This window comes from Tahibacter aquaticus, assembly GCF_004363655.1.
Classification (GTDB): Bacteria; Pseudomonadota; Gammaproteobacteria; order Xanthomonadales; family Rhodanobacteraceae; genus Tahibacter; species Tahibacter aquaticus.
The window spans coordinates 255985-311354 of record NZ_SNZH01000004.1 but is presented as its reverse complement, the minus strand read 5'-3'; the positions used below and the strand labels follow the sequence as shown (position 1 = coordinate 311354).

The following is a 55370-nucleotide window of genomic DNA, read 5'->3' as shown; positions in this document are numbered from 1 at the left end:
GCGCACGGCTTCGGCCAGCGGCTGCTGCGGCGGCCCGAGATAATCGGTGCGGCGGAAGGCGGCCAGGTTGCGGCGTTCCAGCGACCAGAACCAGCGCCCCTGGAAGACGCGGTCGAGTTCGTCCAGGTCCAGGTACAGCTGGCCCATGCGGTAGCTGAAGGCATGCGGCCGCGCACCGAAGCGGCGATGCCGCACGCTGCCTTCGTAGACGGCGCTGTAGCGCAGCGGCTCGTCGAGCGCGGCGTTCATGTGGTCTCCGCGACGCTGGCGGCGGCATGCGCTGCTGCACTGGTGGGCGGCAGCGATGCCGCGGTGCCCGGCCAGGCCACGCCCAGCGCGTTGGCCACTTCCACGGCGCTGCGCATGCCGTCTTCGTGAAAGCCCCAGCCCCAGTAGGCACCAGCGAACCAGGTGCGGCGCCGGCCCTGGATTTCCGCCTTGCGCGCCTGGGCAGCGACGCTGGCATGATCGTAGACCGGATGCCGGTAGCTGAGCCGGCGCAGGATTTTTTCCGGCGCTATCGCCTCGCTGCGGTTGAGCGTGACGATCAGCGGTTCGGGGGCATCGATGCCTTGCAGCAAGTTCATGCAATAGCTGACCGTGCAGCGATCCGGCTGCGCGGCGGATACATGGGCATTCCACGCCGCCCAGGCCTTGCGCCGCTGCGGCAGCAGGCGCGCATCGGTATGCAGCACGGTGTCGTTATGCTGGTAGCGCAGGGCGCCGAGGATGTCGCGCTCGCGCTCGTCCGGGTCGGCCAGCAGGGCCAGAGCCTGGTCGGAATGGCAGGCCAGCACGGCCTGGTCGAAGCGTTCGCGCTGCCCGCCGCTGACCAGCTCTATGCCTTGCGTGTCCCGGCGCAGGCTGGTGACGCCGGCATTCAGCCGCACCTCGACCTGCCATAGCCGCTGCAATGCATCGATGTAGCGGCGCGAACCGCCGGCGACTACGCGCCATTGCGGCCGGCCGGCGATCTGCAGCATCTGGTGATTGGCCATGAACTGCACCAGGTAGCGCGCCGGAAACGCCAGGATGCGCTCGGCCGGCGAAGACCACAGCGCCGAGGCCATCGGTACCAGGTGATCGTCGCGGAAGGCCTCGCCCAGGCCACGCTGCTGCAGATAGTCGCCCAGGCTGGGGCCGGGCCCGGGCTGCTGCAGCAATTGCGGTGCCTCGCGGTAGAAGCGGCGCAGGTCGCGCAGCATGCCCCAGAAGCGCGGCGACACCAGGTTGCGCCGCTGGCAGAACAGGCCGTCCAGCGATGTGGCGTTGTATTCCAGGCCGCTGCCGTCGTTGCGCACGGAGAAGCTCATCGTGGTCGGCCGGGTGGGCACGCGCAGCTCGGCGAACAGGCGCGTCAGCAAAGGGTAATGTGCGGGGTTGTGCACAATAAAGCCCGTGTCGACGGCGTAGTCGCGGTCGCGCAGGTGTATCGCATGGGTATGCGTGTGGCCGCCGAGATAGTCGTTGGCCTCCAGCAGCACGACCTCGTGCCGGCGCGACAGCAGCCAGGCGCTGGCAAGTCCGGCGATACCCGATCCGATCACGGCGATGCGCATGTTCAGCGCCGCGCCTTGGCCAGCACCCAGGCCGGCACCGGCTTGAGGCTGTGGACCAGGCCCAGCGCGGCGAGCAGCTGCAGGCCGTACCAGCTCAGGTCCAGCTGCCACCAGCGAAAGCCCTGGCGTGCCGAACCCGGAAAGAAATGGTGATTGTTGTGCCAGCCTTCGCCGAAGGTGAGCAGGGCCAGCCAGGGGTTGTTGCGGCTCTGGTCGCCGGTCTCGAACGGCCGCGAGCCGAAGCGATGGGCGAGGGAGTTGATCGTGACCGTGGCATGGAACAGTACGACGGTGGAGATGGCGAAACCCCAGACCAGCAGCTGCGGCCCGCTGGTACCCAGGCCCGGCGCCGCGTATTGCAGGGCGGCGCCGGCAACATAGAGAAGCAGCGCGAGCAGCAGTGGCGCGGCCACGTCGTAGCGATCCAGCCAGCGCAGCTCCGGGTAGTGGCTGAAATCGGCGATACGTTCCCAGTCGGTGCGGAAGGCCTGCGGCGTGAGGAACCAGCCGGCGTGGCTCCAGAGAAAGCCGTGTACCTGCGGCGAATGCGGGTCGAGCGCGGTGTCGGCATGGCGATGATGATGGCGGTGATGCGCCGCCCACCACAGCGGCCCGCGCTGTGCCGCAGCGGCGCCGATCAGCGCGAACGCGAACTGCACGGCGCGCGAGGTGCGGAAGGTCTTGTGAGCGAAATAGCGGTGATAGAACGCGGTCAGCGCAAACATGCGCACCGCATACAGGGCAACGGCAACCGCGACGGCTACGGCCGAAGTGCCGACCCAGAACACCGCCAGGCAGGCCAGGTGCAGGCCGATGAACGGCACGGCGCGCAGCCAGTCGATGCGCTGCCCGGCTTCGGCGGCTGCGGCCGCGTCGGCGCCGGTATCGATCCAGCGTCGCAGCGCCGTCGTCCAGCGCGTTGCGTATCCGCCGAATGCCCGCTTGCCGTCCATGCATTGCTCCCTCTTCGCTGTTGGTGCGGGCCTATACGGGCCCGCACCACGAATGGATGCAGTACTTCCTCAGATTGCCTGTATCTGTCCCTTGGCCACGATCGGCCCCGAAGGCTGCGCATGCGGAATGCCGGCCTGCGGTTCCAGCGTGATGGCAAGCAGCGAGCCGGACACGATGGCCGCACGCAGCGCTTGCGGCACCGCGATGGTATGTGTCCGGTCGTGCGAGACCATGCCCAGCGACAGCGGCGCACCGCCGGCGGGAATAATCCACAATTCGTTCACGCGGCCGCCGCTGTCCAGGGCCGAAGGCACCGGCACGATGACCAGCTTGCCGCTGCGCGTATCGATGGAGGCGATCCAGCCCGTGCTGCCGTCGTCGCGGGCCAATACCGTGACTGGCCTGGGCGCGGCTTCCTCGCTGGCCAGCGGCGGTGCCGGCCCGGGCAGGGTGGGCTGGCGCAGGCCGAAGGCAATTGCCGCGATGCCCGCCGCCGCAGCCAGCGCGGCGGCGCCGCGCCAGAACGACACATTGTTCCAGAGACCGGGTTTGACGCTTTGTACCGCCGGCCAGCCCAGGCGGCGGCGGATGCCGGCCCAGACATGCGGCGACGGCGTCGCCGCATCGACCCGGCCCAGCCAGGCAGCGAAATGCCGTTCCCAGTTTTCCACCAGCCCGGCGAAGGCGGCATCGCTGGCGATGCGTGCCTGCACGGCGCGGCGGGCCGGGGCATCGAGCACGCCGAGTACGTATTCGCCGGCGCGGACGTCGTCGCTGGGCGGGGTAAGGGTGTCGTCGTCGTGGCGTGGCGGCGAGGTATTCATGATTCCAGACACGCCTTCAGTTGCAGCAAGCCGCGGCGGATCCAGCTTTTGACCGAACCCAGCGGCGAACCCGAACGCTGCGCCAGCTCATCGTAGGTCGCGCCTTCGTAGAACGCCGTGCGGATCAGGCTCTGGCGGCGGCCGTCGAGCTGTTCCATGCATTCGTCCAGGCGTACGCGTTCGGCGCGGTTTTCCACAATGCTCGGCGGCGACGGTGCCGTGTCGGCCGTCGTGTCGGCCAGTTCGATCGGTGCGCTGATACCGGCGGGCAGCGAGCGCACGCGATCGATGGCGCGATGGCGGGCGATGGAGCCTATCCAGGTGGTGCCCTTGGCGCGCTGCGGGTCGAACTGCGCTGCCTTGGCCCAGACTGAGACGAAGACTTCCTGTACTACATCCTCGGCTTCGGCACGGTCTTTCAATATTCTCAGGCAGATGCCCAGCAGCAGGCCGGCGGTGGCGCGGTAAAGCGCCTCGAACGCAGCCTGGTCGTACTGGGCCACGCGTACCAACAGCTGGTCGACCTGCTCGGCGAGCGAGTCCTGAGCCAATGACGATGCATGCATCCGTAGAATTCCCCGCGGGCGTGCTGCCCGGTATACGGTGAAACGGCGATGGTCCGATCGCAGCGGCACAGCTGCTGCCCGCCTGCGCAATCCGGAGACTGCGCATTCCCCTGGCGGGCCGTGCCGATCTGGCGTGGACAGGTTCGACGTTACCATGACATCAGGAACGACAACGATTCGTGAGGGGTTCGGCCGCGGCCGCATCGACGTCGGCGCGGCTGGCCGGCAGGGGGTTCTGCGCCTCGCCGAATTCGATGCGTACATTCTGGCGGCGGCCCTGGCTGTCGCGGATGGTGCTGATGCCCTGGAAACGCTGCAGGCGCTGGTCGCTGTTGCGGTAGACCAGCACGAACTCGGGCAGGGCGAAGGCATACCAGGCCTGCAGGCGCAGGCGGAAAGCACTGAATTGCGCATCGGAGGCGGAGTTGTCCTTGCGTAAGACCAGGGGCAGGAAATTGAAGTCGGCCGGCACCAGAAACGCGGCATGCACGGCCTCGCCGGCAGCGAGTTCATTCCAGCGCTGGCGCACCAGCGCGTCGAAGCCCGCATCGGCAACCGCCTGCGGCCCAAGCGCCACGGCTTCCTGTCTGGCCGGCTTGCCGGTGGCGGCCTGCCAATACACCTGGCGGTCTTCGCCGCTGCTGCGCACACCTTCGCGATAGCCGTCGCGGGCGTCGACGAAATCGAAATCTGGCGCCAGTGCGCTGTTGCCTTCGCTGATCTGCTTGCGCCCGAACGGTGTGCCGTCGCTGCAACGATAAAGCACCAGGCGATGGCGCTGTCCGTCCTGCCGATAAAGCCAGTGCGATTCGCGATAGACCGCGTCGCCGCTGCGCGCGGCATAGGCCTGGCCTTCGTAGTGCTCCACCGTGGCGGAATCGTCGGCGCAGGCCGTCGCTGTCGCGCCCAGGCAGAGCAGGGCGATGTAGGCAGTGGAGGCGGCGCGCGCTGGCTTCATCGGGTTTCGCCCAGGAATTCTGTCCCACCCTTACGCAGCGGCGGCGGCTTTGGATGCAGCGGCCGGCGCGGCGATTGCCGCTGCGCGCACCCGTCTGCCGGCTGGGCGGCAGGCTTGCGCCGGTGGCCGGCCACGCCTTGTGGCCGATTGCGGCGGTGGCGAATCTGGTTTCTGATCGCCGTGCCGGCAACGGCGATGGCCGCGACCAGGGCGGCTGTGAATTCCAGGGGAAACACCGATGCACCTCGCCAGTTGGCGCCAACCTCGCCGCAGGCCTGACTGATGTCGCCCGCACGTACGCCGTTGCTGGCAGGACTCTCGCTGCTGGCGGCGGGCTGGCTGTTCGGCGGCCAGCGCCCCAGCCCCGCGCAGCTGTTGCCGCCGGTACTGCAGGAACCGCAGCAGCAGGCGGTTGCCGCGCCGGCCTTCGCCGTGCATCGCGGCGGCATCGACTACCGCATCGCGCCGGTCGCCGACTACGAGATCGCCGGGCTGGTCGTCAGCCGGCACGACACGCGCACTTGGTGGGATATGCGTCATTGGGTAGCCAACGACTATCTCAACGTTGTGGATTTGTGCGTGGTATGGGGGGCGAATGCGGCCGAAGGCGCCTACGAGCACATGTCCTTCTTCAGCGGCCAGTGGACCTGCTATTTCCGCTACGCCGACAGCAGCCGGGTAAAAGCGGCGCATCTGCGCGCGCTGTCGAACAACCACCTGCTGACCGACCGCAACGATATTGCGCGCCAGCTGCTGGGCGTGCGTGTCGGCGACCAGGTGCGCCTGCGTGGCCAGCTGGTCAGCTACAGCCACGACGAAGGCTTTCATTTCCAGCGCGGCACCTCGGTCTCGCGCGATGACGAAGGCGACGGTGCCTGCGAAACCGTATTCGTGCAGCAGGTGGAGATATTGCGCCGTGGTGCCGCCTGGCCGCAGCTGCTGCGCTGGCTGGGCTGGGCCTTGCTGTTGCTGGGCGGCGTGATCTGGTGGCGTACGCCGTTCGGTGCGCGGGCCTGGTAAGGCGTAGCGACCGGCGACAGCAGTCGCGACTACCGGAAGCTGAGACTTTTTCCTTGCCGGCAACACCGGGCAGATAACCCGGCGAGCAAAGGATCGTGCAGCATGAGCTTCCTGTCGTTTTCAAGCGCGGTATCTGCCGAGTCTTGGCGGCGTTTGCTCAAGCGCCTGCAGTCGACTTCCCGCCGTGCCCGCAACGAAGGCGTGCTCTATCTGATACTGGCGGTTGCCTGTGCACTCGTCGCTGCGGCGGCGCTGCGCCTGCTGCTGATCGAGCGGGCGCAGGCGATTCAGCAGGACCAGGAGCTTTTCACCAAGACCTTCGGTGTGCGCCAGGAAGAGCGCGAGCTGCCTTATCCCGGCGTGGTGGCCGGACTGCTCGGAACGATCAACTACCAGGTCGATGACGTGCATTGTGTGTCCGGTTCGCCCTTGCTCGCGTGCCGGCAAAAAGAGGCGCTGCTGCAGACCGTAGACCGTTTGTTCGCTCTGGCGCTCGATATCAATGCACTGCCGTATGACCAATCGCAGGAACCAGGCAACTGTGGCGAGAAGCTTACCGGCGGTGTGCGCGATCTGCTGCTGGGTTTGTGGGCTGGAGCCGCCGGCGACGAGGGCCGGCGTTGTGCGTGGATGCGGGCTGCGCTGCAGAGCATTGCCACGGCGCGCACAGAGAAAAATAGCGAGGTCATGATTCCCTGCCCCGACTCGACCAATCCTGCCGTGGCCAAATCGCACGGTGTTGGTCAGGCCGCCTGCGAGGTGTTTCGCCGCCCTGGCAGCCCTGCCAGCCTGATCCCGGCACAGTTGACCGATTTCGCCGTCGCCGCTCGCATCCAGGATCATAGGCTCGTCAAGGAAGCGAAAGTCCTGGCCGACTGGATACCCGACTGGGAAGGCGACGCCAAGGAAATCGCCGGAGTTGCCAAACTCATCGATGTCGCCATTGTCAACGCCATGGCCATCGTCGGCGACAAGACAACGGCAGTCGCCGCTGACGGCGAGGTCGGCGGCGCCGACGGTACTGGGCCACCCGGCGACAGCGCCGTGACGTCGCTGCTGGAGGGGGCAGAGCTGCGCCAGGCCTATTTCATTTCACCCGACAATTTCCTGCGCATCTGGACCGTCGACGGCGATCCGATCAAGGATTTGCCGCGCACCCGCCAGTGGTCTGCAGCGGCCTATATGCGACCGTTCATCGTCGAAGGCTCGCGTTCGCCGGTGCGGACCCGGGCCTATCTCGACCTCGGCGGCAACGGTCTGGTCAGCACGGAATGCAGGCCGCTATGGCTAGGGCGAGGCGACTCCAGCGTGTTTCTCGGTGCCGTATGCGCCGACCTCACGCTGAACATTACCCAGAACAAGGAATTGCTCAAACGCCTGGTATCCAACCGCTTTCTGCAGATCGAGCCGATCACCGTATCGATGCACAACGGCGCGACCCAGGTCGATTCGATCAACTTGACGATTGCACCGCCGTACTACGACCGCAGGGCTCTGACGGCCGCGATTGACGCCAGCAAGTCGGGCATTGCGGAAATCTCCCAGACCGTGCGCAGCATCGACGTTGCCGGCGAAGCAGCGTTTATCGTGCCGATCGGCAAAGTCAGCGAAAACAAGATGCAGGCACTGGTGGTTTCGCCGGCAAAAAGCCGCGGCCTGGGCAGTCGCCAGTCGCTGTTGACCATCGTGCTGGGAATCAGCGGCTTTGCTTATGCCGCCTTCACCATCATGGGCGTCATCAAGCGGCGCGAAGACGAAGCCGTGCGCAGCGATCTGGTGATTTTCCGCAGCCTGCAGACCGGCGTGATAGAGACCATGATCGACGGCGAGCAGATCGTGCGTGCCAACGACAGGGCGGAGGAATTGCTCGGCATTACCTTGCCCAAGGTGCGCACGGTTGCGACGAATTCGCCTCTCGTCTATACGCGCCAGTTCGATCTGGCACTGGAAATAATCGGCGACAGGTGGCCGGACGTGAAAGACAGCGTCGACACCAATCCGCCCAGCTACCGCGAGCTCTCCGGTGCGGAAATCTATCGACGCAGGACCCAAGGGCGGACGTCGAGGTACTGGATTCACCTGCGCGACAAGGCGCCCGAAGAAGGCTGGCTGGTTGTCCAGGCCGGTCCCCTGGTCAGAGAGACCAGTCCGCATATTTCCGGCCTGTTGCGGCCCTGGTCTTATGCGTTACGCGCCCACGAAACCAAGGCTGTCGGAACCTACGGCACTATGGAACGCGCCTCCAGCAGACGCATCCGCACACTGGCTGCCGAGTGGCAGATCTGGCATCGCAAGCGCAGACACAATACGCCTTGCGCACCTCTCTCTACCGGGCAGGTGGTTCCCCGCGACGAAGCCAACGACGACTGAGCGCGCCTTGGGCGAAGTCTGGTGTGTGCCTGGCATTTTTTGCGGCAAATTGAAGGAATACTGCCCGATGATCAATCCTCTGTTTCTGCTGTTCCTGCAGATTCTTCCCTGGCTGATCTACTTTCTGTTCGGCTATCGCTTTCTGGGCTACATATCGAAGCATTCCATCGCGTTGTACAGCACACGCGGCATCGGCGCCGGCGACAAGAAGCGGTTGCGTGTATTCCTGCAAAATCTGGAAGACGTGGACCTGGACGGCGGATACCGCCTGCGTATCGAGGTCTTCCCGCATGACGATCTGCAGAACACGGCGATCCGTGCCGGCCCCAAGGACATCAAGGAAGACAGCACGAAGCTCCACAAAGGTATCTGGGATATCTATTTCGATACGCTTCCGGCACTCGATACCTGGTTGTTCGAACTGGATGCGCCGGAAATCATGAGCAAGGTCGTCGCCAAGCTGCAGCCGGCACTGGTCGCTGCGCAGGACGAGCGAGCGGCGTCGGGAGACGCGGAAACGCCGTTGAATCTGGCGGAAGTGCTGCACCTGAAATCGTTGCCGAAACTTGCTACCGATACATTGGTATTGGAACGCCAGCAACCCTGGGCGGTTGCCGGCAGCTATTCCACGCCGCGGTGGGCGACGACCTTCTTGCTGGCGGCACTGGCGATTGCGGGCTATTTCCTTGCCGTGGCGAGTTTCGTCCCGGGGAGTTGCAGCGGACCAGTGCTGGAGTTCGTCAACTGCTCCTGGTCGCGAATCCACGAATACTCAGGCTGGGTCGATCTCGTCTACGCCGCTGCTCTGGTTTTGGCAGCGATACTCTACCGGTTTGCCGCCAGCCGGCAGCCTATTCCCATTGCGCAAGGCTATCTCGAGCGAACCATACCGGAACCGTACCAGGCACAGTGCAACGAGCCGAAAGCGCCGGAAGTTATCCTAAAAGTGAACTATTGGCGGCGCCGGCGCATTGCGCGCTCATCGCGCAATGCGCCGGCCGGTTAATTTCCAGGCGAAGATTCATTATGGGAGTACGCCGGCGCCAAGGCGCCGGCGCCGCATCATGCCGCGCCTGCCGGTGCCGGTGTCGGCGCGGGGAAAGACTCCGCCGCACGCCGGCGCTTGAAACGCAGCATGGGCTGTTCCAGCAGATGCCAGGACAAGGCGCCGGCGATCAGCGCCAGCGGCAGGGCGATCAGGGTGATACGCGTCGGTGTCGGCGTGGGCAGCCATAGCGCAACGAGCTGCTGCAGTGGAAAGCCCCAGAGATAGACGCCGTAGGAATAGTCGCCCAGCCGGTTGAAGAACAGCAGGAACCGGGGCCCGTAGGCAAACCAGAACACGGCATAGGCCAGCGCCAGACCGTACAGCGGCATGAACCATTCGCTGCCGTGGGCGATCACGGCCAGCGCGGCGAGTACGACGACAAGGCCGCCGTGGAACGGAATGTCGTCGCGCCAGCGATAGAAGGCGCAGCCGGCGGCGAAGAAGCCGCCCAGGCGCAGGAATTCGTTCATCGGCATCATCGGCAGGGTCAGCGGCGCGTACAGGTACGCAGCCAGGATGGCCAGGGCGTAGAACAGCCGCTCGCGCCGGTCGAGCAGGCCGAGCAGACCGAAGATGGCCAGCCACAGGTAGACGCGCACTTCGACGACGAGGGTCCAGAGGGAGCCGTTGACGGTGTTCGGCAGCGGGTTGCCGGTGAATACGCCAGGCAGAGTCCAGGCCATTTCGGTGCTGAAAGTGAGATTTTTCCAGATGTAGCGCCAGGTGTCCGCGTGGGCGAAATAGTCGCTGCGCGGCAAGGTGGTCAGCAGGCCGCCGAGGACCAGCGCGCTGATGACCAGGCAGGCCAGGTAAGCCGGCACGATGCGCAGCACGCGCGAGCGCAGGAAGAAGGCCAGGTCGGGCCGGCGCAGCCAGGCGCCGCTGACGAGAAAGCCGCTGACGACGAAGAACACCTGCACCGCGATGGAGCCGGAATACAGGCCGTAGCCCCAGTTATGCCGCGCAATATGGTCGACCGCACCGGGAATGCCGCACAGCGCGTAGCTATGGCCGTAGATCACCGCCGAGGCAGCGAGCAGGCGCAGCAGCAACAGATTGTCGCCCGGCGCGGCCATGGCCTGGCCCAGGCTGCGCCAGCGCCGCACCGGCGCGGCGGCGGTCTCGATGCGCACGGGGGGCGGGCCTAGCCAAGCGCGGGCGGCGGCGATCAGGGTCAGGGCCAGCAGTATCCAGTGGAAATCTTCCATTTGTTGCTTCCTAGTGCGCCGCGGTGGCGGGCACGGGTTCGAGCAGGCGGAAACGTGTGCTCTCGATCAGCAGGCGCGTTCCCGCAGGAGCGCCTTGGCCGGGTTTGCACAGATCGTCGTCGGCGGTGTGTACCGTTTCGGGTTTGTCCGGATCTGGCCGCGGCAGCAGCAGATACTGGATGCCGAAACGGCGCATATAGGCAAGTACCGCAGCAGGGTTGCGCGTGTATTCGGGCCGCGACAGAGTGATGGCAGGCAGGTCTTCGAAACGCGCCGGCAAGGCGACTCCCGGGCGGAACGGCGCACAGCCGATGACGCGGGCGACATGGTCACGGGCGCGCAGGAAATAGGCGATGTCCTGCAGCGTGGCGCTCTTGAGCGCCTCTTCGTCGGCCTGGCGCAGGTCGCGCGGGCTGCGCAGGAAATCCAGATCGAAAGCGCGCGTACCCGGTGTCCAGGCCGCGCTGACGAAGGCATAGCCGGCCTGGAACGCCGCAAACAGCAGCACGATGCCGAGCAGACTGGCGCGCGGCGCGCGCGCGCTGCCGGCGCAGCGCCAGGCGAAGGCAAAACCCAGTGTGCTCGCCGCGACTACGGCGACGATGAAGTAGTTTCCGTCGCTGCCGCGGGCGTGGTACTGCCAGCCCAGCGCGAGCACGGCGCCGCACAGCGCCAGCGCTGCGCCACTCAGGCGATACGCGCCGGCAGGCGCGGCACTGTGCTGTGTCGGGTTGCGCAGCAGCAGGCCGCACAGCGGCAGCCATAACCAGACATTGCCGGGCCAGCTGATCGCGATGTGTTCCATGCGGTGCGGGCGCAGCAGCCAGTCCAGGATAAGGCCGGGTACCTGGTCCCACTGCTGCGGCGTAGCCCAGGTCATGGTGCCGGCCGGTTCGTGCAGGTGGAATCCGAGCATTGTCCACAGTTTGTAAAGCGGGTCGGGACCTATGGTCGGCATGCCGGCGAGCAGCCAGGTACGTGCCATGACGAAGGCGGCTGCCGTCGTGGCCAGCGCCAGGGCTATCCAGGCCAGGCGCTGCGATGTCGCGGCCGGCGTCGTCGCGGGCGAGGGTGCGCAGGCACGCCAGCCTGCGGCCAGGGCGATGCCGAGCAGGCCAAGATAGGGCACGGCGATCAGCTTGGACGACAGCGCAATGGCGGCTGCGCTCAGTGCCCAGGCCAGATCGCCGGGGCGGCGCTGCAAAAGCCAGTCGCCGCCGAACAGCCAGGCCAGCAGCAGGGCCAGCGCGCAGAGAATGTCGGGCTTGGGTTCCAGCGCAGCATTGGCCAGGGCCGGCAGGCTGAGTACCAGTGCGCCAAGGGCCAGCTGCGCGCGCCGGCTGGCGATGCCCAGGCGCGCGGCAATGCGCGCGCTGGTCAGCGCAATCAGGCCCAGCACGAGGATGGTCACGCCGGACAGTGCGCTGGCATCGCCGAGGCCGCTCAGCGGCAACAGGAATACTTCGTACAGTTTGGGAAAATAATGCACTGGCGAAACCAGTGCGAGCGCGTCGAACACCGAGCCGTCGGCGGTCAGTACATCTTCCGGGCGCAGGCCGTACCAGAGTCCATCGAAGCTGAAGGCCACTTCGGTCCGCGCATACAGCACCAGCATCCAGCCGGCGAGCACGGCGAACAAGGCACGCTCGCCCCAGGCCCAGCGCTGGCTGCGTGCCCACAGGTGCAGGCTCAGCGGGCGTGCGCGTGCCCATAGTGCGGGAATCAGCAGCAGCAGGCTGAGATAGCGCAGATCCAGGGCGCGGCCCTGACCGAAAGCGGAAAGGCTCCAGGCGCTCACGCTCCAGGCAGCGAGGCCGAGCAGGAAACAGCGCAGATAGTCTTCGATGCTGCGCGGCAGGCCCGCACCGGCGGCGCGCTGCACTGCAGCGCCCAGGGCGATGGCGAATTCGAGATAGAACACGGTCAGCAGCACCGCCGCATCGACACCGTGCCGGCGCAGGTAGAGCGCGGCCACGGCGCCACTGAGTGCCAGACGCCAGGACTGCCCCGGCACGGCCTGCAGCAGGGCCAGTGCAAGCATCAGCAAAATGGCTTCGGCGCCGCCTTCGACGGTTTGCGGCAGGGACAGCTGCCAGTCGAACGGCCCTGGCACGATCAGGCCCCAGGCGACGATGGCGCAGGCAGCCAGTGCGCCGCCCACGGCGATGACATGGCGATACGCCGCGGGTTGCGGCGGTGTGCCGGTGCGAGTAGCCGGTGGCAGGGTGGTTGTGCTCATTCCTCAGGCTCGATACGGACGCAAGTACGCCGCTGGCGGCGTTGGCGGCGTTGGGTGGCTAGAACTCATACAACAGCACGCCATCTGCGTCGAGATCGCGCAGCAGCACCAGGCGGTAGCGCGCCGCGGGGTCGTAATGGCGGATGTAGCCGTCGTAGCCGCGTTTTCTGGGCAGGTCCAGGCGCAGGGCTGCGGCCATCGGCTGGATGAAACTGAACTCGGCAAAGCCGACGACGTAGCTGTCCGCGTCCAGCACTACCAGTTCGCCGGTTTTGTGGGCTGCGCGTACGCCAGAGCTGATCCAGCCGTCGAAATGCGCAATGGGGCTGCCGTCGCGCATATCGCGCAGCGCTTCCCGCGTGTGGGCGTGGGCGGCGATGCGCGTGCCGGCAGCTTGCAGCCCGCCGCGGAATTGCTGGCCCAGCCAGTCGCTGCCCGGTTCGGCATACATGGCCAGGCGGCGGTTGCGAAAAAATTGCAATGTGCGCAAAGTGACATCTGCGGCCACGGCAGGGTTGCTGCCGAAATGGCGTTCGTCCAGCGCATCGGCACGCGCCGATGCGGCTGACTGCTGCAGATTGCGATAGACGCTGGCGCCCCAGCCTGTCCACAGTTCGTGTGCAGGCCAGGCGATGGCGGGCAGTATCAGCCAAGGCAGCAATGCCCAGTGCAGTGCGGCTTTGCCCAGGTGTGTCGCGATGCTGCGCAACAGCAGCAGGGCCAGCCCCAGCCAGAACAGGCAAGGCCATACCAGATAGCGGTCGGCAAAGGCCTGCATCGGCCATTGCTGCAGATACTGCAGGCGGCCCAGGCAGACCACCAGCGCCGTGGCCAGGGCAAACAGGCACAGGCCCAGTGCGACGGTTTCCAGCCGGTCCGGTTTTTCGCGCTGGCGCAGGCGTCGCAGCAGCAACAGCCCGAAGGTGGCGATGCCTGCGGCGCCGATGCCGACACTACCTGTTTGTGTCCAGCGCAGCCCGGTCCAGCGTTGCGGCGCTTCGGCCAGGGCGATCATGGCGGCGGACAGCGGCTGTGCACGCACGTAGTCCTGTGCCCAGCCATACAGGTCGGCATCGCCCAGGCCGAGCCAGGCGACGATCCAGGGCGAGGACAGCCAGCGCGCAGTCATGCCTGCCAGGGCCAGCGGCCGCATATCGAGTTGTTCGCGCACGCTCGCGTCGCCCGGCAGGACAAACAGATAGACGCCGATGCAGGCGAACAGGGTCACTGCCGGCAACAGCAGGGCACGAAGGTTCACGCGCTGCAGCCAGGCCAGCAGGATGGCCGCGACGAATGACGCAATGCCGCCGCCGAAGCTGAAAGTGGCCAGGCCGCAGCACAGGCTGGCGAGGCCCAGCCAGAGCGTTGCGTTATCGCGGCCCGCGCGGTAGCAGCACAGTGCTGCGCTTACCACGCAAAGGGCGACCAGGTAGGCGTGCACGGCTTCGTTGCCGTGCAGCAGCATGCGTGCGTTGGCCAGCCAGAGCACGCCGATCACGCTGGCGAGGACGCCGGCAGCGCGTGCCGGCAGCGGCAGCGGCGCGCGCCAGGCCAGCAGCGCCAGCGTCAGCGCCGTGGCAAAGGCGAAGCCCGTACCCAGCACGACCTGCAGTTTCTGGTTGGCCGCGAAGGCATGGATTTCGGCCAGGCGCAGCAGCGCCGGCACTATCGGCCGGTGGCCGTTTTCCAGCTGCAGCACGTTGTCGGGAAACGGCTGCGACAGATAAATATCGTAGAGGCGGAACTGGTCGAACAGCGGCTGCAGCCAGGCGAAATTGACCACCGCGCAGAATGCGGTGAGCAGGTACAGCGCTGCAGCGGCGAGGAACGTACCGGCGAGCAGGCGGCCGGGCAGGTCGACCCCTGCGCGCTCGCGCCAGCCGGGCGCGGCCGCGCTCATGCCGCGGCGCTGCTCGTCATGGTGCCGCCGCCGTGCCGCTGCTGGACGCTGGATACAGCGCCGCACCGAGCAGCGGCAGCAGTCTGCCCATCAGCTGCTGCCGGCCGGCATCGTTCTGGTGGTAGAAATCGAAATAATAGCGACAGGTGGAATTTGCATCATCTTGCAGAAAGTCGGTCGCGTCGATGAGGCGGATGCGTCCGCTGTCGGCCAGCGGCTGCAGAACGCTCAGCGTCCACTCGTGCAGGCCAAGCGGACTGACTTCTTTCCAGGCGCCGGTCAGCGGCATCAGCACGACTACCGGCGGCTGCTGCCAGCGCAGCGCATTCAGGCGATTGCGGATCGCGTCGCGCGTGCGCTGCATGTACTCGGGCATGGGCTGCTGGCGCGCCTGCGCGCTGAAGTCGGCGCGCCCGGCCAGGGCGCCACGCAGTTCCTTGCACTGGTGCTTGAGGCCGTCGGCTGCGGGATCGGTCGAGGCTTCCACCTTGTCGCAGGCCGCGACCGTATCCACGCCGAAGGCGCACATGTCGCGCGTATCGCTGGCATTGCGCAATATGATTTCCTCGGCCGGACGCTCTCGCCACCATTGCAGTGCGGAACGGCGCTGGCGCGGGTGGCGCACGAAATCCTGGATGTCTTCGCGATACTGGTATAGCGCCGAATGCGTACCCCAGCTGGCCATGTCCTTGAGTTCGAATGGCACGTGCACGGCGACCGTGGCATCGTCGGCGAAGGTGCGGAATGGCGCGGCAATGCCCAGCTCGTAGCTGCCGTTGCCTGCATACAGGAACGAGGTGAGATCCGTCGCGATGACACCGCCGCGCAAGGCTGGCCGGTGCCGCGCAAGCCAGTCGGTGACCACGTCGATGGTGAGCCAGTGCGAGCCGGGCATGCTCAGGTTGGCATGCAGATAGCCATGCTGCTGCGCCAGCGCGGCCAGCGCTTCGTGGTCGATGCCGTAGACCGGGCGCGAGCTGCCCAGGGTGACGAAATCGAGCTTTTGCAGCGCCGGATCCTGCAGTGCGCGCTTGACCCGCACGCTGGTGCCTGCGTGGCTCTCGGGCTTGGTCATGGGCTCCCACGCACCGAGGCGGAACAGGCCTTCGCAGAGCAGGATCAGCACCAGCGGCGCGACGAATTTGAGCAAGGTCTTCATCGGCATCGCTCAGAACTGGAAGTAGATAAAAGGCACGGTCGCTGCTGGCGTGAACCAGATCAGCAGCAGGCCGATGGCTGCCAGCGTGACGGCGAAGACCGGGCCACGCTCGCGGCCGAGGTAGTCCTTGAAGCCTTTCCAGCCGCCGAGCAGGTGCACTGCCAGCATGGCCAGCAACAGCACCAGCATGCCCAGGTGTGCGCCCTGGTCGAAGGCGAGCGGGCTGCTGTGGATGATGTTGCCGATCAGCGTTTGTGCATCGCCGAAGGTCTTGGCGCGGAAGAAGATCCAGGCGAAGCAGACCAGGTTGAAGGTGAGCAGCCAGCGCAGGCAGCGCATCAGCGCCGTGTCTGCGTTCCAGAACGGCAGGCGGAACAGCACTGCGCGCTCGAATGCGAGATAGCCGCCGTGCAGCCCGCCCCAGATAACGAAATTCCAGCTCGCGCCGTGCCAGAGGCCGCCGAGCAGCATGGTCAGCATCAGGTTGAAGTAGGTATGCAGATTGCCGTGGCGGTTGCCGCCCAGCGAGATATACAGATAGTCGCGCAGCCAGCGCGACAGGGTCATATGCCAGCGGCGCCAGAACTCCTGCACGCTGTCGGCGAAATAGGGATAGTTGAAGTTCTGCGGATAGCGGAAGCCCAGCAGCAGGGCCAGGCCGATGGCGATGTCGGTATAGCCGGAGAAATCGCAGTAGATCTGGAAACTGAAGGCGTAGACCGCGAGCAGGCTGTCCCAGAAACCGTGCTGCGCCGGGTTGGCAAAGATGGGGTCGGCATACAGCGCGAGGTTGTCGGCGAACACGATTTTCTTGACGAAGCCGAATGCGATCAGCACCAGCGCGCGCTGTACGTCGCCCGCATCGACGTGCTTGTCGCCGTCGAGTTCCTTGAAGAATTCGTAGTCGCGCACGATGGGCCCGGCGGCCAGCTGCGGGAAGAACGATACGAACAGGGCGTAGTCGAGCAGATTGCGCCGCGGCTGGCTGATGCCGCGATAGACGTCGATGGTGTAGGACAGACTCTGGAAGGTATAGAAGGAAATGCCCACCGGCAGCACGATATCCATCGGCGTGATCTGCAGCGCGACACCGGCGGCGCCGCTGGCCAGGTTCCAGTTCTCGATCAGCCAGTTCGCGTATTTGAAAAAGGCGAGCAGCCCCAGATTGGTAAAAAGACTCAGCAGCAACAGATAGCGTGGTCGCGATACGCGCACCATGCCCCGCGCGATGCTGTAGTCGAGCAAGGTGGAGTACACAATGATGCCCAGGTACATCCAGCTCCACTGGCCGTAGAAGTAATAGCTCGCGGCCAGCAGCATCAGTTTCTGTGCGGTCGGCCAGGGCCTGAGGCTCTGGTTCAGCGCCAGCACGATGACGAAGAAGACGACGAAATGCAGTGAGTTGAAAAGCATGCGGGGCCAGGCTGCCGGTCAGGTTCGGATACAAAAAGGGGAAAACTGGGCCGAGACTGCTGGGCGATCCGGTAGCCTTGGCGGCGAATCCTTCGCAATCAACGGCATAGCGGGACCCAGCGGCGCCGAAGTCTAGCACCGGCCGGTGCAGCGCCGGGTTTGTGCTTGGTTAAGCAGGTCACGCTTTGGGCATACGCTGGAGTGCACACAGCTGCGGCAGGCGTTCCTTGCGGAACAGGTTGCTGTCGATGGGCGCGCAGCTGCCGGCGACGATGGCCAGCTGCTGCCGCAGCAGCGCCTCGCGCAGGAATTCGCTGTCGAGTTCCAGCGCCACCAGATAGAGCGGTCCCGCGTGCTGCTGCAAGTGTTTGCGGGCGGCCCGGTCCAGCGCCCATTCCGGTTGCGGCGGGCCGACCAGGTTGCCGGCGATGCGCACGAAGCGCGCGCTGGACGGAAACGACGGCGCGATGAAGCTCAGCGGCTCGCCGCCGCCGAACACGATCATGGCCTGGGCATAGTCGGCATGCGGCGGCAGCTGCACCTCGACGTAATGCTCGGCGTAGTGTGCCGTCCGCCCCCAGCGCGGCGGCCGCGTGGCCAGGCCGAGCAGGACCACCGCCGTGCACAGGGCCGGCAGCAGCAGGCGCGAACGCAGGGTCAGCAGCGCCAGAGTCAGCAGCAGCGGCGCCAGCATTTCCAGCAGCACCAGATAGCGGTAATAGCCGAACAGCAGCAGCCACAGCCCATAGCCGACGGCGACGGCAGCGAGCAGAAAGCGCAGGCCCTGAGGCCGTGGCGACTGATCGCGCGCGCGCCGCCACCACAGCGGCAGGGCCAGCACGGCCAGGAACAGCAGCGGTATGCGCAGGTCGAGAAACCACAGCTCGGACACATGGCGCGGATTGTTGGCCCAGGCCAGCGGGTAGAACAGCCATTGCCACGCAGTGCGCGGCAGCCAGCGGTCGTCGCGCAGTTCGAACGGCGGCGTGAAGTCGCCGCCAAAGAAATTTCCGAACATGGGGAAGAGTGGATTACCGAACTGACGGTACAGCTCCAGCATCCAGTGGCCGTGGACCAGCAGGAAGCTCGCCAGTGCGGCGGTGGCGACGCAAACGAACAGGCGCAGGCGCGCAGTGCCATCGGCGGCGAGCAGCGGCGCGGCCAGCACGATGCCGGCCGCCATCGGAGCGGCGGTGAGTTTCAGCCCGACGGCCAGGCCCAGCAGCAGGCCGGCGAGTACCGGACGGCGCCAGTCGCGTGCCGGTGCGCCTAGCAGCAAGGCCAGCGCACCGAGCAAGGGCAGGCTGACCAGGTTGTCGCCGAAGGTGGCGCCCAGCTCGCCGCGCTGAGTGGCGCCGGTTGCGCCGACCAGGGCGATCAGCAGGGCCAGCCAGCGCCGTTGCTGCAGCCAGGGCGCTGGCAGCAGCTGCAGTGCGATGCGATGCAGCGGCAGCAGGTTCAGACCCTGCAGACAGCCCAGCAGGAAGGTGCCCAGCCAGGGCTTCAGCGACGACAGCAGCAGGTAGAGTGCTGCGGGCAGTAGTGGGTTGAACCAGCTCTGCGCCTGCGCCGCGGCGAGGTCCAGTGCGCCACGGCCGTTGAGCCAGGCCCAGCCGTTGTACCAGTGGTAATTGCGCAGGTCCCAGTTATTGCTCTGGCCCTGCGACATGGCCCAGAGGCCGAAGACGAACACGCAGAACAGCAGCGCGTAGCGCTCCCGCCGGGTCCAGCAGTGCAGGTTTGCCGCGTCGGTCATGGTGAGTACCGGATTGGAACAGAGACGCCGTGACGCTATTTCCCCGTGGGCGGGCGCACGCAGAATTCGGGCGTCATGTGCTGCCATACCTTGGGCGTGACGGTCCGGTCTCTACGCATCACAGCCAGCACATGGGTTGGCTTGATCCGGCCCGACAGCATTTCTTCCTCGTCGCGAGCATGGATGCGATCGATGAAACTGCGATCCCACTCCTTGGACGGATCGAAGTGCGGGCCGAAGCCGCGATCGATGAAAGGGTCGATGATGTTGCCGTAGCCCAGGAAGAAATCGAAACCGAAACGTTGCATCGCCAGTGGCAGCACTTCTTCCGCACGAATTCCTTCGAAGCCTTCCACCGAGCAATCCCAGTTGCCGAATTCGTGCTCGGTCCGGCGCAGCTGCTTGTTGTAGCGGTAAGACTCCGGCATTTCCTTCCAGAACTCCTGCACGATCTGCAGCGCCTCGGGCCAGCGCATGTGACCATTGCGTCCAATCATGTCGGAGGTGATGAAGATGCCGTCGTTGCCGATAGCCTGATGGATGGCCGAGTAGAGCGACTCGAGGTCCATCACATGGTGCAGGCTCTGATTGGCCATGACGACGTCGTAGTGACCGTCGGGCGTCCATCGGTTGAAGTCGCCGTTGACGAAGGAGAAATTCGCCGCCATGCCGGATTCGTTCGCCAGCGTCTGGCCGCGCTTGAGCATCGCGTCGGTAATATCGAGGCATTCGAAACGGAAGTCGGCGATGCCGCGTTCCTTCAATAGGCGGGCAATCGTCATCTCGCTGTCGCAGTTGCCGGCGCCGATGCTGACGATTCGCACGCTCTTGCCCTTTGCGCGGGCGTGCGCCTCGATCATGCGTGCGAAGAAGTCTTCCGGATAGGAAAAACCGAAACTCTCCAGCTGCGGTCGCAGATAGGTGTTTGACCAATAGTGGAAAATGGGAGGAAGGTCATTGATGACTTCTTCCTCGGCGAAGCGCGAGACTTCCTGCTGGACCCGCCTGTCGTAGCTGGAGGTGTCAGGCGGTGCGACGGCAGGGCCGTACCACCAGCGGCCCAGCGGTATCTTGATGGCCCGGGGCAACAGCCGCGCCACCGGGCGCAGGATGGTTTCTAGCTGGGTCTTGAGGGGCACGGGCGCTTCCACTCTGTCGAGTTCTTCGGCGGATACCCCGCCCGAACCAGCGCAAGGCCAGCAGGGGCGGGGCAGGGGGCCGTTATTCTACGTTCAATAGACGCAGGTGAGGGGCGCCGGAGTCGCCGTATTGCCGCTCAGGGTCAAGGCTGCGGGGTTGCCTGCCACATTGATGGCATTGCAGTTGGCGTTGCCGCCGGTGTTGTTGCCGATGAAGGTGTTGCCGGTGTACGTGCCGCCGGTCTGGTAGAGCTGATCGAACACCGAACCGCCGTACTGGCTCTGCTGCACCAGGTTATTGATGGCTGTGAAATTGTCCGAACCCTGCACCACGTCCAGCCCCCAGCCTGCGGCCCGCAGCAGCGTTGCATTTTCCACGCTGCACGAATCGCAATTGACCAGATAGATTGCGCTGGCGCCGGAATCGATGACCTGGGTGCCGTAGATCCTTACATTGGTGGAATTGTAGGCGGCGATCTCGCCATCGCCGCCGCCCCAGGGGTGATAGACCTCGCCGTAGACTGCTCCCCAGGGAAATTCCATATCGGTGGAGTCCGTGATCCAAACGTTCGGATCTGCCGACGGGCTGCCGCCGTTGTCGGACATGTAGGTATCCCAGACGTTGACATCGCTGGAGCCGACCGAGGCAAGGTTGATCAGCGAACCCTTCAGGCGCAGCCCCCAGACAGTCTGGGCAGACTGGTAGTAGGAGAACACGCCGAATTCCGGCAGGTGGCCGCTGGTCGGCTGCAAAGTGAAATTCTGCAGTGTGGTATTGCTTTCGATGGAGATCAGCCGGGTGGCTGACGATTCGACGACGACATCGTCGCGCGTCGTGCCCATTCCCTTCAGCGTTTTCCCGTTGGGAACCGTCAACGTGGTCGAGCCGAGGTTGTAGCTACCTGCACTGAGGCATACGCCGGGAACTTGATCGAATTGAGACGCTGCTGGATCACCGTTCCGCTGGTGCCCGACGGCAGCGTGATATCGCAGGAAAACGCGGCGTTGCTGAGCAGCAAGGCTGCACCGGCAAGCAGGGATTGCAGGATATGTTTCATGTATTACCTCTCAGTCCATTGTGAGTTGCGAAGCGGGTTTCACGAGCCCATCCGCGTCTGCGCCAGCTAGGAAATCTGATCGTCGGCGGGAGCGGATAGTGCGTGTCCGATGACCTCGTCGCAGGATCTGCAGCGAGTCGACGCGAGCGGCAGCGGGTCGGCTGAAACCGCATGTACTTTTTTGCCGGCCCGGGGTCTCAGCACCCGATACGCGGCGACGGCATCGCCCGCCGGAAGAGCGCGATCGGCCTTTGCCGCAGGCCTGCGACGGCTCTGGCGCGGAGGCGCCATGGTTCGGCCTGGCATGCAGACTGGTTTGACAGACGCAGGCAGTAGCAGCGCAGCGGCCGACGACTCCATGCTGCAGCAACCGGTGTGCTGCGCGGCCGGGCGCTGCGACTAGGTCGCTGCCTTGGCCAGCACCTGCAGCAAGGACTCGCGGTCTTCCGCCTTGAGCAGGCGCGGCGCCAGCTTGCGCAGGCGGCCGCGGTCGCAGCGGCCGACGGCGTCGCGCACTTCCAGCAGCGCGCCGGTATGCATGCTGAAGTCGGTCAGGCCCAGTGCGAGCAGCAGCGGCGTATAGCGCGCGTCCGAGGCCATCTCGCCGCACAGGCTTACCGGCTTGGCGTGCTTCTCGCCGCACTTGATGGTGGCCGACAGCAGTTGCAGCACGGCCGGGTGCAGCGGGTCGTACAGCTCGGACAGGGCGTCGTTGTTGCGGTCGGCGGCGAGGGTGTACTGCACCAGGTCGTTGGTGCCGATGGCGACAAAATCCACATGGCGGATCAGGAACGGCAGGGCGATGGCTGCCGCCGGTACTTCGATCATCGCGCCGAGTTCGAAATGGTCGGCCACTTCATGGCCTTCGCTGCGCAGGTCGCGGGCGCAGATCTGGATCAGGCGCCGCGTGGCGAGGATTTCCTGCGCGTTGGTGACCATGGGCACGAGAATGCGCAGCGGGCCATACGCCGAGGCGCGCAGGATGGCCCGCATCTGGGTTGCGAACAGCGCCGGCCGGCGTATCGACAGGCGCACGCCGCGCATGCCCAGGGCTGGGTTGGGTTCGGTAGTCAGGGCCAGGCCGGTGGTATCGGCCTTGTCAGCGCCCAGATCCAGGGTGCGGATGGTGACCGGCAGGCCGCCCATGCCCAGTACCAGGTCGCGGTAGGCCTGGAACTGCTCGTCTTCGTCGGGCAGGTGGTGGCGCTGCAGGAACAGGAATTCAGTGCGGTACAGGCCGATGCCGTCGGCACCATGGGCGCGGGCCTGGGCTACGTCGCCGGTCAGTTCCGCATTGGCGAACAGGCGGATGCTGGCATCGTCGCGGGTGCGCGTCGGTGCGTGGGCGAGTTCGGCCAGGCGGCGGCCTTCCCGCTGCGCGTCGCGCTGGTGCTGGCGGTAGCGGGCGAGATCCTGGGCGGTCGGGTGTACCACGACCTGGCCCTTGTCGCCGTCGACCAGCAGCAGGTCGTCGTCGTGTACCTCGGCCAGGGCCTCGTGCGCGCCGACCACCATGGGCAGGCGCATGCTGCGCGCCAGGATGGCGCTGTGTGACAGGGCGCTGGAACCGGTGCACACCGCGGCCAGTACGCCTTGCTCGGTCAGGTGGGTCATCTCCGCCGGGGCGATCTGGTCGCTGACCAGGATGGTGCCGACGCGCGCGGCGATCTGGCGTTCGGCCGGGCTGGTTTCCCGCGCCAGCGCCGACTGTACGCGGCCGATGACATGGTCTATGTCTTCGCGCCGGCTGCGCAGGTAAGGATCGTCCATCGCCTCGAACACGGCGGCGAGGCGGTCGCGCTGCATTTTCAGCGCCGTGCTGGCGCGATAGCGGCCACGGCGCACCAGGTCGAACAGGCCGGTGAGCAACTCCGGATCGTTCAGCAGCATGCTGTGGGCGTCGATGAATTCGCCGATTTCCCGTGCCAGGGCGCCGTGCAGCTTGTCGCGGATGGCGCGCAACTCGGTCTGGGCGGTTTCCAGTGCCTGTTGCAGGCGGCTGGCTTCGGCTTCGATCTCGCCGGGTTCGAGCAGGGTGTCGTCGATGATGAACTGGCTGGGCTGTACCAGCCGTGCCCGTCCCAGGACCATGCCGCGCGAGGCGCCGATGCCATTGAGGACGATGCGCATGCTCACGGGTAGTACGGATCCTTGTCGGCAGTGGTCGGTGTTCTGGCCCGGCACGCCCGGCAGGCGCTCACGGCCATGGCGACGACGCCGGCCAGGCCGTCCAGCCCCGCCGCCGTCACCGCCGGATTGTCATTGCCCCTCGTCGAACTTACGTTCGAACAGATCGACGACGGCAGCGAGTGCGTCGGCCTCGTCCGCGCCTTCGGCGCGGATGCTGACCGGCGTACCGATGCCGGCAGCCAGCATCATGACGCCCATGATGCTCTTGGCATTGATTTCGCGTCCGCGGCAGCGCAGCCACACGCTGGACTTGTAGCTTTGCAGCAACTGCACCAGCTTGGCTGAGGCACGGGCATGCAGGCCCAGCTTGTTGCTGATGACAATGTCGCGCTCAAGCATGATCGATACAGATTCCGCAGCGTCCACCGCTGGCGGCGGTTTCCGCCAGCTGGTCGAGATCCTGATTCGGGTAGTTCAGCACGCGCAGCAACATCGGCAGGTTGAGCCCGCTTACGCAGTGGGTGCGGAAGCCAAGGCTGGCCAGGCGCTGCGCGATATTGCACGGCGTGGAACCGTACAGGTCGGACAGTACCAGCACGCCCTCGCCCTGGTCGAGGTGGCGGGCGCGTTGCGAGGCATCGCCGAGTGCCCGTTCCGGATCGGCCGAGGCGCCGACTTCCATCACTTCCAGCGGCAGGGCGAAGTTGCCGAGTACGTGATGCGCCGCATTGACCAGCGCATCGCCCATGCATTCGTGAGTCAGCAGCAGTACGCCTACGCTCACGATTGTCGCTCCGCCATACGAATGCGGGCGCCTCGGTCACGGTCGCGGGACTGAAGTGCGCAGAACTGGAAGGTTGCCATCGCAATGCCTGGTAGGTCGGGATAGGAGGCGGCTTGCAAGAAAGTTGCCGGTCGCCGGAAATATGGGGGCGTTTTCACTCGAGTTCACGGTGGAACGTAAGTACCTGTTCGCGCGTGCCGCGGAAATGCTCGGCCAGGCGTTCGGCCAGGTAGACCGAGCGATGACGGCCGCCGCTGCAGCCTATGCAGATGGTGACGTAGGAACGGTTGTCGGCTTCGAAGCGCGGCAGCCACTCGTCCAGAAAGCCGGTGAGCTGGTCGAGGAAGCGCGTGACTTCGGGCTTTTGCAGCAGCCATTCGCGCACCGGGCGGTCCTTGCCCGAGAGCGGACGCAGCGCCGCGTCCCAGTGCGGGTTGGGCAGTACGCGCGCATCGAACACGAAATCGGCGTCGATGGGCAATCCACGCCGGTAGGCGAACGATTCGAACAATAACGACAGCTCGCCGCCGGCCATGCCCAGCTCGGTGGCGATCAGGCGGCGCAACTGGTGCACGTTGAGCTCGCTGGAATCGACGACGCGGTCGGCAATCGCTGCCAGCGGCCGCAGCAGTTTGCGTTCCAGGGCGATGGCATCGTGCAGCGGCAGGCCGTCGGCGGACAGCGGATGGCGCCGGCGGGTGTCGGAAAAGCGCTTGGACAGCACGTCGTCGCGGCTGTCGAGGAAGATGAGCTGGTAGTCGACGCCGATGCGGGCCAGGTCGGCCAGCACCAGCGGCAGCTGGTTCAGGTCTTCGCTGCGGTTGCGCACATCCACGCCGACAGCGATGCGGCGGTGGCCGCCGGTGCTGACGGCATCGACCAGGGCCGGCATCAGGCCGGCGGGAAGGTTGTCGACGCAGTAGAAGTCGAAATCTTCCAGGGTGCGCAGGGCGATGGTCTTGCCCGCGCCGGAAAGGCCGGACAGCACCACCAGGCGCACTGCGCCGTTGCCGTTGCCGATGTCGTCGCTGTTCGCGTTCACCACGGTGCCTGTTTCTGCAACTGGTGGGCCTGGCGGTCGATGAAGGTCTGCGCCGGGTCTATGCCCTTGCTCTTGAGCATATGGCTGCGCACGGCCGCTTCCACCAGCACTGCCAGGTTGCGCCCGGGCGCGACCGGAATGGCGATCTGCGGGATGCGCGTGTCGATGATGTCACGATAGCCGACATCGCCGGTCAGGCGCTTCATGCCATCGACGTCGTCGAGTGGATTGAGCGGGCGCAGATGCACGACCAGGCGCAGGTATTTGGACGGCTTTACCGCGGTATGGCCGAACATCTCGCGCACGTTGAGCACGCCCAGGCCGCGCACTTCGAGCAGGTCCTGCAGCAGTTCGGGGCAATGGCCATCGATCACGTCAGGGGCGATCTGGGTGAATTCCGGGGCGTCGTCGGCGACCAGGCGGTGGCCGCGGGTGAGCAGTTCCAGCGCCAGTTCGCTCTTGCCCGAGCCCGATTCGCCGGTGATCAGCACGCCGATGGAATACACCTCCATGAACACGCCGTGCAGGGTTTCGCGCCGCGCCAGCAGGCGGGCCAGGTGGTATTGCAGGAAAGTGAGGATTTCATGCCCGCGCTTGGGGCTGGACCAGAGCGGGGTATTCGACTCGTCGGCGGCGTCGCGCAGGTCGCTGGGGACGGTCTGGTCCTTGGTCACGATCAGCGCGGTGGGGCGGTAATTGATGATCTTCTGCACCGACTCCCAGCGCTGGCGCGAATCCAGGCCGTCGAGATAGTTCAGCTCTTCGGTGCCAATGATCTGCACCTTGTTCGGATAGATCACGTTGAGATAGCCGACCATGGACGGCCGGCGGGCGTGATGGTCGCCGGGGTCGAGCGTGCGGCCATTGCCCTGGGAACCGGCGGTCCAGCGCAGGGAAAGACGTTCGCAAAGGCTATCGAACAGCTGGCGTGCAGTCAGTCTATCCATGGCGGCGTTCAGGCTTGCAGTCCCCATTGTGCCAGTTCGGCGTAGAGACCGCTGGCATGGCGGGCATCGCGCAGGCGGGCCAGCGTGGCGGGGTCTGCGGCACGGGTTGCAATGTCGGCCAGCAGCGACAGGTGGCCGGTATTGAAATGGCTGGGCGTGACGATGGCGGCGAACAGGTCTACCGGCTGGCCGTCTGCGGCGCCGAAGGGCACTGGACGCTGCAGTCGCACAAACGCGGCGCGGGGCTGTTCCAGTACGCCGCTGCGGCCATGCGGCAGTGCAAAACCCTGGCCCAGGGCGGTCGAGCCCAGTCCCTCGCGTTCGCTCAGTGCTTCCAGTACGGACAGTGCCTGATCCGTCGGAGCGAGCAGTTGCGCCAAGGTTTCCAATACAGCCCGGCGCGAGCTGGCGCGCAGGTCGGCGACCACACTTTCGGGGTTCAGAAGGTCGCTGAAGCGCATGCCGCTGGGCGGGTAGTCGCGAAGGCGCGGATCATAGCGCGGGTTTATGCGGCAGTGCGGAAGAAAATCGTCGGGGGCGGAATCGTCCGCATGGGCGATGCACGGAGCGAAACGGCCGATTCAGGCGTTTCGCCGTGGCGCATGTGGGCGGTGGGCTGGAAAGCAGGCTCGGGCGAATGCCGTTGTCGTACCGGATTTGCGGCCAATGGGCATTTGGAACGACGATTCCTCACCCTCTGCGGATCGATCGGGGCCGGCACTTCCGCGCGACTGTCCTTCGTCCAGGCGATGGCAGCGCCCGGTTGTACAGTCACCCCCCAAATGAAAAACCCTCCCCGGCAAAGGGGAGGGCTGGTTGGGAATGGTGTTGCGTAGGGCGCGAATTGGCGCCCAATTGCTAGCAGGCGAGAATGCTCAGGCAATCCGCTCTGCGGCGCGCAGGGCTTCGCCCTTGTGATGATCGGTCAGCTTTTCCTTGTGCTTGCGGATCTGCACGTCGAGCTTGTCGGCCAGCGCGTCGATGGCGGCGTACATGTCGTCGGCCAGGGCCTCGGCATGGATGATCTTGCCGGCGGCGGCGTGCAGAGTGGCATCGGCCTTGTGCACCAGCTTTTCCACGCTGAGCGTCACATTGACGTCGTGGACATGGTCGAAATGGCGCAGGATGCGCTCGAACTTGCTTTCGACATAGCTGCGCAGGGCCGGCGTCACTTCAACCTTGGGGCCGCTGACATTGATCTGCATGGTGCTTCTCCTTACGGTAGAGCGCTCCTGACGCGGAACGCGGTCGGCACGGTGCGGCTGTGCGCGCCGTGCGAAAAGGGTGTCTGTTAGCACTGACCTGCTATTGGCATTGGGGTTCCCCGGCTGGCGTTCAAGTTCAGGAAAGCCGGCAACGCTCGTTCGAGGCGGCGATGTTCATTGCCTCGCGGTATTTGGCGACGGTACGGCGCGCGACATTGATGCCGCGGCGGTTGAGCTCTTCGGCCAGGCCCTGGTCGGACAAGGGCTTGCCGGTGGGTTCGGCTTCGATGAGTTTCTTGATCATGGCCTGGATCGCCGTAGCCGAGGCGCTGCCGCCGTCGACGGTGGAAACGCCGCTGGAAAAGAAGTGCTTGAACTCGAAAGTACCGCGCGGCGTGTAGAGGAATTTGCGCGTGGTCACACGGGAAACGGTGGATTCGTGCATGCCGATCTCTTCCGCTACGTCCTTGAGTACCAGCGGCTTCATGGCCTCGGGGCCGAAGTCGAGGAAGGCGCTCTGCGCACGCACGATGGACTGGGCCACCTTGAGGATGGTGTCGGCACGCGTCTTCAGGCTTTTGATCAGCCAGCGTGCTTCCTGCAGCTGGCCGCGCAGGTAGGAGGCGTCGTCGCGCTGGGCGCGGGCGATCAGCGATTCGTAGTGGCGGTTGATCGCCAGCTGCGGCTGGCAGCCCGGCGCCAGGCTGACCTGCCACTGCCCGCCGCTGCGGAAGGCGTAGGCGTCCGGCGCGACGTATTCAGGGGCGGACGAGGACACGCTGGAGCCGGGCTTGGGGTCGAGTGCACGGATCAGCTGCACTGCGGTGTCGATCTGGTCGCTGCCGGCCTTGAGCGAGCGGCTCAGGCGCGCGCGGTCGTTCTTGGCCAGTACTTCCAGGTGGTCGGCGACGATGGCGCGGGCGATGGCCAGGCCGTCGACGTCGGGCTCGAACGAATCCAGCTGCACCAGCAGGCATTCGCGCAGATTGCGGCTGGCGACGCCGAGCGGATCGAAGCGCTGTATGCGATGGCGTACCGCTTCGATTTCGTCTGCATCGATCTGGTACAGGCTGGCCAGGCCCTGCTGGATCGCTTCGACCGGCTCGTGCAGGTAGCCGTCGTCGTCGATTGCCTCGATCACGGCGACGGCGATGGCGCGGTCGCGCGCCGACATCGGCGTGAGGTTGAGCTGCCAGAGCAGGTGGTCGCGCAGGTCCTGCTGTTCGGGTTCCTGGCTTTCGAATTCGTCGTCCGAGGGGGCGTTGCGCGCCGGCGTATCGAAGGTGTTGTCGAGCGTGTCGAAACGCTCTTCCTCGTTTTCGCGCGTGTCGTTTTCGCTGCTACTGCTGGTTTCGGTGCTGGAGTTGTTGCGGTTGTCGATGAACTCCGCGATGGGCGCTTCGGCCTGGTCGGGACTATCGGCGCTTGCCGCCTCGCCGTTCTCTTCGGGCAGTTCCAGCAGAGGATTGGATTCCAGCGCCTCGCGCAGCTCCATTTCCAGCTCGATGCTGCTCAGCTGCAGCAGACGTATGGCCTGTTGCAATTGCGGCGTCAGCGCCAGTTGCTGGTGCAGGCGAAGGTTTAACGCTGGCTTCATCATCGATCCCGTATCGGCGGTGCCGCGGCCGGCAGTGCGGTGGCCACGCGCTGCCATCCTAATGCGGAAAACGGTCAACGGGAACCGCAACGAAACGTGAAAGTACGAAACTTGCTTAGCCGTTCCGATTGAGGGAGGATCGGCATTGCAGCGGCGCCGCAGGGGAGGTTCGGCGCAGGCGGGTCGAAAGCATTCTGCGAAGCAATCTGTGGCAACGTATACGTTGCTACATCCGGAATTCTTTGCCCAGATATACTTCGCGCACCTGTTCGTTGGCGAGTATCGTCGCCGGTGCGCCCTTGGCCAGCACCTTGCCTTCGGAAAGGATATAGGCGCGGTCGCAGATGCCCAGGGTTTCGCGCACGTTGTGGTCGGTGATCAGCACGCCGATGCCGCGTTCTTTCAGATGCCGCACGATGCGCTGGATCTCGCCGACCGAGATCGGGTCGACGCCGGCAAACGGTTCGTCCAGCAGCATGAAGCGTGGCTCGCCGGCCAGCGCGCGCGCAATCTCCACGCGCCGGCGTTCGCCGCCGGACAGGCTGCCGCCCTTGGAATTGGCGATATGGCCGATCTGCAGCTCGTCCAGCAGTTTTTCCAGCTCGGCCGCGCGGGCATTGGCATCCAGCTGCGGACGAAGTTCGAGGATGGCGAGAATGTTCTGCGCCACGCTGAGGCGGCGGAATACCGACGCTTCCTGCGGCAGGTAGCCCACGCCCATGCGCGCGCGCGCATGCATGGGCTGGCTGGTGATGTCGGTATCGTCCAGGCGGATGCTGCCGGCATCGGCGCCGATCAGGCCGACGATCATGTAGAAGCAGGTGGTCTTGCCCGCGCCGTTGGGACCGAGCAGGCCAACCACTTCGCCCTGTTCCACCCGGCAGGAGAAGTCGCGTACGACTTCGCGCTGCTTGTAGCGCTTTTTCAGCCCGGTCGCGCTGAGCATTACTTCTGCTTGTCCGTGGCGGCGGGCTTGGCGGCGTCGGCCGGCTTGGCCTTGTCGGCCGACGGCTTGGCGTCGGTCTTGGGCTTGGGCTGCATTTTCATGGTGATGCCGCCACCGGAACCGCCTTCGCCGGTCAGTTCGCCCGATTCGGTGTTGTAGACGATGCGTTCGCCGCGGAATTCGCCGCGGCCTTCCTGGATCACCACCGCATTGCCGGTGAGGATGGCGGTGGACGAATCGGTCGAATAGTCGATGTTGGCCGCGGTCGCGCGCATCAGGCCGCCGCTGTCGAGCTGCTGCTGCATGCGTGCCGGCTTGCCTTCCAGCACCACGCGGTTGATCTCGTTGGAATCGTCCTGGTAGACCGTGCCCTTGTCCGACTCGCCCTTCATCGTGCCGCGGGTCAGCTTGACCGCGCCGGTGAGGATGGTGAGGTGCTTGTTCTGGTTGGTGGCGAAATGGTTCGCTGCCACTTCCAGCGGCTGCTCGGCATCGGTCTTCAGGGCATGTGCTGCGGGAGCGGCCACGGCCAGCAGCGCGACAAGGCTAAGGCTTGCGCTTGCGCGCGAACGAAGCATGGACATCGGAGAGCAGCTCCAGTTGGTGCGTGTTGAGATCGGCCTTCATGCCGGTGCCGCGCAGTATAGAGCCCGGCTGGGTGATCGTGGCAGCGGCGGCGGTCTCGAGCCGGTTCTCTTTCGGGTAGGCATCGACATCGCGCGTGGCGATGTGCGCTTCGGCAGCTTCCGGGCTCGGTGCGCGCTGCATTTCCACGGCGCCGGCCAGCAGCATGTGGGTGCCGTCCTTGGTCACGAAGGCCGATTGCGACGTGCCTTTCCAGGGTTCGCCCTGCTTGGCCGCGATGAGGAAATCCGGCGCGTCCACCCAGAGCGAGCCGTCGTCGTTGCGTCGCGCCAGTGCCGGCGCGGAGACGGTGAAGCTCAGTTTGCCCTCCTCGTCCAGCGCATGCAGGGTGAAATTGTCGAGGGTGTAGTTCGAGCGCGGCGGACCGACGAAGGCGGGCACTTCTTCCGGCGGGCGCAGATACCACAGCGCAGCCCAGATCGCGCTGGCGACAACGGCCAGCAGCAGGATCAGGCGCAGGCGCGACTCGTCCGTCACAGCCACTGCGCCAGTTCGGCCTCGGCCTTGTTCTGGGCGGCCAGCAGCAGGTCGCAGACTTCCCGCGCCGCGCCTTCGCCGCCGCGCTGCCGCGTCTGCAGGTGCAGATGCGGCAGCAGCCAGGCATGGGCGTTGGCCGGGCCTATGGCCAGGCCGCATTGGCGCATGGCGCGCAGGTCGGGCAGGTCGTCGCCGGTATAGCAGACCTGGTCCAGCGTCAGCTGCAGCGCCTCGCACAGCTGGTGCAGGCAGGCCAGCTTGTCTTTCTGGCCTTGGTAAACATGGGCGATGCCCAGCTCGGCCATGCGCTCGGTCACCGTATGGCTCATGCGTGCGGTGATGATGGCCACTTCCACGCCGTTGCTGCGCAGGCGCTTGAGGCCCAGGCCGTCGTGTACATGAAAGGACTTCAGCTCACGCTGGTCGGCGGCGTACCAGAGCCGGCCATCGGTGAGTACGCCGTCGACATCGAATACGGCCAGTTTGACGGCCGCGGCACGGGCGCGGATTTCAGCGGACAGGTCGTTGAACATGATGGATTTTTTCAATCGCGCCGCAGCGGCGGGAAGGGCGGCCGCGACCGGGTCGGGCCGCCGCGATGACAACAGGCTGCGCATGCTGCGGCAAAGCCGCCACCGCCGTCCATGCCGGCAAGTACCGTAAAGCGGCCAGCGTTCAGACTACCCGGGCGCGCAGCAGATCGTGAATATTGAGCGCGCCGACCAGCTTGTTGCTGTGGTCGACGACGAGCAGGGCATGGATGGTGAAATCTTCCATCAGCCGTGCCGCCTCAACGGCGAGCTTGTCCGGCGTGATGGTTTTTGCCTTGGTCGTCATCAGCCGGGCCAGCGGCGCGCTGCGCAGGTCGATGGCGTGATCGTCCAGGGCGCGGCGCAGGTCGCCGTCGGTGAACACGCCGAGCAGCTTGTCCTGGGCATCGACCACGGCCGTCATGCCCAGGCCCTTGCGCGACATTTCCACCAGGGCTTCGGACAGGCTGGATTCCACGCCGACCTTCGGCACCTGCTCGCCCGTATGCATGACATCGCTGATATGCATCAGCAGGCGGCGGCCCAGCGAGCCGGCGGGATGCGAGCGGGCGAAATCGTCGGCGGTGAAACCGCGCGCCTCCAGCAGGGCTACGGCCAGCGCATCGCCCATCACCAGGGCGGCGGTGGTGCTGGCGGTCGGCGCCAGGCCCAGCGGGCAGGCTTCGGTCGGAACGCTGACATCGAGATGGACATCGGCCAGGCGGGCCAGCGACGAGCTGTCGTTGCCGCTCATGGCGATCAGCGGTATGCCCTGGCGCCGGATCAGCGGCAGGATGGTCAGCAGTTCGTCGGTTTCGCCGGAATTGGACAGGGCCAGCACCACGTCTTTCTGCGTGATCATGCCCAGATCGCCGTGGCTGGCCTCGCCCGGGTGGACGAAGAAGGCCGGCGTACCGGTGGAGGCGAGGGTGGCAGCGATCTTGCGCGCGATATGGCCGGACTTGCCCATGCCCGAGACCACGACGCGGCCACTGCAGTCGAACATCAGCTGGCAGGCGCGCAGGAAGTTTTCGTCGATGCGGGACTTGAGCAGCTCGATTGCCCTGGCCTCGGTCTCGACCACCTGCAGTGCGCTTTGCACCAGGGCGGCAGTATTGAGTGGAGGATGTGCCGCGGCGGACGAGATCAGGGGCAGGATCTGTGCATTCATGAGCAGGGCTGGATGGAGCAGGGAGACGGGTCTGTCGTGTGCAACGTTTTGGCGCCAGCGGATTTTCGGTAACATGCGCGTCCCCATAGTGTAGCCGGTTAGTCGTCCCCGTCGCAGGGACGGCGCAAACCCGCACTTCGTCGCGGCCAATCGCCGCTGCCCTGAATCCGCCACGGATTACCCCCGAAATGGACAGCCTCACCATCAAGAATCTGATCGAGCAAGGATTGCCCGGCGCTGTAGCCGAGGTCAGCGGCGCCGACGGCGTGCATTTCGACGCCGTGGTCGTGGCCGACGCCTTTCGCGGCAAGCTGCCGCTGGCCCGGCACCGGCTGGTCTATGCAACCCTGGGCGATCTCATGGGTGGCGCTATCCATGCGCTGGCACTCAAGACTGTGACACCTGAAGAGGCGGGAGCCGGAAGCCGGAATCCGTAACTGTTGACGCCGCCGGGCTGCGCTTCCCCCAAAGCCCGGGCCCTGGCTGGATTCCGTCGCTGCCGTCTCCACCTTCGCCGTTCCTTTTAGAGAGAGACTTCCTTCCCAAGATGGCCAAGATCGTAATTTCCGGCGGTGAACCGCTGCACGGCGACGTGTGGATTTCCGGCGCCAAGAACGCGGTACTGCCGATTCTGGCCTCTACCTTGCTGGCCGACGGGCCGGTCAGCATCGGCAACGTGCCGCACCTGCACGACGTCACCACCACGATGGAGCTGCTCGGCCAGATGGGCGTGCAGCTGGTGCTGGACGAGCGCATGAAGATCCATGTCGATCCGCGCTCGATCAAGAGTTGCTCGGCGCCGTACGACCTCGTCAAGACAATGCGCGCATCGATCCTGGTGCTTGGCCCGCTGGTTGCGCGCTATGGCGAGGCCGAGGTTTCCCTGCCCGGCGGCTGCGCCATCGGCTCGCGCCCGGTCGACCTGCATATCAAGGGCCTGCAGGCGCTGGGTGCCGATGTCACTGTCGAGAACGGCTATATCCGCGCCAAGGCCAAGCGCCTGAAGGGCGCGCGCATCGTGATGGACATTGTCACCGTCACCGGCACCGAGAACATCATGATGGCTGCGGCGCTGGCCTCGGGCACCACGGTGATCGAGAACGCGGCGCAGGAGCCCGAAGTGGTCGATCTGGCCAACTGCCTCAATGCGATGGGCGCGAAAGTCAGCGGTGCGGGCACGGCGACCCTGGTCATCGAAGGCGTGGAACGCCTGCACGGCACCGACTACGACGTACTGCCCGACCGGATCGAAACCGGCACCTTCCTCGTCGCCGGCGCGATCACCGGCGGCAAGGTGCTGGCGAAGAAGGCGCGGCCCAAGACGCTGGATGCGGTGCTGGCCAAGCTCGAAGAGGCCGGTGCGCATATCAATACCGGCGACGACTGGATCGAGCTGGACATGCGCGGCAACCGGCCCAAGGCGGTGAACATCACCACTGCGCCGTACCCGGCCTTTCCCACCGACATGCAGGCGCAGTTCACTGCGCTCAACTGCGTCGCCGAAGGTGTCGGCATCATCACCGAAACGGTGTTCGAAAACCGCTTCATGCACGCGCACGAATTGCAGCGCCTGGGCGCAGACATCCGCCTCGAAGGCAATACCGCCATCATCAAGGGCGTCAGCAAGATGACCGGTGCGCCGATCATGGCGACCGATCTGCGCGCTTCCGCCTGCCTGGTGCTGGCAGGCCTGGTTGCCGAAGGCGATACCACGGTCGATCGCGTGTATCACATCGACCGCGGCTACGAGTGCATCGAGGAAAAGCTCGGTACGCTGGGCGCGCGCATCCGCCGCCTGCCGTCCTGACTGCTGCGGTGCCGCCCTGCGGCAGCGCTGGTCTCGCGTGAGTTAAAAAAGGGACAACATCATGTTGTCCCTTTTTTGTTTTCCCGGTTACTTCAGTTCGCGCAGCAGCATCACGATGTTCTCGCCGTCCTTCTGCGCCTGCTCCACCTGCAGCGGCGCGATGCGGTCGGCGGCGTACCAGGTACTGCTCTTGCCGGGCTTGTCGCTGCGTTCGAAGCGGATGGCCCTGAAGTTGCCGGCCGGCAGGGCCAGATTGCTGGTTTCGCGACGCTCGTAGCGCTGGTTTTCCGCTGCGTCCTTGTTCGCCACCACCAGTTGCTGGCTGGCTTGTGCCCGGTCGCGGCCCAGTGCGACGACGACAACCTGACGATCGATCATGGCCGGCTGCAAGGCATAGCGGAACAGCTGGTCCTTGTCGGTCACGCGCACTTCGCGTGCCTGTGTGTCGAACACGATGCTGCGCTGCTTGGATTTCAGCGTCGCGTCCTGGCGATAGCGATAGTCGGTGCTTTCCAGGCGGCCGTCGCTGCCGACGCGGAATTTCGATTCTTCCCGCACGTCCAGACCCAGCAGCCGGGCCATGCCGGCCGTGCCCTTGGTTTCGGTGACCAGCGACCATTGATTGTCGCCGTCCCGGCGCAGGGTCATGGTCGATTGACCGATGACCTTGTCGCCGCGCTTGACGTCATAGCTGGCGCTGAAGGGCTGCAAGGTATCGGCGCGGACGGCGGGATCGGCGATGCCGGGCGGGTTCAGTTCGACGGCGGAAGACAACAGCGGCAAGGCGGCAAGGCCGAGCAGGGCGAGGATACGCATGACGGGCTCCAGGCGGGGACGGCGCAGTGTGGCGGCGTATGGCTGAACGCTGGCCGGGGTGTTCGAGGTTGAGTGTGGCGTTGTCCATGCGGCCGCTGCCTGGTGTTTCCGAGAGCACGATCGGCGCCGTCGAATCGGCTGGTGCGGCAGATCAGACGCGCAAGACCTGCAGCAACGGCACACCATCGAAATGCACCGTGCCGTCGCGCCATTCGGCACGGCCTTGCGCCAGCCATTGCACGCAACGGCAGAGCAGGGCGTGTTCCCGCGGCAGTAGGCGCTGGGCCAGGGTATCTGGACTATCGCCGGGTTCGATGGTGATCTCGCTACAGGCGAGCAGCGGGCCGCCGTCGAGTTCGGCAGTGACGAAATGCACGCTGGCGCCATGTACGGTGTCGCCGGCGGCCAGCGCCCGCTTGTGCGTATGCAGGCCGGCATACTTGGGCAGCAGCGACGGGTGGATATTGATGATGCGTCCGGCCCACGGCGCCAGCACGGCGGCATCGAGCACGCGCATGAAGCCGGCCAGCACGATCAGGTCTGGCGCGAACGCGCCGACGCGGGCAAACAGCTCGGCATCGTAGCGGGCGCGGTCGGGCTGGCTGGCCGGGTCCAGCGCCAGCGTGGCGATGCCATTCGCCTCGGCCAGGCGCAGGCCTTCGGCTGCCGTCTTGTTGCTGGCGACCAGGACGATCTCGATCGGCAATTCGCCGCGCCGCTGCGCAGCGATCAGCGCGCCGAGATTGGAGCCGCGGCCCGAGATCAGCACCGCGACACGCAGCACGGCAGACATCAGCGGATGACGACGCGCTCGTCGCCGCCGGCCTGGGTCACCTCGCCGATCTGCCAGGCGTCGAGGCCGAGCTGCTGCAGGGCAGCCAGCGTGCTCGCCGCCTCGTCGCGGCCGACGATGACGCAGTAGCCGATGCCGCAGTTGAAGGTGCGCCACATTTCTTCCTGTGCCACCGCGCCTTCGCGCTGCAGCCAGTCGAACAGGGGCGGCAGTTTCCAGCTGCTGCTGTCCAGCGCAATGCCCAGCGCATCGGGCACGACGCGGATGATGTTTTCCTTCAGCCCGCCGCCGGTGATATGCGCCATACCCTTGACGCTCTGCTGCGCCAGCAGTTGCAGGATGGGCTTGACGTAGATCGTGGTCGGCGCCATCAGCGCATCGGCCAGGCTGCTGCCGCCCAGATCCAGTTCGAACGGATTGCCGGCCCGCGCGACGATGCGGCGGATCAGCGAATAGCCGTTGGAATGCGCGCCGCTGGAAGCGATGCCGAGGATGGCATCGCCCGCTTCGAGCCGGCTGCCGTCGATGAGCTTGGATTTTTCCACTGCGCCGACGCAGAAGCCGGCGAGGTCGTACTCGCCCGGCGGGTACATGTCGGGCATTTCCGCGGTTTCGCCGCCGATCAGTGCGCAGCCGGCCAGCTCGCAGCCTTTGGCAATGCCGCCGACCACGGCCACGGTGGTGTCCACGTGCAGCTTGCCGGTGGCGAAGTAGTCGAGGAAGAACAGCGCTTCGGCGCCCTGTACCAGCACGTCGTTGACGCACATGCCGACCAGGTCGATGCCGATGGTGTCGTGGCGGCCGAGGATCTGCGCCAGCTTGAGCTTGGTGCCGACGCCGTCGGTGCCGGACACCAGCACCGGCTCCTTGTAGCGTCCAGCCAGTTCGAACAGCGCGCCGAAGCCGCCGAGGCCGGCCATCACTTCCTTGCGGAAGGTGCGGGCAACCAGCGGCTTGATGCGCTCGACGACTTCGTTGCCCGCGTCGATGTCGACGCCGGCGTCGCGGTAGGTCAGGGCGGTCTTGGGGTCGGACATGGGGCGGCCGGCACAAAAAGGGGCGCAATGATAGCAGCGACCGCCGCGCCTGGCCTGCGCCGACATGGACGTCGCGACGGGCTTTGGGCAGACTTGGGCACGATTCCGCTCGCCGACCAGGGAATGTCCGTGCGTTACGCCCGATTGCTCAGCTTATTCTTTTTCCTCCTGTGCCTGCCGCTGGGGAACGGCCTGGCCCAGGCCCAGAGCCCGAACGCGCTGTATACCGGCGAAGTGCCGGTATCCGACCAGTCCGACGAACAGCGCGCTGTCGCCCTGAAAAGCGCGCTGGCCCAGGTCGTGGTCAAGCTGACCGGCGACCGGGCGGCGGCCAGCAGCGAAGCCGTGGCCAAGCTGGTCGAATCAGCCGAGCGCTATGTGCAGCAGTACACCTATCGCCAGTCGGTGGAGACCGTCGACGGCCAGCCGCTGCTGCGCCTGAGCCTGGTGGCGAGTTTCGACCGCAGCGCCATCGATCGCGTGCTGCGCGATCGGGGTCTCAAGGTCTGGACGCCCGCGGCGCGCGCGCCGGTGGTGGCCTGGCTGGCCATCGACGATGGCAAGGGGCCGCGCCTGCTCGACAACACCGATCCGGCCGCCCGTGCCATGCAGCAGATGGCCGAACAGCGCGGCGTGACCCTGGTCTGGCCGCGCCTGGATTCGCCCGACCAGGCGCAGACCACGGCGCAGATCGTCTGGGAAGGCGACTCCATGACCCTGGCTGCGGACGCTGTGCGCTACCAGACCGATACCGTGCTGATCGGCCAGCTGCGCCGCGTCGGCAGCGACTGGATAGCGCGCTGGACCCTGGTCCTCGGTGGACAGGCACAGCCGGTCTGGGAATCGCGCGATCCCGACCTGGCCGCGGCCCTGGTCGCCGGTGCCGACGGTGCCGTGGACAAGACCCGCGGGCGTGGCGCCAGCCAGGCTGAGGAGCGGCGCATCACGACCGCGCGCGTCTGGGTCGGCGGGCTGAAATCCGCCCAGGACTACGCCCGCCTGTTCGAAACCCTCAGCGGCAACGAACTGGTGCGCGAGTACCAGCCGGAACAGGCGCGCGGCGACAGTGTGATGCTCAAGCTCACCTTGAACCTGGCACTGGACCGCTGGATGGCCTACCTGCCGCCGGACGGCGCCCTGAGCGTGGTCGGTGCAACAGCGAGCGACGGCGCGGAGGCGTCGCTGGCGCTGAATCCTTGAGACGCATCGGGCGCATGCGCCACATTCCGAACCTGCTGACCCTGCTGCGCATGCTGCTGACGGTGCCGCTGGCCTGGCTGCTGCGCAACGGTCGTTTCGACGCAGCGCTGCTGCTGGCCCTGTTCGCCGGTCTCAGCGATGCGCTGGACGGCTATCTGGCCAAGCGGTTTTCCTGGCAGAGCGAACTGGGCGGACTGCTCGATCCGGTCGCCGACAAGCTGCTGCTGCTGGCCTGCTTCCTCGGCCTGGCCGATGCGGGCGCGCTGCCCTGGTGGCTGGCCCTGCTGGTACTCGGCCGTGACGTCATCATCGTTGCCGGTGCCGTGGCCTACCATAACCTGGTGGGTCCACTGCATGCGGCGCCAAGCTATCTGAGCAAACTGACCACGGTCTTGCAGATCCTGCTGGTATTGGCGACGCTGCTGCATCTGTCGCGCTTTGCCGAATGGCCGCAATGGCTGAACCAGTGGCTGCTGGCCGCCGTCGCCGTCGCTACGCTGGCCAGCGGTCTGGACTACATCGCGCGCTGGTCGCTCAAAGCCTGGCGCGAAACGCATTCACAACGGGGTAGGCCGCAATGACAACGACGGAACGCTGGCAGTGGCTGGCTGTGGCCCTGGTAGGCGGTGGACTGATTTACCTGCTGGCGCCGGCGCTGACGCCGTTCGCCATCGCGGCCCTGTTCGCCTACCTGTGGGATCCGGTCGTCGACCGGCTCGAACGGCTGGGGCTGTCGCGTAATTTCTCCGTGTCGCTGGTGTTCTTCTTCATCATCGTCGGCGTGGTGGCGCTGATCCTGCTGGTGATTCCATTCACTGAGCGGCAAATCGCCAAGTTCCTCGAACAGCTGCCGCGCTGGCTCGCCTGGATCCAGGCCGAGGCGCAGCCGCAGCTGGAAAAGCGCTTCGGCATCACGCTGGATTTCGCCGACCCGAACAAGCTGATCGAAATGCTCAGCGGACACTGGCGCGAAGCCGGCGGCGTGGCCACGGCGCTGCTGGCCAAGGTATCCAAGTCGGGCCTGACCGTGCTCGGCTGGGTCGCCCAGTTGGTACTTATTCCGGTTGTCACTTTTTACCTTCTGCGCGACTGGGACGTGCTGGTGGCGCGGGTGAACGAACTGCTGCCGCGCACGATAGAGCCGACCATCAGCCGGCTGGCGCGGGAGTCCGACGAAGTGCTGGGGGCTTTCCTGCGCGGCCAGCTCAGCGTGATGCTGGCGCTGGGCACCTTGTATGCAGTCGGACTGTGGGCGATCGGCATCGACGTAGGCCCGCTGATCGGCATGATCGCCGGCCTGATCAGCTTCGTGCCCTACCTCGGCGCCATCGTCGGTGTCGGCATGGCCTTGATCGCCGCGGTGGTGCAATACCAGGACTGGACCCACGTGATCATGGTGCTGGCCGTGTTCGGCGTCGGCCAGACCATCGAAGGCTATGTGCTGGTACCCAAGCTGGTCGGCGACAAGATCGGCCTGCATCCGGTCGCGGTGATCTTTGCCATCCTGGCCGGCGGCGAGCTGTTCGGCTTCCTCGGCGTGCTGCTGGCATTGCCGGCCGCGGCCGTGTTCATGGTGGTGCTGCGCTACCTGCACGAGAAATACACCGCCAGCACGCTCTACCAGGCCGAGCAGCCCCAACCCGAAGTGTCCGGCGTGGTGGTGGTATCGCATGGCAGCGTGGTTGCCGCGGGCGACCTGGAGCCGCTGCCGACGGTGGCGCAAGCCGCACCCGGCATTGTGCTGCCGGGCGGCAACGACAAGCCCGGCGCGCATTGACGTGCAGCAGTTGCCTTTGGGATGGCGCTGGCCGGCACAGCAGCGCTTCGATACGTTTTTCGCCACCGGCAACGAGGCCACGGTGGAGCTGCTGCGCCAGCTGGCTGACGGCAGCAGCAACGGCTGGATCTTCCTGTTCGGGCCGGAAGGCAGCGGCCGCACCCACTTGCTGATGGCTACCTGCCAGGCGGCCAACGCGCAGGAAATCAGTGCCCAGTACCTGCCGCTGGCGGCCTTGCCCGCGCCGGTGGACGGTGCCATCCGCGGCTTCGGCGGCAGCGATCTGCTGGTGCTGGACGATCTCGACGCAATTGCCGGCGACGCCGCGGCGGAACACGCCCTGTTCGACCTGTACAACCGCTGCCGTGCCGAAGGCAGCACCCTGGTCTTCGTTGCCAGCGCACCGCCAGCGCAGATCGGCATACAGCTGCCAGACCTGGTATCGCGCCTGTCCAGTTGCACCCAGCTACCCTTGCGCCCGCTCGACGATGCGCAGCGGCGCGAGGTGCTGCGTTCCCGCGCCGAGACGCGCGGTATCGCACTGGACGAAGCCGTGCTGGATTTCCTGTTCAGCCGCTATGCGCGCGACCTCGGCAGCCTGGGTGCGCTGCTCGACCGGGTCGACCGCGAATCGCTGGCGGCCAAGCGCCGCGTGACCGTGCCGTTCCTGCGCCAGCTGCTGGCGCGTGGCGACGACTAAGTGCGCGGGGCAGCGACGTAGGTGGGGTAAGCCACAAGGCGCACCCCAACAGCAAGGTGGCTCATCATCAAAGAACCCATGCCGAAGGAATGTTCGTTTCGCCGGGACACCGGCCAAAGCATTCCTTCGGCATGGGCTTTTTGTGGCGGATACGCCGCGATGGTGGGGTGTGCCAGCGGCTTGCCCCAATCTGCGATTTCAATTCTGTATTGATGTGGAAAAGCGAAAAACCGCCACAAGGCGGTTCTTCGGGGTTCGCGGGTTGTCGGGGGGCGCCGTCCATCGCCGCCGGCAGGCGATGGACGGCGGCGCGGTGATGGCGGCCTGGCGATACGCCGTGTCTTACTTGTTCTTGGCCGCGCCGCCCTCGACCAGGATGAATTCGCGATTCGCCTCGACCGTCTTGTCGCCGATACCCTTCACCTTGGCCAGGTCGTCGGCGCTCTTGAACGCGCCGTTCTGCTCGCGATAGGCGACGATCGCTTCGGCCTTGCTCTGACCCACGCCCTTGAGGTTGGCAGCGAGGGTGGCGGCGTCGGCAGTGTTGACGTTCACCGGCTGGGCGGCGAAGGCCGGCAGGCAGAAGGCCAGGGACAGGACGAGGGACTGGATGAACTTGTTCATGGGTTTGCTCCGGATCGATTGTGTGGGTTTGGTGCCGGGCCGCTGCGGCTCCGACGGTGCAAACTTTAGGCAGTGCGGCCGCTGCCTTCGTCAGGCAGACACCCCGTCGAACCCTGCGCAGACGCCGCGTACGGCGCTGGGAAAAATCCCAGCGGTTTCGTGGCCCGGCCGGTGCCGCGGTAAGATCCGCGCTTTGCCGTACAGCCCAGGAAAACCGCATGAATACCGAACAGCTCAGCGCCTTCGTTTCCGCCAAGTGGGATGAGGAAATCGTGCCGCGCCTGGTCGACTACATCCGCATTCCGAACAAGTCGCCCATGTTCGACGCCGATTGGGCGGCGCATGGCTACATGGATCAGGCGGTCGATCTGATGGCCGGCTGGGCGCGGCAGCAGCCGATTGCTGGCATGCAGGTCGATGTGGTGCGGCTGGAAGGCCGCACGCCGCTGATCTTCATCGACATCCCCGGCCAGAACGACGATTGCGTCGTGCTCTACGGCCATCTGGACAAGCAGCCGGAAATGACCGGCTGGGCCGATGACCTGGGCCCGTGGAAACCGGTGATCAAGGGCGACAAGCTCTACGGCCGCGGCGGCGCCGACGACGGCTACGCGATCTTCGGTTCGCTCGCCGCCATCCTGGCGCTGCAGCAGCAGGGCATTCCGCATGCGCGCTGCGTGGTGATGATCGAAGCCTGCGAGGAATCCGGCAGCTACGACCTGCCTTATTACGTCGATCATCTGGCCGCGCGCATCGGCCGGCCGTCGCTGGTGGTCTGCCTGGATTCGGGCTGCGGCAACTACGACCAGCTCTGGCTGACCACCAGCCTGCGCGGTCTTACCGGCGGCAATCTCACGGTCAAGGTGCTGGAAGAAGGCGTGCATTCCGGCGACGCGTCCGGCGTGGTCGCTTCCAGCTTCCGCATCCTGCGCGAATTGCTGTCGCGCCTGGAAGACCCAGCCAGCGGCAAGATCCTTCCGCCGGAACTCTACGCCGACATTCCGCAACAGCGCACCGAACAGGCACGGCGTTCGGCCGAAGTGCTCGGCGATGCGGTGTATTCCAAATTTCCCTTCGTGGAAGGCATGCGGCCGATGAACGAGGACCGCGCCGAGCTGGTGCTCAACCGCACCTGGCGGCCGGCCCTGTCGATCACCGGCGTGGGCGGCATGCCGGCACTGGATTCGGCCGGCAACGTGCTGCGTCCGTTCACGGCGGTCAAGCTCAGCCTGCGCCTGCCGCCGACGCGGGAAGGTGCCAGCGCGGGCGAATTCCTCAAGGGACTGCTGGAGAAAGACCCGCCCTATGGCTGCGAAGTCCGCTTCGATCTGGAAAAAGCTTCCACCGGCTGGAATGCGCCACAGCTGTCGCCCTGGCTGGAACAGTCGGTCGCCGCCGCCTCCAAGGCATTTTTCGGCCCGGAACCGGCGTACATGGGCGAAGGCGGCACGATTCCGTTCATGGGCATGCTGGGCGAGAAATTCCCGGGCGCGCAGTTCCTCATCACCGGCGTGCTGGGCCCGCACTCCAATGCCCATGGCCCGAACGAGTTCCTGCACATTCCCACCGGCAAGCGCGTGACCATGTGCGTGGCCCAGGTGATGGCCGACCATTTCGTCGCCAGCCAGGCTGGCCTGACCAGCGGCGTTGCAGCCAGCGACGCGCACACCCATCACGGCGACCACGGCTGCTGCTGAACGCGGCGCAGGAGCACGCATGAGCGTATCGACTCCGGCCAGCGCCGCGCCTGCCGCGCGGCGCTGGCCGCGGCGCATGATCATCGGCGTGGCGGCGCTGGCCCTGCTGGCGCTGGCCATTTCCTCGCTGTTCGCCGACGGCGGTGCGCACACGCTGGACCGGCAGATCATGCTGCTGCTGCGCAATCCGCAGGCCTTGAACGATCCCCTCGGGCCGGCCTGGTTCGAGGATGTGATGCGCGACATGACCGGCCTGGGCGGCATTGGCGTGGTGATCGGCGGCAGCGCGCTGCTGGCCGGCTACCTGTGGCTGCAGCGGCGGCGAATGGATGTGCTGATCCTGGCGGGCAGCGTGGCTGGCGCGCAGATCGTCAGCGCCGTGTCCAAGCTGCTGGTGTCGCGGCCGCGGCCCGACCTGGTATCGCACGAGGCGGAAATCTACAGCGCCAGCTTTCCCAGCGGGCATACCCTGATGGCGACGGTGACCTGGGTCACCTTTGCCATGCTGCTCGCCGCGGATTTCCAGGACCGGCGCGTGCGCGACTATCTGCTGCTGGTGGCCTGGATTGTTGCGATCGCGGTCGGCTGCAGCCGTATCTATCTCGGCGTGCACTGGCCCAGCGACGTGCTGGCCGGCTGGGCCATTGGTGCCTTGTGGATGATTATACTTTCGCGGCTGGTGCCGCGCCTGCGCGGGCAGTGATTTGCACGGGCCTGCCGCGGGCTGCGGTAGGGCGCCGGTACCGAACTGGCGGCGCTGCGCCGGTTTGCGCAGGCGTCAGGTCCGGCGCCGGCCGGCCCGGTTACGCCGGTTCAAATTTCTGTACTACGCCAGAGTGCCGCCTTGTAGCTATTTCTTGCGGCAATTGCGCTCGCTGCCGTCGGGGCCCCAGGTGATCAGCGCCTCGCCCTGGTGCTCGTACAGCGAGACATTGCGGCCCTCGTAGCGGCTGCCGCTGGCGCTGGGCACGCTGAGCAGGGTCTGGCTGTCGTCGCCGCGCCGGGCCAGTACCGACGGTGGCTCGGTGGCAAAGAAGCTGGCGCTGACCGGCACGCTGTCGCCGTCGCAGACGTATTCGACGCTGGCTGTGGCGGCGACCAGGCTGAAACGCGCCTGCAGTTCGGCGATGCGCTGTTCGTAGTTGTCCGTCATGCATTGCTGCTGGATCGGGCTTTTCCAGCACTCGTTGCGGCCTTTGATCCAGCCGATCTGCTCGGCCTTCAGCGTGCTGCCGCTCTTGCCCTTGCTCTTGCCCTGGGCAGCCTTGAACACCTCGGCCAGCTTGCGATCCAGCGCGGCGAGCTTTTCGTCGGCGCAGATCTGTTCTTCCACGGTGCTCTGCAGCTTCCTGGTGCAGTCGTAGGACGGCCGCGCCGCGCTGGCGGAGCCGGCGGCAAGGGCGAGCAGGGACAGTGCGGCAACGCGGCAGTACGCAGTGTTCATCGACAGCTTCCTGGTTTCGGTAGGACGTCCTGCGGGCGGCGAAGAAGCCGCCCGTGATTCGGGCTCGATCGCGGCGGGCAGACCTTGCGGTGTACTTCGCGATGCCTGTCGCACCCTACACCTTGCGGCGCTGTTCGCGCTGCTCGCCGTGCCCGGCATCGTTCAAGGCCATCCGTGGGGCTCGGTGCATTCCTGCAGGAGTCTGGCTCAGCGTTTGACACCGGCGCGCCAGGCGTAGACGGCGGCCTGGGTGCGGTCCTGCAGTTCCAGCTTGGCCAGCACATTGCTGACGTGGGTCTTGACGGTCTTCTCGCCGATGCCCATGCGGGTGGCGATGACGTGGTTGGACAGGCCGTCCGCCATCAGCTCCAGCACTTCGCGTTCGCGCAGGCTGAGGCGGTCGAGCGCGCTGGGTGCCGGGTCGGAAGCGGGCGTGCGCACTGCCTGTACCAGTCGCGTGGCGATGCGCGGATGCAGGATCGCCTCGCCGCGGGCGGTGCGGCGCACCGCATCGGCCAGGGTGTCGGCATCGGTGTCCTTGAGCAGGTAGCTCAGCGCGCCGGCCTGTACCGCATGCACGATCTGCGCATCGTCTTCGTAGCTGGTGAGTATCAGCACCTGGGTAGAGGGGCAGGAGGTGCGGATCAGGCGCGTCGCCTCGACGCCGCCGCCGGGCATGACCAGGTCGATCAGGGCCACGTCCGGAATCAGTTCGCGGCATACGGCAGCGGCGCTCTCGGCGCTGTCCGCTTCGCCGACGATGGTCAGGTCGTCGCACGTGTCCAGGAAGGCACGGATGCCCTGACGCACCAGGACATGGTCGTCGGCGATGATGACGCGAATCGGTTGGCTCATTGCAGTCGTGCTCCGTAGTTGCAGCGAACCCTTACCTCGGTGCCGGCACCGGGCGGGCTGATCAATTCGAACTGGCCGCCGGGCAGACCTTCGGCGCGGGCGCGCATGTTTGCCAGGCCCATGCCGCCGCTGGAGTCGGCGCCACCGATGCCATTATCGGCGATGCTCAGGCTAATCTGCTCGTCCTTGCGGTGGAGCTTGATTGAGACTCGCGTGGCGCGGGCATGGCGCAGCACATTGGCCAGCGCCTCCTCGGCGATGCGCAGCAGGGCCTCGCCGTGGACAGCGTCGTCGAGGATGGAGTCGTCCAGTTCGAACTCGCGCTGCAGGCCGCTGATGCGCGCCCAGCGTTCGGCCAGCTCCAGCAGGCGCGGGGCGAGAAAGCCGCGTGGCGCCCGTTCGCTGCGCAGTTCGTCCAGCACCTGTACCAGCTGGCGCTGGATGCCGACGATCAGTTCGTACGACTCGTCCAGCCGCGTCTGCACCGCCGCATCGTCATTGCCAAGCAGGCGCCGCGCGGCGCGAATCTGCAGGTTCAGCGCGAACGCCTTCTGCTTGACCGTGTCGTGCAGGTCGCGGGCGATGCGCTGGCGCTCCTGCAGGCTGGCCAGGTCGGCGCGCGACTGCATCAGGCTCATCAGCTCGCAGGCCATGCGGTTGAGGTCGCGCGACAGACGGCCCAGCTCGTCGCCGGATTCGTCCGGAATCAATGTGGAAAAATCCCCGGCACTCCACGATTCCGCCGCGTCGGCAATGGTATTCAGCCGCCGTGTGACCCAGCGCACCATGAAAAACGCCGTGGCGATGCTGAATACCACCAGGTAGATCAGCAGGATCGGCCATTCGAAACTTTTTTCGCCGGCCAGTCGCTGCCAGGGCAGCGGCAGGCGCAGCTCGGTCAGCAGAAAGCCGCGCAGATGGCCGGCCTGATCGCGGATCACCGCCAGCACGCGGCGCACGCGTTCCGGCGTTTCCTCGCCGGGCAGGTCGGCCGAACCGTCGCGTTTGGCCAGCTCCCAGGCCGGATCGCCGGCGGGCGGCGGCGTGGCGGTCCAGCCGCCGTCGGGGGCGTTGGCGAGCAGCTGTCCGTCGCCGTCGTAGGCGCCGACGGCGACCGGTACGCGGGACAGTTCCAGCATCACGTAGGAACTGGGTGCGAGGCCGTCCTGCGGACGTTCCAGCCGCAGCACCAGCGCTTCGGCGCGGGTGGCCAGCTCGATTTCGCTGGGCGTCTTGCCGTCTTTCCAATGGCGGCCGATCTCGTCGGCCGCGTCCCGCGTCATCAGGCTCATGCGGCCGGAATCCACCGCCTCGAACAGCTCGTGGAATTCGAAGGTGACAATGGTCCACTGGATCAGCGCCAAGGCAGGCACCGACAGCAACAGGTAGAACAGGGCGAGCTTGAACGTCAGCCCCTGGAGCAGATGGCGGCGTTGCGACATGGCGGGGCACAGGCAAAGGTCGTGCGAGTGTGACCGCTGGGGCGTTCTCGTGCCAGTGGCAGGGGCGGGCTAGGCACCGGGACGGAATGCCGCCCCCGGCGCCAGGCCGCGCCAGGGCCGGCGGGAAAAGGCTGCATGGACGGCAACTTGCGTTCTATCCGGCGGCAGCCCCAGGCCTGCGGTGCATGGCTCCGCATGGCGAGCCCGGTATGGACGGCGATACCGCCGTCGAATACGCGCGCCGCACATTGAGTATTTGTGCAGGATTACCTAATTCAACGCGTCGGGATCGGCCACCGGCAGCGTGTTGGCTTCCTCCGGCCAGTTGTTCGCCAGTACCACGCCTTCGCCGCGCAGCACGCCGTTGCCGAGATTGACCACGGCATGCGCACTGGAGGTGTCATTGGGTTCGGCCAGGGCGCTGTTGCCTTCGATGGTCACGTCGCGCAGGCCGATGTCGCCGAGGTTGAGCAGGGCCGAGGCGGTCAGTACCGAACTGCGCCGGCCGGTCACGGTATTGCCCGACAGCCGGCAGCGGGCCAGTTCCATGCGGCCGAAATTCATCACGATGCCGGCATCGCGCTTGGCCGCGAGTACGGCGTTGTGGCTGATTTCGCTGTCCCAGCCGCGCAAGGTGCCGTAGTTCACGACGATGGCATTGGTGCCGTCGGCAAGGCTGTCGGTGATGCGTACGCGGTCCAGGTGGACTACGCCGCGGTTGATCAGGGCGCCGCGCGAGGCTTCCGCCAGACCGAGGTTTTCCAGGGCGAGCTTGCCGCTGGGGGCGATGCTCAGCAGGGCGAATTCCTGGTCGGAATAGCGGCGGATTTCAGCCCCGTTGCCGACGATGGTGATAGCGCTGCGGATCAGCGGCAGGCCGAGCCGGCGTGTGCTGTCGCTGGCGTCGCGGATGATGTAGAGCCCGGCCCTGGCCAGCTCGATGCGATCGGGTTCCAGCGTGGCTTCGGCCGATTGAATGGCGGCGATCAACGCCTTGCTGTCGTGGTCGGCCACGACGAAAGTGGCGGCCTGGACCGGGGGCGAAGCGGCAGCAAGCGCGGCGAGGCAGAAGAGGCGACGGATCATGGCAATTCCCCGAAGGTGGCTGCGAGCACGCCGCAACGCTGCTGCAGTGCGATAGAGCTAACGACCTAATCGAAATCGGCACTGCGCCGCGGCTCGCTGCGTCGCCGTGGCGCCGACGAACGGCACAAATTCACGGTGGAAAAGGCGAGCCGGACAGAAATGGGCGGCCCGGCCGGCCCGCGGTTGCGGCGCCATTGCGCAGCGGCCGGCCCTTCGCAGTGCGTGCCGGACACGGCACAATCGCCGTCCCCTGACCGCAAGCCGATACCCATGCGTCGAATCGCCGCCCGCCGTTCTCCCATTCATGGCAACGGCGTCTTTGCCGTCAGCGACATTCCCGCCGGCACCACCGTGTGCGAATACCGCGGCAAACTGCTGACCCACGCCCAGGCGGACAAGCGCTATCCGGGCAATGCGGATTCCGGCCACACTTTCTTGTTCACCCTCAACGAGCGCTACGTGCTGGACGCCAACGAGCAGGGCAATATCGCGCGCTGGATCAACCACTCCTGCGCGCCGAACTGCCAGTCGTTCCTGAAGGAACACGCCGCGGGCGATGCGCGCAAGGACCGCGTGCTGATCGAAACCCTGCGCGACATCCGCGCCGGCGAAGAGCTGTGCTACGACTACGGCATCACCCTGGCGGAAAAGCACACGGCCAGGCTCAAGGCGATCTGGGCCTGCCGCTGCGGCATGCCGGCCTGCAGCGGCACCATGCTCAAGCCCAAGCGCAAGGCGGCGGCAAAAGCCTGATAGGCCGGCGCGCAGACTTTCGCCTGTCTAGGAAACATCTGCGCGAATTTCCGCGGCAGGACCGGCTCGCCAGGCCCAGGCCGCGTTTTGCCTGGGCCCGGGCACCCATCCGCGCGACGGGCGGCAGAACCAAAACATAATTCCGGCTGGCCGGATACTGAGTACTATTGCTTCCACACTGCAGCGCCCGGATGGCGCGGCAGTTTCGGGATTCGACGGGGCAGGGGAGTGGCGATGCGCATCGACAAGAATCTGGTCGTCATCGGCCTCAGCGACGAGGACACCGCGCATCTGCGCCTGCTGATCCGCAAGGCTGCCGAGCAGTTGCAGCAGCGTTGGCGCTGGGGCTCGGAAGAAGGTGCCGACCTGGTCATCGTCGATGCCGACGTCTTCGCCGGGCAGATGGCGCGCACGCGTGCCCTCGCCGCCGGCATGCGCGTCGCCGTGCTGACCGACGAGTCCGGGCCTTCGACCACCGAGCTGCGCCTGAACCGCCCGCTGAAGCTGGCCAATGTGATCGATGTGCTGAACCAGTCCGGCGGCGGCCTCGCCCTGGCGCCGGCCATGGGCAATATCAGCGACGACATGTACCTGGAATTCGCCCACGCGTCGTCGTCCAGGCTCGATCCGCCCGATGGCCTGCGTCATCTGTTCGACGAAGAAGGCGATGTCGATGCACAGGCCCTGGGCCTGGCGGCGGACGAACCGGTCGCGATCGGCGCCGACGAGCTGTTCAAGCGCGACGAAGGCGCGCACAAGCCGCGTTTCAGCGTGCCGCTCACCCTTGACGACGACACCTACGTGGAACGCGGCGGCGCCACCTCGCGCAGCGAATCGCGCGTGAGCGACAGCGCCGAAGGCATGGCACGCCAGCCATCGGCGCCGGGCCCGAATACCTTGCCGCCGGTCAAGCGCGGCAGCAACGTCAATCTCGACGGCAGCCGGCATGCCTTGCGCGCCTACCTGCAAGGACAGCTGCTGGCGGGGCCGGCGCAGATCCGTCTCGGCGATGCGCCCGCGCTCACGCTCGATCCGAAAAATGAGCAGTTCTATACCGAAGGCGGTCTGGGACAATTGGAAATCTACGCCCGCGCGCCGCTGAGCCGCAGCGACTGGCGCGCGCTGACCACGGCCGAGCTGGCCCAGGTGCGCGACACGCAGACCGCGCAGCCCTACCAGAACCTGGTCTGGCTGGAAGCGCTGGTACAGTCTGGCGGGCGCCTGGCGGCGCAGCTCGATCCGGGTGGCAGCTACAAGCTCAAGCGCTGGCTCGAACTGGACCGCGACGTGCGCCAGCACCAGCGCATCGCCCGCGCCATGCTGCAGCCGGCGCGCCTGAACGAAATTTCCGCCGCGGCCAACGTACCCATGGCCGATGTGTTCGACGTGGTCAACGCGTATTACGCGATCGGCCTGGTGGAATGGGAAACGCGTGCCTCGCTGCGTGCGCCCGCCAAGCCGGAAGCAAGCGGTGGGCTGCTGTCGCGCCTGAAGCGGCCGTTCGGCAGATCCTGAGGCTGAGGGGCTGCACCGCCGTGCTGCCGCTGTCGCGAAGGGCAGTGCTGGTCTGGAGTGTCTTGCTCCTTGTCGTTTCGATTGCGGTTGTTTTCGCCAGCGTGGTCCATTCACGGCGAGCGGGCGAGACTGTGCTGGCCCAGGTTCGGCCGCCATTCGATGCGGCGGCGGCGGAATACCAGTTGCGCCCGCGCCTCGAGCAGGCGTTGCTGCGTGCCGGTCACGACGAATGGAGCGGCGTCTACACCTATTGGGACGGTGAGAACTCCTCGCGCACACTGCTGCTGGTGCCGGGCAGCGGTTTCATCGCACGTCAAAACAGCGAAGGGCTGGGCGAGGGCGATCTGCTGCGCCTGGGCTCGGCCCAGTGGCGTGACGGACGCATCGAACTGCACGACGACTACGTCGCACCGGCCTGGCCGCTGCTGCCGCAAACCCTGTCCAGTAGCCTGATTCCCCTGCGCTGGGGCGAGCGGCGCTATCTGGTCGGTGCCGATCAGCTGGCTCGCTTTGCCCGCGCCGTGAATTTCAGCGGCAGCGAGGCCTATGCCGCGCAGAACGGTGCCGCGCTTCGGCGCGGCGACGAAACCCGTCCGGTATCCGGTTTGCCACCGCTGCCGGCTGCTGCGCAGGCTTACCTGCGCAGCCAGCCGCTGCTGCTGCACGTGACGTCGGTGGATATTGTGCACAACGAGATCATTGACGGCGGCTTCCAGGATGTGCGCCGTATCGACTATCGCCTGACCCTTTCTGCCGGCGACGGCATAGTCGCTGGCATGCAATTGCAACGCGACTTCAGCAGCGTTTTCGATGCGGCGGAGTTCATCACGATCGAACAGGTCGATGCGAATGCCGCCACGGCGGCTTACAGCGACATCGTCACACCGGTCGGTTTTCTCGAAACCCGGTTTCGACCCGATCCCGCCCGCATGGATCGTCCTACCCGCGCGGAACTGCACGGGCCGCGCATCGGCGACGTCTGGTCGACGGGCGGCAGCGCGCTTGTCGCGATGCGCGTGCGCCGCTGAAGCCGCGGTGTTGCGGCGGCGGCGCCAGTGCTCAAGCCAGCCTCACCTCCACCTCGGTCTTCACCGAATTGGCAATAAAGCAGTTCGCATGCGCGCGCAGGTGCAGGGCTTCGATGTCGGCTGCCGTGGGAATCTTCTCGCCGGAAAACTGCGTGCGCGGATTGAGGATGGCCCGCGTCACCGCGGGTTTGCCCTCGGCGTTCTTGTCGAGTATCGCCACCGCGTCGTCGGCGTAGCTTTCCAGCACGTAGCCGCGGTTCGCGGCCAGGGCGAGGAAGGTCAGCATATGGCAGGACGACAGCGCGGCAAGCAGCAGTTCCTCGGGGTCGGTCGCGTCGTCCAGGCCGCCGTAGCCCGGCGCGGCCGAGTTGGTCAGCTGCTGGCCGCGCTCGAAGCGAAGGCGGTGTTCGCGCAGGTAGTTGCCGCGTTCGAACGCAGCGTCGTTGCGCTGCCAGAGGACGGAAGTGCGGTGTTCGGACATGAAGGCCTCGCTGCATGGCCGGGAATCGGCGCAGTCGCCGCATGATGGCCCGGGCCCGGGCTTTGACGAAAGAGGCCGCTTGCGGCAGCGTGTGCGCATGTCCCGTTCCGATTCCCGCCCGCCGCGCGCCTTGCCGCCGCGTTCCCCGTCGCGCGCTGCGCCATCCGCCACGCTGTCGCCCGCGGCCGGTGTCCGCCATGGCCTGGCCCGCATCATTTCCAAGCGCGGCTATTGCTCGCGCACCCAGGCCGAAGTGCTGGTGCGCGCCGGCCGCGTCAGTCTCAACGGCCGCATCGTGCGCGATCCGGAAACACCGGCCCGGCTACAGGCCGACCGCATCGCCGTCGACGGCGCCGATATCGCCGCGGCGGCACCTGTCTGGATCATGCTGAACAAGCCGCGGGGCTACGTCACCACGGCCCAGGACGAGCGCGGCCGCGACACGGTATATGCCCTGCTCGCCGATGCCGGCCTGCCCTGGCTGGCACCGATAGGACGGCTGGACAAGGCCAGCGAAGGCTTGCTGCTGTTCTGCAACGACAGCACTGCCGCGGCCCGGCTGATCGCGCCGGAAAGCCACGTGGACAAGACCTACCACGTGCAGATCGACTGCGTACCTCATGCCGCGCTGCTGCAGCGCCTGCGCGACGGCATCAGCGACGAAGGCGAGCCATTGACGGCCAGGTCGGTCGCGCTGCTGCGCAGTGGCGAGAAGAATGCCTGGCTGGAAATCGTGCTGGACGAAGGCCGTAACCGGCATATCCGGCGCCTGCTCGCCGCCCACGGCATCGGCGTGCTGCGCCTGGTGCGCGTGGCGATAGGCCAGCTTGCCCTGGGCGAGCTGGCCAAGGGCAAGTGGCGGCAACTGGCGGCGGCTGAAATTTCCGCGTTGAATTCAACGCCGGCCTGAGTGGACGCGCGCCCTGCGGCAGCGGCGCATCTGCGCACCGCGGCCGCTGTGCCGTTGCTTCAGTCCTTCAGCACGCCGAGCTTGCGCCCGACCTTGGTAAATGCCGCCACGGCCTGGTCGATCTGCTCTGGCGTATGCGCCGCACTCATCTGTGTGCGGATGCGCGCCTGGCCCTGCGGCACCACCGGATAGAAGAAGCCGATCACGTAGATGCCTTCTTCCAGCAGTTCCGCGGCGAACTGCTGCGCGAGCTTGGCGTCGTACAGCATCACCGGCACGATCGCGTGCTGGCCGGGCCTGAGGTCGAAGCCGGCCGCGCTCATGCCGGCGCGGAAGCGGTTGGCGTTCGCCTCGACCCGGTCGCGCAGTTCGGTCGAGCGCGCCAGTATCTCGAACACCTTGAGCGAGGCCGCCACCAGCGGCGGCGGCAAGGTGTTGGAGAACAGGTACGGGCGTGAACGCTGGCGCAGCAGGTCGATGATTTCCCGGCGTCCGGTGGTGAAGCCGCCGGAACCGCCGCCCAGCGCCTTGCCCAGGGTCGATGTATACACGTCCACTTTGTCCATAACACCGTGCAGTTCGGCCGAGCCGCGGCCGGTGGCGCCGACGAAGCCGGTGGCGTGGGAATCGTCGACCATCAGCAGGGCGCCGTACTTTTCCTTCAGCGCGGCGATTTCGTCCAGCTTGGCGATAAAGCCGTCCATGGAGAACACGCCGTCGGTGGCGATCAGGCGGGTGCGCCGCGACTGGGTTTCGCTCAGGTGTTTTTCCAGCTCGGCCATGTCCCCGTTGGCATAGCGCCGGCGTTCGGCCTTGCACAGGCGGATGCCGTCGATGATCGAGGCGTGGTTGAGCGCATCGGAGATCACGGCGTCCTGCTCGGACAGGATGGTTTCGAACAGGCCGCCGTTGGCGTCGAAGCAGCTGGTATAGAGGATGGTGTCCTCGGTGCCGAAGAAGCGCGAGATGGCGGCTTCCAGCTGCTTGTGCAGATCCTGCGTGCCGCAGATGAAGCGCACCGAGGCCAGGCCGAAACCGTGGCTGTCCAGCGCGTCCTTGGCCGCGGCGATGATTTCGGCATTGTCCGCCAGGCCCAGGTAGTTGTTGGCGCAGAAATTCAGCACCTGGCGGCCGTCGGCGGTGGCGATGGCGGCAGATTGCGGCGTGGTGATGACTCGCTCGGTCTTGTACAGGCCTTGCTCGCGGATGGCGTGCAGTTCTTCGGTCAGTCGGTCTCGGGCGGCGTAGTCCATGGCGGTCTCGGGGCAGGCGGAAAAGAGCGCCATTGTGGGGCAATCGGCGGCGCAGCCCAATGCACTGTACGTTGCGGCCGGCCTGTGCAGGGCGGGGCCATCGCGCCGCCGCCTCTGCTAGGCTCGCGCTCTACGCGTCCGTACGGACACTGCCTGGGGATGGCATGCGCAAGTCGATGGGTGTTGGGCTGATGCTGGTGCTTGCCTGGGCCGCCGCCGCGGCGCAGGCGCAGGTGCCGAAAACGGTGGCGCCGGAAGTGCTGGCGCTGATCCAGGACGACGAACCGTATCCGCTGCCGCGCAACCTCAGCGCCGAGGAACGCGCGCGCTGGCAGCCGCCGGATCTGTCCCGCGCGCCGCAGGCGCCGCCGGCCGGGCCGGTGCGGGCGCAGGCCGAGTACGAGGACAACAGCGGCATCCTGGTGCGCTGGGGCACGCAGAATGCCCTGCTGACCCAGATGGCCGTGGCCATCACCACGGGCGACCCGGATGCCTTCGTCTACGTGGTGGTGACCGGAGCCACCCAGCAATCCAGCGCCAGCGCCACCCTGAACGGCGCCGGTGCAGTCATGAGCCGCATCAGGTTCATCAGCCAGGCCTGCAGCAGCGGCTGCAGCGTGTGGATGCGCGACTACGGCCCGCGCTTCATCGACGCCGCCGGTCACCGCGCCGCGGTCGACCACAGCTACAACCGGCCGCGCCCGATCGACGATGCGTTTCCCGGGGTCTGGGCCGGCTATTCCGGCGAGGCGAAATACGATATCCCGCTCGTCCACGGCGGCGGCAATTTCCACTTGTTCCGCAATCGCGACGCATTCATGACGCGCCTGATCGTGAACGAGAACGCCGGCGTGAGCGAGCAGCAGATCAAGGACTATTACCGCGACTACCAGGGACTGAACCTGACCCTGACCACGCCGTTCCCGGCCAGCTACGATTCCACCCAGCACATCGACATGTGGATGCTGCCGCTGGCCGACGACAAGGTGCTGATCAGCAGCCACGCCAGCACCGATGGCGTGCCGTATACGGTGACCGAAGACACCGCCGCGCTGATGACGGGACGCGGCTATACCGTCTACCGCACGCCGGCCTGGCTCAGCGGCGGTACGCACTACACCTATGCCAATGCGGTACTTCTGAACAAGGTGGCCCTGGTCTGCCAGTTCAGCGGCTATGCCACGCAGAATGCGGCGGCGCTGGCCACGTTCGCCGCGGCACTGCCCGAGCGCAGCGTGGTCGGCGTGGATTGCAGCGGCATCATCGGGCTTTCCGGTGCTATCCACTGCATCGTCATGCACGTGCCTGACCTGCTGTTCCGCGACGATCTCGACGGCTGAAAAACAGAGGCGGCGTTCAACGCCGCCTCGCTGCTGCGGTTGGCCCGCGCCGGTTCACTTCGTGTGGTCAGGCGCGTTCTTGTGCAGGTTGTCGCGCATGGTGTTCTGCGATTCCTTGTGCGCGCGGGTGCGCTCGGCGAAGGTCATGCACTGCTTGACCTTGCGGT

The 55370-nt window shown here is 66.2% G+C and carries 54 protein-coding genes (1 of these 54 running past the window's edge); 16 read left to right on the top strand and 38 right to left on the bottom strand.

Annotated features, from left to right (window positions below; all coding sequences use genetic code 11):
- The 6 genes from DFR29_RS08770 to DFR29_RS08745 form a co-directional block, all read right to left on the bottom strand.
- On the bottom strand, window positions 1-225 hold the start of the coding sequence (locus DFR29_RS08770) for a DUF1365 domain-containing protein (RefSeq protein ID WP_208113549.1). Its footprint begins 549 nt before the window's first position; only the first 225 of its 774 coding nucleotides appear in the window; its start codon is at window positions 223-225; the stop codon falls past the left edge of the window.
- Between the two features lie 20 nt (window positions 226-245).
- A complete protein-coding gene (locus DFR29_RS08765) occupies window positions 246-1559 on the bottom strand; it encodes an NAD(P)/FAD-dependent oxidoreductase (protein ID WP_133818204.1) in 1314 nt (437 codons plus the stop codon).
- A gap of 2 nt (window positions 1560-1561) precedes the next feature.
- Window positions 1562-2512: an acyl-CoA desaturase gene (locus tag DFR29_RS08760; RefSeq protein WP_133818203.1), complete on the bottom strand. Its 951-nt coding sequence runs from the start codon at window positions 2510-2512 to the stop codon at window positions 1562-1564.
- 69 nt (window positions 2513-2581) lie between these two features.
- Window positions 2582-3337 carry an anti-sigma factor gene (locus tag DFR29_RS08755; RefSeq protein ID WP_133818202.1) on the bottom strand — a complete coding sequence of 252 codons (756 nt, stop codon included), beginning with the start codon at window positions 3335-3337 and terminating at the stop codon, window positions 2582-2584.
- Entirely contained in the window at window positions 3334-3903 is a 570-nt protein-coding gene (locus DFR29_RS08750) for a sigma-70 family RNA polymerase sigma factor (RefSeq protein WP_133818201.1), read from the bottom strand. Before DFR29_RS08750 ends, DFR29_RS08755 begins: the two co-directional genes overlap by 4 nt.
- 160 nt (window positions 3904-4063) lie before the next feature.
- Window positions 4064-4861 (bottom strand): hypothetical protein, encoded by a 798-nt coding sequence (locus DFR29_RS08745; RefSeq protein ID WP_133818200.1) that lies wholly within the window; start codon window positions 4859-4861, stop codon window positions 4064-4066.
- Between the two features lie 282 nt (window positions 4862-5143).
- Here DFR29_RS08745 and DFR29_RS08740 point away from each other — a divergent pair, with 282 nt between their 5' ends.
- The 3 genes from DFR29_RS08740 (at window position 5144) to DFR29_RS08730 (ending at window position 9257) form a co-directional block, all read left to right on the top strand.
- Window positions 5144-5881, top strand: a complete 738-nt coding sequence (locus DFR29_RS08740) for a hypothetical protein (RefSeq protein WP_133818199.1) — start codon at window positions 5144-5146, stop codon at window positions 5879-5881.
- A 102-nt stretch (window positions 5882-5983) separates the two neighbouring features.
- The gene (locus DFR29_RS08735; protein ID WP_133818198.1) at window positions 5984-8251 is read left to right on the top strand and encodes a hypothetical protein; all 2268 of its coding nucleotides are present in this window, start codon (window positions 5984-5986) and stop codon (window positions 8249-8251) included.
- Between the two features lie 67 nt (window positions 8252-8318).
- On the top strand, window positions 8319-9257 hold the full coding sequence (locus DFR29_RS08730) for a hypothetical protein (RefSeq protein WP_133818197.1): 939 nt from the start codon (window positions 8319-8321) through the stop codon (window positions 9255-9257).
- A gap of 56 nt (window positions 9258-9313) precedes the next feature.
- Here the strand turns inward: DFR29_RS08730 and DFR29_RS08725 are convergent, their stop codons facing one another.
- The 22 genes from DFR29_RS08725 to DFR29_RS08620 form a co-directional block, all read right to left on the bottom strand.
- Window positions 9314-10507 carry an acyltransferase family protein gene (locus tag DFR29_RS08725; protein WP_133818196.1) on the bottom strand — a complete coding sequence of 398 codons (1194 nt, stop codon included), beginning with the start codon at window positions 10505-10507 and terminating at the stop codon, window positions 9314-9316.
- Window positions 10508-10517: 10 nt separating this feature from the next.
- Window positions 10518-12746 carry a hypothetical protein gene (locus DFR29_RS08720; protein ID WP_133818195.1) on the bottom strand — a complete coding sequence of 743 codons (2229 nt, stop codon included), beginning with the start codon at window positions 12744-12746 and terminating at the stop codon, window positions 10518-10520.
- 58 nt (window positions 12747-12804) lie between these two features.
- Window positions 12805-14646, bottom strand: coding sequence for a hypothetical protein (locus tag DFR29_RS08715; protein WP_133818194.1), 1842 nt, complete (start codon window positions 14644-14646; stop codon window positions 12805-12807).
- Window positions 14647-14662: 16 nt separating this feature from the next.
- Window positions 14663-15805 (bottom strand): hypothetical protein, encoded by a 1143-nt coding sequence (locus DFR29_RS08710; protein WP_133818193.1) that lies wholly within the window; start codon window positions 15803-15805, stop codon window positions 14663-14665.
- A 9-nt stretch (window positions 15806-15814) separates the two neighbouring features.
- The gene (locus DFR29_RS08705; RefSeq protein WP_133818192.1) at window positions 15815-17218 is read right to left on the bottom strand and encodes an MBOAT family O-acyltransferase; all 1404 of its coding nucleotides are present in this window, start codon (window positions 17216-17218) and stop codon (window positions 15815-15817) included.
- A 178-nt stretch (window positions 17219-17396) separates the two neighbouring features.
- Window positions 17397-18974 (bottom strand): hypothetical protein, encoded by a 1578-nt coding sequence (locus DFR29_RS08700; RefSeq protein WP_133818191.1) that lies wholly within the window; start codon window positions 18972-18974, stop codon window positions 17397-17399.
- A gap of 35 nt (window positions 18975-19009) precedes the next feature.
- Window positions 19010-20113 (bottom strand): class I SAM-dependent methyltransferase, encoded by a 1104-nt coding sequence (locus DFR29_RS08695; RefSeq protein WP_243745993.1) that lies wholly within the window; start codon window positions 20111-20113, stop codon window positions 19010-19012.
- A 93-nt stretch (window positions 20114-20206) separates the two neighbouring features.
- A complete protein-coding gene (locus DFR29_RS08690; protein ID WP_133818190.1) occupies window positions 20207-20956 on the bottom strand; it encodes a right-handed parallel beta-helix repeat-containing protein in 750 nt (249 codons plus the stop codon).
- Window positions 20957-20985: 29 nt separating this feature from the next.
- Window positions 20986-21171, bottom strand: a complete 186-nt coding sequence (locus DFR29_RS08685) for a hypothetical protein (RefSeq protein WP_133818189.1) — start codon at window positions 21169-21171, stop codon at window positions 20986-20988.
- 399 nt (window positions 21172-21570) lie between these two features.
- Window positions 21571-23301: a phosphoenolpyruvate--protein phosphotransferase gene (gene ptsP, locus DFR29_RS08680; protein ID WP_133818338.1), complete on the bottom strand. Its 1731-nt coding sequence runs from the start codon at window positions 23299-23301 to the stop codon at window positions 21571-21573.
- Between the two features lie 129 nt (window positions 23302-23430).
- Complete coding sequence (locus DFR29_RS08675) at window positions 23431-23700, bottom strand: HPr family phosphocarrier protein (protein ID WP_133818188.1); 270 nt, start codon at window positions 23698-23700, stop codon at window positions 23431-23433.
- Complete coding sequence (locus DFR29_RS08670; protein ID WP_133818187.1) at window positions 23693-24085, bottom strand: PTS sugar transporter subunit IIA; 393 nt, start codon at window positions 24083-24085, stop codon at window positions 23693-23695. The genes DFR29_RS08675 and DFR29_RS08670 overlap by 8 nt, the downstream gene beginning before the upstream one ends.
- A gap of 154 nt (window positions 24086-24239) precedes the next feature.
- Entirely contained in the window at window positions 24240-25127 is an 888-nt protein-coding gene (gene rapZ / locus DFR29_RS08665) for an RNase adapter RapZ (RefSeq protein WP_208113546.1), read from the bottom strand.
- Window positions 25124-26074 carry an HPr(Ser) kinase/phosphatase gene (gene hprK, locus DFR29_RS08660; protein ID WP_133818185.1) on the bottom strand — a complete coding sequence of 317 codons (951 nt, stop codon included), beginning with the start codon at window positions 26072-26074 and terminating at the stop codon, window positions 25124-25126. Before hprK ends, rapZ begins: the two co-directional genes overlap by 4 nt.
- Window positions 26075-26082: 8 nt before the next feature.
- Window positions 26083-26535 (bottom strand): PTS sugar transporter subunit IIA, encoded by a 453-nt coding sequence (locus tag DFR29_RS08655; RefSeq protein WP_133818184.1) that lies wholly within the window; start codon window positions 26533-26535, stop codon window positions 26083-26085.
- Window positions 26536-26949: 414 nt separating this feature from the next.
- A complete protein-coding gene (gene hpf / locus DFR29_RS08650; RefSeq protein WP_133818183.1) occupies window positions 26950-27279 on the bottom strand; it encodes a ribosome hibernation-promoting factor, HPF/YfiA family in 330 nt (109 codons plus the stop codon).
- A 136-nt stretch (window positions 27280-27415) separates the two neighbouring features.
- Entirely contained in the window at window positions 27416-28876 is a 1461-nt protein-coding gene (locus DFR29_RS08645; RefSeq protein ID WP_133818182.1) for an RNA polymerase factor sigma-54, read from the bottom strand.
- Window positions 28877-29102: 226 nt separating this feature from the next.
- Window positions 29103-29822 carry an LPS export ABC transporter ATP-binding protein gene (lptB, locus tag DFR29_RS08640; protein WP_133818181.1) on the bottom strand — a complete coding sequence of 240 codons (720 nt, stop codon included), beginning with the start codon at window positions 29820-29822 and terminating at the stop codon, window positions 29103-29105.
- Complete coding sequence (gene lptA / locus DFR29_RS08635; protein ID WP_133818180.1) at window positions 29822-30406, bottom strand: lipopolysaccharide transport periplasmic protein LptA; 585 nt, start codon at window positions 30404-30406, stop codon at window positions 29822-29824. The genes lptB and lptA overlap by 1 nt, the downstream gene beginning before the upstream one ends.
- Entirely contained in the window at window positions 30369-30950 is a 582-nt protein-coding gene (gene lptC / locus DFR29_RS08630; RefSeq protein ID WP_166653969.1) for an LPS export ABC transporter periplasmic protein LptC, read from the bottom strand. Before lptC ends, lptA begins: the two co-directional genes overlap by 38 nt.
- The gene (locus DFR29_RS08625) at window positions 30941-31477 is read right to left on the bottom strand and encodes a KdsC family phosphatase (RefSeq protein ID WP_133818337.1); all 537 of its coding nucleotides are present in this window, start codon (window positions 31475-31477) and stop codon (window positions 30941-30943) included. The genes lptC and DFR29_RS08625 overlap by 10 nt, the downstream gene beginning before the upstream one ends.
- Before the next feature lie 142 nt (window positions 31478-31619).
- Window positions 31620-32645 (bottom strand): KpsF/GutQ family sugar-phosphate isomerase, encoded by a 1026-nt coding sequence (locus DFR29_RS08620; protein ID WP_133818178.1) that lies wholly within the window; start codon window positions 32643-32645, stop codon window positions 31620-31622.
- A 188-nt stretch (window positions 32646-32833) separates the two neighbouring features.
- Between DFR29_RS08620 and DFR29_RS08615 the strand changes: the two genes are divergently transcribed.
- Both DFR29_RS08615 and murA read left to right on the top strand, forming a co-directional pair.
- Entirely contained in the window at window positions 32834-33082 is a 249-nt protein-coding gene (locus DFR29_RS08615) for a BolA family protein (RefSeq protein ID WP_133818177.1), read from the top strand.
- 110 nt (window positions 33083-33192) lie between these two features.
- Complete coding sequence (gene murA, locus DFR29_RS08610; protein ID WP_133818176.1) at window positions 33193-34452, top strand: UDP-N-acetylglucosamine 1-carboxyvinyltransferase; 1260 nt, start codon at window positions 33193-33195, stop codon at window positions 34450-34452.
- Between the two features lie 87 nt (window positions 34453-34539).
- Here the strand turns inward: murA and DFR29_RS08605 are convergent, their stop codons facing one another.
- The 3 genes from DFR29_RS08605 to purM form a co-directional block, all read right to left on the bottom strand.
- The gene (locus DFR29_RS08605; protein WP_166653968.1) at window positions 34540-35268 is read right to left on the bottom strand and encodes a DUF6134 family protein; all 729 of its coding nucleotides are present in this window, start codon (window positions 35266-35268) and stop codon (window positions 34540-34542) included.
- A gap of 151 nt (window positions 35269-35419) precedes the next feature.
- Window positions 35420-36061, bottom strand: coding sequence for a phosphoribosylglycinamide formyltransferase (gene purN, locus DFR29_RS08600; RefSeq protein WP_133818174.1), 642 nt, complete (start codon window positions 36059-36061; stop codon window positions 35420-35422).
- Window positions 36061-37098: a phosphoribosylformylglycinamidine cyclo-ligase gene (gene purM, locus DFR29_RS08595; protein ID WP_133818173.1), complete on the bottom strand. Its 1038-nt coding sequence runs from the start codon at window positions 37096-37098 to the stop codon at window positions 36061-36063. Before purM ends, purN begins: the two co-directional genes overlap by 1 nt.
- 129 nt (window positions 37099-37227) lie before the next feature.
- Here purM and DFR29_RS08590 point away from each other — a divergent pair, with 129 nt between their 5' ends.
- The 4 genes from DFR29_RS08590 to hda are packed head-to-tail and all read left to right on the top strand — an operon-like array spanning window position 37228 to window position 40775.
- The gene (locus DFR29_RS08590) at window positions 37228-38298 is read left to right on the top strand and encodes a DUF2066 domain-containing protein (protein WP_166653967.1); all 1071 of its coding nucleotides are present in this window, start codon (window positions 37228-37230) and stop codon (window positions 38296-38298) included.
- Window positions 38299-38312: 14 nt separating this feature from the next.
- Complete coding sequence (locus tag DFR29_RS08585; RefSeq protein WP_133818171.1) at window positions 38313-38879, top strand: CDP-alcohol phosphatidyltransferase family protein; 567 nt, start codon at window positions 38313-38315, stop codon at window positions 38877-38879.
- A complete protein-coding gene (locus tag DFR29_RS08580; RefSeq protein ID WP_133818170.1) occupies window positions 38876-40075 on the top strand; it encodes an AI-2E family transporter in 1200 nt (399 codons plus the stop codon). The genes DFR29_RS08585 and DFR29_RS08580 overlap by 4 nt, the downstream gene beginning before the upstream one ends.
- A gap of 1 nt (window position 40076) precedes the next feature.
- Window positions 40077-40775, top strand: coding sequence for a DnaA regulatory inactivator Hda (gene hda / locus DFR29_RS08575; protein WP_341829849.1), 699 nt, complete (start codon window positions 40077-40079; stop codon window positions 40773-40775).
- A gap of 342 nt (window positions 40776-41117) precedes the next feature.
- Here the strand turns inward: hda and DFR29_RS08570 are convergent, their stop codons facing one another.
- The gene (locus DFR29_RS08570; RefSeq protein WP_133818168.1) at window positions 41118-41399 is read right to left on the bottom strand and encodes a ComEA family DNA-binding protein; all 282 of its coding nucleotides are present in this window, start codon (window positions 41397-41399) and stop codon (window positions 41118-41120) included.
- Between the two features lie 218 nt (window positions 41400-41617).
- Here DFR29_RS08570 and DFR29_RS08565 point away from each other — a divergent pair, with 218 nt between their 5' ends.
- Window positions 41618-43096 (top strand): M20 family metallopeptidase, encoded by a 1479-nt coding sequence (locus DFR29_RS08565; RefSeq protein WP_133818167.1) that lies wholly within the window; start codon window positions 41618-41620, stop codon window positions 43094-43096.
- A 19-nt stretch (window positions 43097-43115) separates the two neighbouring features.
- Window positions 43116-43799 (top strand): phosphatase PAP2 family protein, encoded by a 684-nt coding sequence (locus DFR29_RS08560; protein ID WP_133818166.1) that lies wholly within the window; start codon window positions 43116-43118, stop codon window positions 43797-43799.
- A 147-nt stretch (window positions 43800-43946) separates the two neighbouring features.
- Here DFR29_RS08560 and DFR29_RS08555 read toward each other — a convergent pair whose 3' ends face one another.
- The 4 genes from DFR29_RS08555 to DFR29_RS08540 all read right to left on the bottom strand — a co-directional run bounded on the left by DFR29_RS08555 (window position 43947) and on the right by DFR29_RS08540 (window position 47923).
- Window positions 43947-44540, bottom strand: a complete 594-nt coding sequence (locus tag DFR29_RS08555; RefSeq protein WP_133818165.1) for an MliC family protein — start codon at window positions 44538-44540, stop codon at window positions 43947-43949.
- A gap of 207 nt (window positions 44541-44747) precedes the next feature.
- Window positions 44748-45395, bottom strand: coding sequence for a response regulator (locus tag DFR29_RS08550; protein WP_133818164.1), 648 nt, complete (start codon window positions 45393-45395; stop codon window positions 44748-44750).
- A complete protein-coding gene (locus DFR29_RS08545) occupies window positions 45392-46837 on the bottom strand; it encodes a HAMP domain-containing sensor histidine kinase (RefSeq protein WP_133818163.1) in 1446 nt (481 codons plus the stop codon). The genes DFR29_RS08550 and DFR29_RS08545 overlap by 4 nt, the downstream gene beginning before the upstream one ends.
- A 270-nt stretch (window positions 46838-47107) precedes the next feature.
- Window positions 47108-47923, bottom strand: coding sequence for a hypothetical protein (locus DFR29_RS08540; RefSeq protein ID WP_133818162.1), 816 nt, complete (start codon window positions 47921-47923; stop codon window positions 47108-47110).
- A 270-nt stretch (window positions 47924-48193) separates the two neighbouring features.
- On the opposite strand from DFR29_RS08540, the gene DFR29_RS08535 reads away from it, so the two are divergent.
- The 3 genes from DFR29_RS08535 to DFR29_RS08525 all read left to right on the top strand — a co-directional run bounded on the left by DFR29_RS08535 (window position 48194) and on the right by DFR29_RS08525 (window position 51219).
- Window positions 48194-48676 (top strand): SET domain-containing protein, encoded by a 483-nt coding sequence (locus tag DFR29_RS08535; protein ID WP_166653966.1) that lies wholly within the window; start codon window positions 48194-48196, stop codon window positions 48674-48676.
- A 234-nt stretch (window positions 48677-48910) separates the two neighbouring features.
- Window positions 48911-50191, top strand: a complete 1281-nt coding sequence (locus DFR29_RS08530) for a hypothetical protein (RefSeq protein ID WP_133818161.1) — start codon at window positions 48911-48913, stop codon at window positions 50189-50191.
- A 182-nt stretch (window positions 50192-50373) separates the two neighbouring features.
- Window positions 50374-51219, top strand: a complete 846-nt coding sequence (locus DFR29_RS08525) for a hypothetical protein (protein ID WP_133818160.1) — start codon at window positions 50374-50376, stop codon at window positions 51217-51219.
- Window positions 51220-51250: 31 nt separating this feature from the next.
- Here DFR29_RS08525 and DFR29_RS08520 read toward each other — a convergent pair whose 3' ends face one another.
- Window positions 51251-51700, bottom strand: coding sequence for an OsmC family protein (locus tag DFR29_RS08520; protein WP_133818159.1), 450 nt, complete (start codon window positions 51698-51700; stop codon window positions 51251-51253).
- A 97-nt stretch (window positions 51701-51797) separates the two neighbouring features.
- On the opposite strand from DFR29_RS08520, the gene DFR29_RS08515 reads away from it, so the two are divergent.
- Window positions 51798-52610, top strand: coding sequence for a pseudouridine synthase (locus DFR29_RS08515; protein WP_133818158.1), 813 nt, complete (start codon window positions 51798-51800; stop codon window positions 52608-52610).
- A 59-nt stretch (window positions 52611-52669) separates the two neighbouring features.
- Here the strand turns inward: DFR29_RS08515 and kbl are convergent, their stop codons facing one another.
- Window positions 52670-53863: a glycine C-acetyltransferase gene (gene kbl / locus DFR29_RS08510; RefSeq protein ID WP_133818157.1), complete on the bottom strand. Its 1194-nt coding sequence runs from the start codon at window positions 53861-53863 to the stop codon at window positions 52670-52672.
- A gap of 164 nt (window positions 53864-54027) precedes the next feature.
- Here kbl and DFR29_RS08505 point away from each other — a divergent pair, with 164 nt between their 5' ends.
- The gene (locus DFR29_RS08505) at window positions 54028-55203 is read left to right on the top strand and encodes an agmatine deiminase family protein (RefSeq protein WP_166653965.1); all 1176 of its coding nucleotides are present in this window, start codon (window positions 54028-54030) and stop codon (window positions 55201-55203) included.
- Window positions 55204-55370: the final 167 nt, after the last annotated feature.

What these genes read in the sequence shown, in the direction of transcription:
- DFR29_RS08765 (WP_133818204.1), bottom strand. Translation starts at nt 1,559, where the DNA reads ATGCGCATCGCCGTGATCGGATCGGGTATCGCCGGACTTGCCAGCGCC.
- DFR29_RS08760 (WP_133818203.1), bottom strand. Translation starts at nt 2,512, where the DNA reads ATGGACGGCAAGCGGGCATTCGGCGGATACGCAACGCGCTGGACGACG.
- DFR29_RS08755 (WP_133818202.1), bottom strand. Translation starts at nt 3,337, where the DNA reads ATGAATACCTCGCCGCCACGCCACGACGACGACACCCTTACCCCGCCC.
- DFR29_RS08750 (WP_133818201.1), bottom strand. Translation starts at nt 3,903, where the DNA reads ATGCATGCATCGTCATTGGCTCAGGACTCGCTCGCCGAGCAGGTCGAC.
- DFR29_RS08745 (WP_133818200.1), bottom strand. Translation starts at nt 4,861, where the DNA reads ATGAAGCCAGCGCGCGCCGCCTCCACTGCCTACATCGCCCTGCTCTGC.
- DFR29_RS08740 (WP_133818199.1), top strand. Translation starts at nt 5,144, where the DNA reads ATGTCGCCCGCACGTACGCCGTTGCTGGCAGGACTCTCGCTGCTGGCG.
- DFR29_RS08735 (WP_133818198.1), top strand. Translation starts at nt 5,984, where the DNA reads ATGAGCTTCCTGTCGTTTTCAAGCGCGGTATCTGCCGAGTCTTGGCGG.
- DFR29_RS08730 (WP_133818197.1), top strand. Translation starts at nt 8,319, where the DNA reads ATGATCAATCCTCTGTTTCTGCTGTTCCTGCAGATTCTTCCCTGGCTG.
- DFR29_RS08725 (WP_133818196.1), bottom strand. Translation starts at nt 10,507, where the DNA reads ATGGAAGATTTCCACTGGATACTGCTGGCCCTGACCCTGATCGCCGCC.
- DFR29_RS08720 (WP_133818195.1), bottom strand. Translation starts at nt 12,746, where the DNA reads ATGAGCACAACCACCCTGCCACCGGCTACTCGCACCGGCACACCGCCG.
- DFR29_RS08715 (WP_133818194.1), bottom strand. Translation starts at nt 14,646, where the DNA reads ATGAGCGCGGCCGCGCCCGGCTGGCGCGAGCGCGCAGGGGTCGACCTG.
- DFR29_RS08710 (WP_133818193.1), bottom strand. Translation starts at nt 15,805, where the DNA reads ATGAAGACCTTGCTCAAATTCGTCGCGCCGCTGGTGCTGATCCTGCTC.
- DFR29_RS08705 (WP_133818192.1), bottom strand. Translation starts at nt 17,218, where the DNA reads ATGCTTTTCAACTCACTGCATTTCGTCGTCTTCTTCGTCATCGTGCTG.
- DFR29_RS08700 (WP_133818191.1), bottom strand. Translation starts at nt 18,974, where the DNA reads ATGACCGACGCGGCAAACCTGCACTGCTGGACCCGGCGGGAGCGCTAC.
- DFR29_RS08690 (WP_133818190.1), bottom strand. Translation starts at nt 20,956, where the DNA reads ATGGGCACGACGCGCGACGATGTCGTCGTCGAATCGTCAGCCACCCGG.
- DFR29_RS08685 (WP_133818189.1), bottom strand. Translation starts at nt 21,171, where the DNA reads ATGAAACATATCCTGCAATCCCTGCTTGCCGGTGCAGCCTTGCTGCTC.
- ptsP (WP_133818338.1), bottom strand. Translation starts at nt 23,301, where the DNA reads ATGCGCATCGTCCTCAATGGCATCGGCGCCTCGCGCGGCATGGTCCTG.
- DFR29_RS08675 (WP_133818188.1), bottom strand. Translation starts at nt 23,700, where the DNA reads ATGCTTGAGCGCGACATTGTCATCAGCAACAAGCTGGGCCTGCATGCC.
- hprK (WP_133818185.1), bottom strand. Translation starts at nt 26,074, where the DNA reads ATGGATAGACTGACTGCACGCCAGCTGTTCGATAGCCTTTGCGAACGT.
- DFR29_RS08655 (WP_133818184.1), bottom strand. Translation starts at nt 26,535, where the DNA reads ATGCGCTTCAGCGACCTTCTGAACCCCGAAAGTGTGGTCGCCGACCTG.
- hpf (WP_133818183.1), bottom strand. Translation starts at nt 27,279, where the DNA reads ATGCAGATCAATGTCAGCGGCCCCAAGGTTGAAGTGACGCCGGCCCTG.
- DFR29_RS08645 (WP_133818182.1), bottom strand. Translation starts at nt 28,876, where the DNA reads ATGAAGCCAGCGTTAAACCTTCGCCTGCACCAGCAACTGGCGCTGACG.
- lptB (WP_133818181.1), bottom strand. Translation starts at nt 29,822, where the DNA reads ATGCTCAGCGCGACCGGGCTGAAAAAGCGCTACAAGCAGCGCGAAGTC.
- lptA (WP_133818180.1), bottom strand. Translation starts at nt 30,406, where the DNA reads ATGTCCATGCTTCGTTCGCGCGCAAGCGCAAGCCTTAGCCTTGTCGCG.
- DFR29_RS08625 (WP_133818337.1), bottom strand. Translation starts at nt 31,477, where the DNA reads ATGTTCAACGACCTGTCCGCTGAAATCCGCGCCCGTGCCGCGGCCGTC.
- DFR29_RS08620 (WP_133818178.1), bottom strand. Translation starts at nt 32,645, where the DNA reads ATGAATGCACAGATCCTGCCCCTGATCTCGTCCGCCGCGGCACATCCT.
- DFR29_RS08615 (WP_133818177.1), top strand. Translation starts at nt 32,834, where the DNA reads ATGGACAGCCTCACCATCAAGAATCTGATCGAGCAAGGATTGCCCGGC.
- murA (WP_133818176.1), top strand. Translation starts at nt 33,193, where the DNA reads ATGGCCAAGATCGTAATTTCCGGCGGTGAACCGCTGCACGGCGACGTG.
- DFR29_RS08605 (WP_166653968.1), bottom strand. Translation starts at nt 35,268, where the DNA reads ATGCGTATCCTCGCCCTGCTCGGCCTTGCCGCCTTGCCGCTGTTGTCT.
- purN (WP_133818174.1), bottom strand. Translation starts at nt 36,061, where the DNA reads ATGTCTGCCGTGCTGCGTGTCGCGGTGCTGATCTCGGGCCGCGGCTCC.
- purM (WP_133818173.1), bottom strand. Translation starts at nt 37,098, where the DNA reads ATGTCCGACCCCAAGACCGCCCTGACCTACCGCGACGCCGGCGTCGAC.
- DFR29_RS08585 (WP_133818171.1), top strand. Translation starts at nt 38,313, where the DNA reads ATGCGCCACATTCCGAACCTGCTGACCCTGCTGCGCATGCTGCTGACG.
- DFR29_RS08580 (WP_133818170.1), top strand. Translation starts at nt 38,876, where the DNA reads ATGACAACGACGGAACGCTGGCAGTGGCTGGCTGTGGCCCTGGTAGGC.
- DFR29_RS08570 (WP_133818168.1), bottom strand. Translation starts at nt 41,399, where the DNA reads ATGAACAAGTTCATCCAGTCCCTCGTCCTGTCCCTGGCCTTCTGCCTG.
- DFR29_RS08565 (WP_133818167.1), top strand. Translation starts at nt 41,618, where the DNA reads ATGAATACCGAACAGCTCAGCGCCTTCGTTTCCGCCAAGTGGGATGAG.
- DFR29_RS08560 (WP_133818166.1), top strand. Translation starts at nt 43,116, where the DNA reads ATGAGCGTATCGACTCCGGCCAGCGCCGCGCCTGCCGCGCGGCGCTGG.
- DFR29_RS08555 (WP_133818165.1), bottom strand. Translation starts at nt 44,540, where the DNA reads ATGAACACTGCGTACTGCCGCGTTGCCGCACTGTCCCTGCTCGCCCTT.
- DFR29_RS08550 (WP_133818164.1), bottom strand. Translation starts at nt 45,395, where the DNA reads ATGAGCCAACCGATTCGCGTCATCATCGCCGACGACCATGTCCTGGTG.
- DFR29_RS08545 (WP_133818163.1), bottom strand. Translation starts at nt 46,837, where the DNA reads ATGTCGCAACGCCGCCATCTGCTCCAGGGGCTGACGTTCAAGCTCGCC.
- DFR29_RS08540 (WP_133818162.1), bottom strand. Translation starts at nt 47,923, where the DNA reads ATGATCCGTCGCCTCTTCTGCCTCGCCGCGCTTGCTGCCGCTTCGCCC.
- DFR29_RS08535 (WP_166653966.1), top strand. Translation starts at nt 48,194, where the DNA reads ATGCGTCGAATCGCCGCCCGCCGTTCTCCCATTCATGGCAACGGCGTC.
- DFR29_RS08530 (WP_133818161.1), top strand. Translation starts at nt 48,911, where the DNA reads ATGCGCATCGACAAGAATCTGGTCGTCATCGGCCTCAGCGACGAGGAC.
- DFR29_RS08520 (WP_133818159.1), bottom strand. Translation starts at nt 51,700, where the DNA reads ATGTCCGAACACCGCACTTCCGTCCTCTGGCAGCGCAACGACGCTGCG.
- DFR29_RS08515 (WP_133818158.1), top strand. Translation starts at nt 51,798, where the DNA reads ATGTCCCGTTCCGATTCCCGCCCGCCGCGCGCCTTGCCGCCGCGTTCC.
- kbl (WP_133818157.1), bottom strand. Translation starts at nt 53,863, where the DNA reads ATGGACTACGCCGCCCGAGACCGACTGACCGAAGAACTGCACGCCATC.
- DFR29_RS08505 (WP_166653965.1), top strand. Translation starts at nt 54,028, where the DNA reads ATGCGCAAGTCGATGGGTGTTGGGCTGATGCTGGTGCTTGCCTGGGCC.